Consider the following 40,629-nt stretch of genomic DNA (forward strand, 5'->3'; position numbering starts at 1 on the left):
CCCCGACCCGGAACTGGTCAGCTCGTCGGCCCGGTGGACCGATGCGCCGCCGGTGGAGGTGTCCGCCCTCCTGCGCAGCTCCGGGCGGACCGAGCGGTTCAGCCGGACCGGACGGGTGCGCGACGTCACCGCGGTCAAGGCGACGCGCGTCGAGCGGGCCCGTGCGGAACGGGCGGCTTTGAAGGTCGCGTGGGACCGCCTGGACACCGGTGGCGGTATCCGGCTGTCCCAGTTCGAGCTGCTGGACCACGATGTGCTCGAACGGCTGCTGGACCTGCTCGGACGGGCCCTGGCCACGGCGCCCGACCGGCACGGTGCCCACCGGGCCGGCACGGGCGACGGGCGGGTGGAGATCCTGCTGAAACCACCGGCGGCACACCGGGTCCAGGCCGTGATCAGGACGCCGCGCGGCGTGTTCACCAGCCCCGACTACGACGTCGAGATCCGCACGGCGGGCGGTCGCCCGGCGCGGCGGTCGCCGGGTGCTGCCGAAGGAACGGCGGCCGGATGAGCAACCTCGCGAACCAGCTGGTCGTCGCGGAGCGCGAGGAGGTCGCGCGGGCGATCCGACTGCTGCTGGCGACGCCGTTGATCGGCGCCAGGACCGCGCCGGAGGCCTTCGACCTCGTCCGCAGGCGGCGGGAACCCGTCGGGAAGTGGTTCGACTACTACTGCGGGTGGACGTTGGTGGTCGAACCGCGCCTGGGGTACGCGCGGTTGGTGAAGGTCCGGGTCGCCACCGCCCCCACTCGCCCGGCGCGGCGGCACCGCACGGGGCGGGCCCCGTTCGACCGCCGCCGGTACACCTTGCTGTGCGTGGTGGCCGCCGAGCTGATGGGGGTTCCGGTGACCACCATCGGACTGCTGGCGGACCGCGTCGTCCAGGCGGCGGCCGCGGACCCGGCGCTGCCGCCGTTCGACACGTCCAGCCGCACCGAGCGGATGGCGTTCGTCGACGCGCTGCGCCTGCTGGAGTCGTTCGGTGCGGTGGAGGTGGTGGACGGCGCCACCGAGTCGTTCGTCGACTCCGCCGCCGCGAAGGTCCTCTACCGGGTGGACGCGACGCTGCTGATGCGCCTGCTGGCGGCCCCGGTCGGCGCTTCGCAGGTGGCGGTGCCGGCTGACGAGATCCCGCTGCGCTTCCCGGAACTGCCGGCCGCGCTGTCCCGCGAACGGCGCTACGGCGACGCCGACGAGCCGGTGTCCGAGGTGCAGCGCAACCTGTGGCTGCGGCACTCGGTGTTCCGCAAGCTGGTCGAGGACCCGGTCGTGCACCGCGACGAGCTGACCACCGCGGAACTCGGCTACCTGTCGTCGCCGACCGGTGGGCAGCTCCTGCGCCGGGCCGCCGACCAAGCGGGGTTCCTGGTCGAGGAACGCGCCGAAGGCGTCATGCTGATCGACCCGGACGGCCTGGCCACGGACAGCCGGTTCCCCGACGACTTCGGCAACGCCAAGGTCGCCGCCCTGCTGCTCCTCGACGTGGTCACGTCCGCGTCCGGACCGGTCGCGGTGGAACAGCTGCGCGCGGAGGCCGACGCGCTGCTGAGCCGCTTCCCCAAGTGGGCCAAGGGCTATCGCAGCGAGGACGGAGCCCTGCGGCTGGTCGCCGACGCGCTGGACGTGCTCGGCGCGTTCGGCCTCGTCCGGGTCGACGGCGGAGTGGTGCGCGCCCGCCCCGCCGCCGCCCGCTACGCGGTGACCCGAACCAGTACCGATGACGGCGAGGACGAGCCATGACGGTGACCGGACTGCCGCGCACCGACGTCGACGCCGAGCCGGTGAAGGTGTCCAGGTGGGTGCCGGAACGCGCGGGGATCCTGAACGTGTGGCGGTACTACGACGAGGTGTTCCAGTTCCACAAGGGACGGTTGCTGCTGCGCGGCCCCAACGGCACGGGCAAGTCGAAGGCGCTGGAACTGCTGCTGCCCTTCCTGTTCGACGCCAACCTGCGTGCCAACCGGCTCTCCACGTTCGGCACGTCCGAACGCACCATGCACTGGAACCTGATGGGAGAGGGCGCGACCGGCACCACCAGGGTCGGTTACGTGTGGCTGGAGTTCCGCTTCCCCGGTGCGGGCGGCTCGCCGGACGAGTGGTTCTCCTGCGGCGCGCGACTGGCCGCGACCAAGCACACCACCACGGTGCACCCGGACTACTTCACCACCGATCAGCGCATCGGCGTGCCCGGTGGCCTCTCGCTCGCCGACCGCCACGGCGCGCCCCTCACCGGCAAAGCCCTGGAAGCCGCGCTCGCCGATCGGGGCACCCTGCACCAGAACGCGGCGGACTACCGGACGGCCGTGCGCTCGGCACTGTTCCCCGGCCTGAGCGAGCAGCGCTACGACGCGCTCATCACGGCCCTGCTCCAGCTCCGCACGCCGAAGCTCTCGCAGCGCCTCGATCCCGGGCTGTTGTCGGCCCTGCTGTCCAAGGCGCTGCCACCGCTGGGCGAAGCGGAGATCAGCGACCTGGCCGAGGGCTTCGAGCGCCTGGACCGGCAGCGTGAGCAGCTCAAGCGCCTGGACGCGGAGGTGCGGGCCGCACAGCACCTCAAGGACAGGCAACGCGCGTACGCGCAGCGCGTGCTGCGCGCCGCGGCGGCGAAGCTGATCTCCGCGACCACGGAACTGGGGAACCTGGCAGAGACCGCGAAGCGCTCCGAAGAGGACTACCACCGCGCCGCGCAGCGCAAGCAAGAGGCCGAAGAACGTGGCGAGCTGCTGGAACACCGCATCGTCGAGACCGACGGGCGCATCCAGGGACTGATCGGCAGCGAGGCGTACCGGCAGGGTGAGCAGCTCGACCGGTTGCGGACCCGCGTGCGTGAGGCGCGTGCGACCGCCGGGACGAGGCGCGCCGAAGCGACTCGTCACCGCCGGACCGCCCAGACCGACCAGGAAGCGGCCGACACCGCCGCCCGGCACGCGGAGTCGCGGGCCCGAACCGCGGCAGCGCTGGCCGACGACGCCTCGACCGCCGCCGCACGCGTCGGCCTCGCCTCGGTGCACGCCGAGATCGCCCGCGCCCTCACCGACCCCTCGCGGTCGCGAACCCTGTTGCGGGCCGCGGTGCAGGCACGTGCCGAGCAGGTGGAGGCCGTGCGCGCGGCGCTGGGCGAGCACGAGGTCGCGGTCAACAGCAGGCGGGATGCGGAACGGGCGCTCGAGGAGGCCAGGGAAGCCCTGACCGAGGCCACCGAACGACGTGCCGAACTCGCCGACCGGCGGGAGACCGCGCTCGCGGAGCTGCGAGCGGCCCTCCGCGCTTGGGCGGCGGGCTGCCGTGAGCTGACCTTCCCCGACCCCGCGGCACTGGCCGACCTCGCGACGTCGGAGACCGCCGTGTTGACCGAGGTCGACGCCGTGGCGAGCCGCGTGCTGAACGCCATCACCAGGGACGAGACCTTGGTCGAGACGGCGTTGGGCGACGCCGAGCGCGAGCGGGACGCACTGCGCGAGGAGGTTCGGCGACTGCTGACCGAGGAGGACCTGCCTCCCCAGCCACCGCACACGCGCACCGCGGACCGCGCGGCGATGACCGGCGCGCCGCTGTGGCGCTTGGTGCGCTTCGCCGACGCGGTGCCCGACGACGTCCGCGCGGCGGTGGAGGCCGCGCTCCAGGCCTCGGGACTGCTCGACTCCTGGGTCGGCCACGACGGCGCGGTCACCGGGCACGACACGTTCGCCGTGCCCGATGCCGTGCCGCCGGCGCCGGACCGCTCGCTCGCCGACGTCCTCGTACCCGAGGTGGACGCGCCCGTGTCCGCCCATGTCGTCGCCCGTCTGCTGGAGGGTGTGGCCTACGGGGAGGGGCCGCCCGAAGCGCACCCGGCCGCCATCGGCGCGGACGGTGGTTGGCGCATGGGAACCATGCGAGGCACCTGGCGCAAGGACGAGGCCGCGCACATCGGTGCGCTCGCCAGGCAACGGGCCCGACAGCGCCGGTTGACCGAGCTGCACGAGCGGATCGCCGCGTCGGAGGTTTCGGTCGAGACGCACACGGCCGCGTTGCGCTCGCTGGCGTCGCGCAGGTCGGCCGTCGAAGCCGACCGGGACGCACGACCCGGCCACGCCGACGCCGACGCGGCGCTGGAGGCCCTGACCAGAGCGGAATCGGCGGTCTCCACCGCCGACGGCGTGGTTCGGCGGTCGCTGGACGCCTTGGCCAAGAGCGAGCAGCGCGTGGATCGCGCCCTGCGCGCCTTGACCGCGACGGCGGCCGAGCACGGCCTGCCCGCCGAGCGGAGCGCGCTCGGCTCCGTCGCGGCTGCGGTGGACGCCTTCCGGACTGCGTCCGACGCGTGGATCGACGAGCACACCGCCCTGCTCGCGGCGCGACGCGAGGCCGACAGGACCGCCGAGCAGGCCCAGCGCTCCCGGCGCGTCGCCGAGCAGCGGGAGAACGAGGCAGGCGACGCCGAGTCCGTGGCCCGCGGGCTCGACAGCGAACTGGACGCGGTCGAAGGCACCATCGGAGTGGGCTACCGGCAGGTGCTGGACGAACTCGCCACGCTGCGCGACCGGCTCGGTGACCTCAGGCGGGAGGCGACCGCGAACCAGAAGGAGGTCGGCAACCTGGCGGTGCGCCTGGGTGAACTCATCACCCAGCGCGCCAACGACGCACAGGTCCGCGACCTCGCCACCGCGACGCGCGACCACACCGCGGCACGGTTCCGCCACCTGGCGAACGGCAGCTTCCCGGCCGACAGCGGTCTTGTCGACCTGCCCGCGTTCAGCCGGGTGCTCACGGCGTCGAGCGGTGTCCGGGCAGCGCTCGACGCGGCACGGCTGATCGCGTCGGAGTGGCCGGCGCTGGCCCACTCGCCGAAGAACCTCGGCGACGCCGCGCACCGGTTGGCCGAGGCGGTGCACGGGTCGCGTGAGGTGCTCGGCGGTCGTGCCGACCTCGAACTCGACTCCGACGAGGACGTCCAGGTCTTCTCCGCGATGGTGGACGGGGTGCGGATCGGCGCTTCGGCGCTGTTCGACCTGCTGCGGTCCGACGCGGAACGCAGCAGGGAGGACATCACCGCGCAAGAGCGCGAGCTGTTCGACAGGACCCTCACCGGGGACACGCGTCGCCACCTCGCCGCCCGGATACGACAGGCCCACGACCTGGTCGACGGCATGAACGCCCGCTTGGAGCGCGTGCGCACCGCGTCCAAAGTGGCGGTGCGGTTGGTGTGGGAGGTGTCGCCGGACCTGCCGCCGGGCACGAAGGCGGCACGTGACCTCCTGCTCAAAGACCCGGTGCGGCTGACCGAGGCGGACCGCGAGTCGCTGCACACGTTCTTCCGCGACCGGATCGAACGGGCCAAGGGCGACGAGACGGCCGCGAGCTGGGAGCAACAGCTGGGGCAGGTGTTCGACTACACGTCCTGGCACCGGTTCGTGGTGGAGGTCGACCGCATGAACGGGGCGGGCTGGCAGCCCCTGACCAAGAAGCTGCACGGGGCGCTGTCCGGCGGTGAGAAGGCGATCGCGCTGCACCTGCCGCTGTTCGCCGCCGTGGCCGCCCACTACCAGGCGGTGGCCCGAGCACCGAGGGTCATCCTGCTGGACGAAGTCTTCGTCGGAGTCGACAGCGTCAACCGCGGCCAGGTGTTCCGGTTGCTGTCGGCGCTGGACCTCGACCTGGTGCTCACCTCCGACCACGAGTGGTGCACCTACCGCGAGCTGGACGGCATCGCGATCCACCAGCTGATCAGCGGTGGCGACGACGACGCCGTCACCACCGCCCGGTTCGTGTGGAACGGCACCGAGGTGGTCGACGATGAGGCAGTGGACGACGATTGAGAGCGGTCCACCGCCGGTCGGAGCCCCGATCGCCCGGTGAGCCACGTCGATGATCGGTGACGCGCTCCACGACACTCCCGGCCTGAGGTCGCGGCTGGGTGTGTGCGGTTCGTACTGAGCCTGACCAGGCAACTCAAGGATCGTCACAGTACCGCCAAGGTCTCTTGAGGCATGCTCGGCATTGTCAGCGGCTGGTCGGTGGAGGGCCCGCGAACATGGATCTGCGGTACGAGCCGATCTCGTCCGCGGAGAACGAGCACCGGCTTCCTGAGTCGCTTTGTGTCAACGGTGTCGGTGACTGGCCTAGTCCGGCCACTGCACTGGAATCGACGCGATCGCAGTCGTCAGAACCAGCAGGATCGCGCTTGACGCGCGGTGGGGGTGTCAGTCGTGGTTCCGGCTGGCTGTCCGTTGACTTTGTTGCCGCATTGGCTTCGTTGCTGCTGGTCGATCACGGCCCGCGATAACACCGTAGTGCGCCGTGGGTGACAGCTGTGCGAAATCAGGCTTTGGTCGGAAATGGCGCGCAGACAAGACTGGGGGAGTGTCGTGAATGGATAACGGGCAGAGTGGCGTGGGTGAGTGGCAGGTCGCTATCGTCGGCGCGGGCAATGCCGGACTCTGTTCGGGGATAGCCGCGTTGCAGGCCGGTGTCACCTCGGTTGCCGTTTTCGACGCCGCGCCGGAGGAGTTGCGCGGTGGGAACAGCTCGTTGACCAAGACCATGCGTTTCTGCTGGCAGGGCGGTTCGTTCATCGCCGGCCTGCTCCGGGACGCCGACAAGGGCCGAGTCGAAGAGATCCTGGGCGGCCGGTCGGGGTACACCGAGGAGCAGTACCTGGACGATTGGCTTCGGGGCTCGGGCTGCCAGGTGGATGTCACGCTGGTGAACTCGGTCATCCGTCGTTCGGAGAGCACGATCGCGTGGATGCGTGACTTCGGTCAACGTTGGGCGCCCAGGCCCAAGCCTCTTCCCGGTGATGTGCCCATCGTTCTCGACGGTGGCGGTGAAGGCCTGCAAAGCCGTAACTTCGCCCAGTTCGAACGGCTTGGCGGAAGAGTTTTCTACGACAGTGCGGTGACCGCGATCGATGTGGTCGACGGCGGACGGTATGCCCTCCGGGGATCCGGGCCCGCGTTTCCGGTCATTGCCGACGCGTTGGTCCTGGCGTCTGCGGGCTTCGAGGGGAACCCGGAGATGCGGGAGCGCCACCTCGGCGACCAGTGGCGGGATGTGAAGTTGCGCGGGGTGCCGTTCAACAAGGGTGCTCCGTTGGCGGCGGCCATCGCCCTCGGCGCCGACCGGGCGGGCAACTGGGGGAAGTGCCACGCCACACCGCAGGGGATCGAGTTGCCGGACTACATGCTGCCGGGGCAGATGCGCCAATCGCACGACTTGACGCGTTACGCCTTTCCGCGGGGTATCGTCGTCAATCGGCAGGGCCGCCGCTTCTTCGACGAATCCGCGGACTACAGCAACCTGACCTACGTCACGCTGGGGCAGAAGATCCTGGACCAGCCCGGGCAGATCGCCTTCCAGATATTCGACGACAAGGTGATCGGCGCCGGCGTACTGCCGGACGGCTACCTCGCCGACCCGGCGTCGGTGCTCAGCCGGTCGATCGAGGACGGGGCTCGGCAACTCGGCATCGATGTCGAGAATCTGAGCCATGAAGTCCAGCGGATGAACAGCGGTGGCGGAGACTTCGAACCCGCCGAACGGGGCGCTGCCGTACGTACACCGAAACGGCTCGATACGGCTCCGTTCCTGTTCGTTCCCGTGGTCTGCGGCTTGACGTTCACCTATGGCGGACTGTCGGTGACCACCAACGCGGAGGTGCGCGGGGGTGGCGAGCCGATCAACGGGCTCTATGCGGCCGGCGTGATCGTCGGCGGCCTTTACGACCAGGGATATCCGGGCGGCACCGGACTGATGGCGGGCGCTGTGCTGGGCCGGGCGGCAGGCACCGCCGCTGCCGGTCATGCCATTCGAACGGGGGGAACCGATCGTGTCGGGAACTCCGCCGGCTGACCTGACCATCGTAGTGGTCGGGATCGGGAAGATCGGGGCACGACATGCCGCCTGTTTCCAGCAGGCAGGCCACCGGATCGGCACGGTGGACCACCGGAGTGGCGCGGACTGGGACCGGGTGTCGCGGGTGCCCGACCCGACTCGCGTCGACGCCTGGGTGGTCGCGACGCCGACGGCCACGCACCTTTCGGTGGTCGACGAGATCCTGCACTGCCGGCCGGACGCCCGGATCCTGCTCGAGAAACCGGCCTGCTACCCGACCGACCTCGCCGGTCTCATGCGGACGATCCGGCAGCACCCCCGTTCCCGGATCGTCGTCAACGACGTGTACGCGTACAGCGAGGCAGTGCGGTGCTTCGGGGACTCCGTGCGAGAGCTCAGCGCGTCCGATCCGATCCGGAAGATCACCGTGGAGTTCACCAAGAACCGGGAGCTCGACGTCGCGAACGGCAGGTTCGTCGACACCCAGTACGGCGAGGCCGGCTACGAGCTCTTCCACATGTTGAGCATTCTGCGGTCGATCCTCCCGGCTGACGACTACCGGGCGTACCTTCGTGCCGCGCCGGTTTCGGTGACCTCGGAAATGCGCGTGCGCACCTTGGTCGAGGGCCTGCCGGAGATCGAGCTGTACACGTCCTCCGCCGGCTTCATCGCCTATGCCGACCTGGCCGGCTTCGCGTTCTCCGAGCCTGTGGCGAAGGACTGCACGACACACGCGAGCATTCCCTATGGAACAGAATTCCGGTACCGCGTGGCGGACGTGGAACTGGACTCCGGCACACACGTCACCCTGGTCTTCGAGCCGCGCTTCGGCTCGTCCGTCGACTTCAAGAACATGCACTCCGTCCACGTCCGAGACGCTGCCCACGTCCGCGACGGGGTGTCGCAGCACCACTTCATGATCTCCGGGAACCACTTCGAGGAGGCACTCCTGGCGCAATTGGAGTTGTTGCACAGCGTTGAGGAGGGTACTGCGCTGATACGGCTCGCCGAACTCCGACGCATGGCGGCACTCAGCACGGCCGTGTCGACCGGCACTTTCCCTCAACCATCGGAAACCGACCAGCCCGGCGACCCGCAGGGGAATGACCGGATGTTCGCAAGACTCGGGAGTGGGACATGACGCAGAGTGCTCAGGACTGCTCGACGCTGCTACTACCGGCACCGGACATGGTGGCCGAGGTCATGGACCGGGGATCGGCCCTGTCCCGGATCGCGAGCCAGATCAAGGCCGATGACACCGCTTACGAATCGTTCGCCCGGGCGTGCCGATTCGAGCCCCCGTTCACCGGGAGCTGGATCCACGGGCCCGGCGAGGAGTCCGCCTACCTGTCCTTGGAACTGGCAGCGGCGACGTTGGGCGACGACCGGTATCGCGCTCTGCTGGCCGACATCGTGCTGTCGCCCTCCACCGCCATCCCCTACGACTACCGGGCGATGGCCGCGGAGAAACTCGCTCAGGTCGGACCCGGCGAGTTCGCCGTTCCCCTGAAGGAGATCGTCGATTCGTTCCGACCGCTGCTGCCGCGCACCGCCGAGGCGAAGATCAACGTCCCCACGGACGGCATCGACCACCTCTTCGACATTCCGGACACGGTCACCGGCAGGCTCAACCTCGTGATCGCGGCGAGCAGGGCGAAAACCCTGGAGAGCCAGTACCTGCTCGCCGGGCGGATCCTCGGGATCGGTGACGGGGTCGCGGCTCCGAGGACGGAGGCGGAACGGCTGATCAGCGAGGACGTCGGCACCGGCATGGTCTCGCCGTCGGACTACCTGGTGCCGTGGGACCAGGAGTTCCCGAGTGGGAACGGCGCCGCCCTCACCCTCGCGGAGTTGATGCGGATCGTGCTGATGTGCCCGGAGTTCAAACTCCCGGACGTGACCGTGCGACCGATCCTGGTCGACTTCTACCGGTCGGTGCTGCGGGCCGGCGGTCGTTCGATCATCGGTCTGGCAGCCGGTGTCTTCCACGTCGAACACGGCACCCTGGCCACACCGTCCTACTACTACCAGGGCCGCGACGCCATCCTCGGCAAGGGATGCGTGATCGACTGCGTCGGCGGGGCGATCCTGCAGAAGAGCACGTTCCTCGGCGGAGGTTTCATGCCCATCCTGATCCACACCCACAAGCACATCCGCAAGGGCAGCGAAGCAGCCGCCTCGGAGCGGAAGCAGATCCACTCCTGCGTCTTCGTCGCCGACGCCGGCGCCCGCTACCCGATGAGCGCGATCGGGTTGTTCGAGACGGTCGACTTCCTGGGCAAGGAAACCCCTTACCAAGGAATCCGGGCCATCCCGCACGGCGAGTAGCACCGGCCGGTGCGGGATCGACGCGGACGGCGGCTTCCGGCCGGCACCTGCGGTTCTTTTTCGGCAACTCCACGAAATCCGAATTGTCTTGGCGTCGCCGGGCCGGGAGCAGCTCTGCCCGGTGGCGGCAAGACGGGGGAGCAGAAGGAATGGATGAACTAGGCGGAACTCGTGTCGCGGTGATCGGCGCCGGCTATGTCGGGCTGACGACAGCCGGGTGCCTCGCGTCACTGGGGCACCGGGTGGTGTGCGCGGATGTCGACCAGGAGAAGGTGAACGCGTTGCGGCGCGGCGAGGCCACCATCCGGGAGCCGGGCATCTGCGAGCTGGTGGTGGACGGCCTGGCGTCCGGCCGGCTGGGGTTCGTGCTCGGCGCGAGAGCGGCGGCGTCCGAGGCCGACATCGTGATCCTCTGCCTGCCGACACCGATGGGGGCGACCGGGGCGGCGGACCTCACGACGCTGGAGTCCGTCGTGACCGGGCTGCGCGACGTGCTGCTACCCGGTTGTGTGGTGGTGAACAAGTCGACGGTCCCGGTCGGCACGGCGTGCCGCGTCGCCGACCTGCTCGACCGACCGGATGTGTCGGTCGTGTCCAACCCCGAGTTCCTGCGTGAGGGGTCGGCGGTCCACGACTTCCTGCATCCCGACCGGATCGTGATCGGCTCGGCTGGTCACGACCTGCTGGGTGCCGAGCGGGTGGCCGGTCTGTACGGGAAGCTCGACACCCCCGTCCTGCTGACCGACTCCGCCAGTGCGGAGATGATCAAGTACGCGGCCAACTGCTACCTGGCGACTCGTCTGTCCTTTGTGAACACTGTCGCCGAGTTGTGCGAGTACCTCGAAGCGAACATCGACGACGTGACAAGGGGGATGGGGTACGACGCACGGATCGGCACGTCGTTCCTGCGACCCGGTCCGGGGTGGGGCGGATCCTGCCTGCCGAAGGACACCGTCGCGCTGCTGAGGTGCGCGGAGTCCGTCGGCAGCGACTTCCCGCTGCTGCGAGCCGCCATCGACACCAACGCGAGGCAGCACGGGTTGGTGGTGGACAAGGTGCGCAAAGCAGTGGGCGGCGACCTGGCTGGAGCCCGGATCGCGCTGCTGGGCTTGACGTTCAAGGCCGGCACCGACGACCTGCGGGACTCCCCGGCGTTGGCGATCGCCGAACTGCTGGCCGCCGAGGGCGCGGAACTGCTCGGCTACGACCCGACCGTCAACGGCCCGGTGGCGGGCGCGACGGACCGGGTGCGGATCATGGGCACCGCCTATCACGCGGCCAGTGGTGCGGTGGCGGTCATGCTGCTGACCGAGTGGCCGGAGTTCCGAGCCCTCGACTGGGCGCGGATCGCGGGCCGGCTCGGCGGCCGGGCCGTCATCGACACCCGGAACCACCTCGACCCGCTCACCCTGCACCGCGCGGGCCTTTCGTACCAGGGCGTCGGTCGTCCGGCGTCACAGCACGGCATTCAGACACCCTTGCCGCGCACCGGCGGCATGGTGCGGACACCGGGCTGAGTCCCGGCCGGACGGCGGGCGGCGCGATCTCTGCGTCACTCGCCGCCCGGTATCGGCACGTCTTCGAGGACGTCGAGCCCGGCGGCAGTGTTCACCGGGCCTCGTGGTGGTGCGGGCTCAACGCAGCGTCAGCCTGGAATACGCAGCTCCCGGCCACGGGTTGCTGTCGACATGACTGACACGCCTTTCGACCCGCACGCGCTGATCGAGCAGAGCAAGCTCGGCGTGCTCGCGACGATCAAGTCCGACGGCCGTCCCCAGCTCTCTCCCGTGCAACCGTCGTACGACCGGGGCAGCGGTGTCATCCGGGTGTCGACCAGGGAGGACACCGCCAAGACCGCGAACCTTCGTCGCGACCCACGAGCCGCGCTGGAGGTGACCAGTGCGGACGGCTGGGCGTGGGCCACCGCCGAGGGCACGGTCACCCTCGTCGGCCCCGGAACCGATCCGCACGGACCCGAGGTAGAGGCATTGGTGGACTACTACCGTGCCGCTGCGGGTGAGCACCCGGACTGGGACGAGTACCGATCGGTCATGGTGTCCGACCGACGGGTGTTGATCACCATGACGGTCGACAACGTGTACGGCGCCAGCCTCCGCTGACAACCCGGTTCCGCAGCACTGGGTTCGGATCGCAGAGGTCCGCAGTACGCCTATATGAGGGCAGCGGCGCGGGCCGGGCTGCCCTGACAAGGCGTGTGACAAAACCGAGTAGTGGTCGTGCGAACGGGGTCCTCGACCACCGGTCGAGGACCCCGTTCGTCGCGGTCGGTCAGGCGTGGTCCGGGCAGGAGGTGGTTACGGCGTCGATGATGATGCTGGCCGCTTGGTCGATGACTTCCTCCGTCACGTTCAGAGGCGGCATCAGGCGGACTACCGCGTCGTCTCGGCCGCCCAGTTCGACGATCAGGCCCTGGCGGAGGGCGTGGTACTGGACGGCTGCGGCTTCGGTGACTGCCGGGGACTTGGTGGTGGGGTCCGCCAGTTCGATGCCCCACATCAGGCCTCGGCCCCGGATCTCGTGGACCCAGGGGTGGGTCTCCAGGGCCGCCAGGCGGGTCTGCAGTTGGATGCCCCGCTTCTGCACGTTCTCCAGGATGTTGTCGCGGTGGAAGATCTTGATGGTCTCCACACCCGCGGCGAACGCCGCCTGGTTGCCTCGGAAAGTGCCCGTGTGGGCTCCGGGGGACCAGGTGTCCAGGCGCTTGTCGTAGAGGATGATCGCCACCGGCAGACCTATGCCGCTGAGCGCCTTCGACGCGACGATGACGTCCGGCTCGATGTCGTACTGCTCGAAGGCGAACCAGGTGCCGGTGCGGCCTGCGCCTGTCTGGACCTCGTCCACCACCAGGGGGATGTCCAAAGTCCTCGTCAGGGCTCGGATTCGTTGTACGAAGTCCTTGCGGGCCGGGATCACGCCGCCTTCGCCCTGCACGAGTTCGAGCACTACGGCCGCGGGCTTGGCGATGCCGCCGTTGGGGTCTTGCAGGGACCGCTCCAGGAGGCTGACGCAGTTCGTCTCGCAGGAGTCGGGCTTCAGGCCCAACGGGCACCTGGCGCAGTACGAGTACGGGAAGAAGTGCACGCCCGGCATTCCGTCGGTGATCGGCTCCTTCTGCGACACCAGCCCGGACACCGCCATCGCCGCGTGGGTGGCTCCGTGGAAACCTCCCTGGAACGACACCACGCCGCCCCGGCCGGTGGCCGTCTTGCAGAGCTTCAGGGCGGCGTCCACCGCGTTCGCGCCGGTGGGCCCGCAGAAGTGGACCTTCATGCGGTCCCGCAGGGCCGCCGGGAGCATGGACAGCTGGGCGTCCAGGAACTCGCGCTTGGCCGGCGTGGGGAAGTCGAGCGCGTGGGTCAGGACCTGCAAGCGGCCCGCTGCCGCCTTGGCCACCTCCGGGTGGTTGTGGCCCAGGGACAGGACGCCCGCACCGGACAGGAAGTCTATGAAGACGTTGCCGTCCACGTCCCGGACGTAGCTGCCGAAACCTTCGGCCAAGGCGATCGGCAGGCGGCGGGGGTAACTTCTCGCGTTGGACTCCCACTCGTCCTGGTGAGCCAGGTACTCGGACGAGATAGGGCCGGGTAGTGCCGTCGTCACCAGTGGGTAGTTGGTGGTGGTCTGGGTCATGGCTGCCTCCGCGCGGGGTCTTCCGCGCTGTTCTCGGTCAGTTCTACGGCCGGGTTGCCGCGCCACCTCGACCTCGTGGGGGCTTCGGTGCCCTTCATGACGAACGAATCCGGTTCCACGACCGCGTGTTCGCCGATGGTCGATCCGTAGTGGACGAACGCGCCGGTGCCCAGGGTGGTGCCTGCGCCGACGGTGATGTGGTCCGACTTGAACGTCCCGTCCTCCAGCGAGTGGCCCTGGATCACGGTGCCCGCGTTGAGCGAGCAGTCGTCGCCGAGGGTGACGAGGGACTTCTCCGGGATCGCGCAGCCGTCGTCCAGCACCCGCCTGCCGATGCGCACGCCGAGCAGGCGCCACAGGACGTTCTTCAGCGGTGTGCCGTCGAACAGCATCAGGTAGCGGCCGGGGCTGAGCTTCCAGAAGCGCTCGTGCCGCCAGAAGACCGGGTCGTAGATCGAGCAGAACCTCGGCCGCAACCGGCGGAAGCCCTGCGCCGCCCGCTCGGTCAGCACCATGGACAACACCGTGAACACGACGGTGAGCACGATGTTCGCCGCGGTCGCCAGCCAGTCCAGCCGGGCGTGCAGGCTGCCGGTGGCCACGCCGATCAGCACGATCCCCAGCACCTGGAACCAGTGCACGAACAGGTAGATCAGCGCGGTGGCGGTGTTGTGGCGGTTCTTGGCCGGCAGGCCCCGTTCCTTGGCCTCGACGATGTCGAGTTCGGTGTCGCGGCGGACCGTCCGCGGGATCTCGAACGCGGGCGAGCCGAGCAGCCCGGTGTCGGATCTGACCGGTCCGTCCAGCGGTACCAGCACTTTCGTCGCCAGCAGGCAGTTCTCCCCGACGTGCGCGCCCGGTGGGTAGGCGATGCTGTTGCCCAGGAACGTCCGTGGCGCGACGGCGACCTCGCGCACGCGGAACGACGTGCCGGAGAAGTCGGCGTTGAGGATCGACAGCCCGTCGGACACCATGGTGCCCACGCCGACGGTGCTCAGCGTCGGCGACTCGTGCTTGACCTCGACGCCGAAGTTCGAGCCGGTCTGCTCGAACGCGCCCAGGCGGTAGCCCAACGCACGCAGGTAGTACACGATGGCCGAGCTGTCGCCGAACAGGTAGTTGAACGCCCGCACGTTGGTCAGCCGGAACAACGTCTGGTGCACCGCGAAGCGCAAGCCGTACAACGGATAGGTCCGGCCCGGCCGCAGCAACGGCGTGAGCAGGCGCGGCACGGTGAGCACGATGAGCAGTCCGACCACCAGTCCGCCGAAGTACAACAACGCGGAGTCCAGGAGCTGCCCCCGGTAGAACGCCCAGCTGGTGAAGTCGGGCGGACCGGTGTAGACCATGCCGATCACCAGGTCGGTGGCCAGCAGCACGAGGGGCATGGACACGACCAGGAGGGTGAACAGTTGGGCCAGCCCGAAGAGCGCCCGTCGACCGCGCGGCAGCGGTGACGTCCCGATCGCACGGTAGTCCACTGTGGACTTCTGCGCGGGCGAGCCGTGCCAGGACTCGCCGTCCGGAACGGTTTGCCCGCTGTGCAGAGAAGACGCGTGGCCGAGCTGGGCGTTGTCGCCGATCGCCACGTCGATGTCCAACACCGACATCTCGCCCACGAACGACTGCCGGCCCAGCGTCACGCGTCCGGTCTGCACCACGCCTGCCCGCACGCGGTAGCCGTTGAGGTACGAGTCCTTCCGGATCACGGCCCCGTCGCCGACGGTCAGCAGGTCGGTGCACACCGGCGGGGTGCGCGTCATGAACAGCACGCCCTTGCCGATCCGGGCGCCCAACGCCCGCAGGTACAGCACGTACAGCGGAGATCCGACGAACAGCGACAGCGGGCTGAACCGGATGAGCGCCTTCACCGTCCAGAAACGCAGGTAGGTCAACCCCCACAGCGGTATCTCGCGCGGTCTCCAGCGGCCGATCAGGACCCACTTGGCCACGATCGGCAGCCCGGAGACGAACGCGAAGGCGGCCACCGCCATCTCCACCGAGCGCAGGTACAAGTCCACGATGCCCTGCGCCTCGGCGATCCACTCGAACCCGGTCTCCAGCAGGAGGGCGAAACCGCAGGCGTACCCCAGGAAGATCAACAGCTGTGCGAGCCCGCAGAGGAGGTATCGCGCGGTGCCGGCCCTGCGGGTGGGTTCGACCCGCGTGGTGCCGACCGGCGCTCCGGACAGCGACGCCGCCAACGAACGCACGGTGGTGTGCCGGTACACGTCCCGCATCGGGATCGGCGGCAGGTCGGTGCGTTGCCGCACCTTGGCGCAGAACCTGGCCAGCAGCAACGAGTCCGCGCCGAGTTCGGCGAAGAAGTCGCTGTCCACCGAGACCCGCTCCACGCGCACCGCCTCCGCCAGCGCTTCGGCCAGCACGCGCTCGGTCTCGTTCGTGGGCTCCACGTGCGCCCGCCCGGACGCCAGGCTCCGCGTCGTCGTCGGCGCGGGCAGGTTGCGCCGGTCGGCCTTGCCCGCCGGTGTCATCGGGACCAGGTCGAGCCGTTCGAGGTACGCGGGAACCATGTACGCGGGCAGCCGTTCCCGCAGCTGCCGGTAGATCTCCTCGGCGCCCGGGTCCGCCGCGTCCTGGCGCAGGCTGTAGTACGCGACGAGCTCGACCGTGCCGGAGTCCGGCCGGTACGGCTCGACCACGGCCTGGGCCACGTCGGGTACCCGCAGCAGCACCGACTCGATCTCGGTGACCTCGACCCGGTACCCCCGGATCTTCACCTGGGTGTCGATCCGGCCGAGGTACTCGATCTCGCCGGCCTCGTCGATCCGGGCGAGGTCACCGGTGCGGTAGATGCGGCCCGACGGGTTGTGCTCGATGCCGAGGAAGTCCGGCACGAACGCCCGGGTGGTCAGCTCCGGCCGGTTGAGGTACCCCGTCGCCAGGCCGATCCCGGCGATGCCGAGCTCGCCCGTCTCGCCCCGGTCCAGCGCACGCGGCTCGTCCGGGTCGAGCACCACCACCGAGTACGTCGGCAGCGGCACGCCGATGGTCACCGGGCGGTCCGGCCGCACCACCGCCCAGGTCGCCGTGACGGTCGCCTCGGTCGGGCCGTACACGTTGAGGAACCGGCGGTCCGGCCGGTACCAGCGGTTGACCAGGTCCTCCGGGCAGGCCTCGCCGGACACCAGCAGGAAGCGCAGGTCCGGCACGTCGTCGTCGATGGTGGCGAGCAGCGTGGGCACGCAGCACAGCGCGGTGATCCCCTTGTCCACCAGGAAGTCCCGCAGTTCGTGACCGAGCAGCGACGCCCCGGCGGGCCGCGGCACGAGGGTCGCGCCGGACAGCAGCGGCACCCAGATCTCCTCCACCGAGAAGTCGAAGGCGATCGTCATGCCCTGGTACATCCGGTCGCCGGGCTCGATCCCGTAGACCTCCACGGCCACCCGGACGAAGTTGCAGATCGCGGAGTGCTCGACGGTGACGCCCTTCGGCCGTCCGGTGGAGCCGGACGTGTAGACGACGTAGCACAGCCCGTCCGCCGGCTCGCCCTTCTCCTGCGGTGTCAACCGGTGCGCGGGCTGCCGGGCGATCACCGGCTCGTCCTCGTCCAGGCACACCACGTCGACCGGCAGGCGGGCGCGCAACGACGACACCGACAGCACGCGGCGCACGTCGGCGTCCTGCACGATGTAGGCCAGCCGGTCGTCCGGGAACGCGGTGTCCAGCGGCACGTAGGCCGCGCCGGCCTTGAGCACCGCGAGCATCCCGGCGTACGCGTCTGCCGGCCGGTCGAACAGCAGCCCGACCCGGTCGCCCGGCCGGACGCCCAGCGCCCGCAGGTGCCGGGCCAGCCGGTTGGCCCACGCGTCCAGCTCCGCGAACGTCAGCCGCAGGTCATCGGCTTCCACGGCGAGCCGATCACCTACCGAGTCGCAGTGCTGCTCGAACACCGTCTCCAGCCGTTCGCCCTCCTGCCACCGGGCGTCCTGGCCGAACCCGCCGCAGGTCAGCACGCGGCCGTCGGCCACCACACCGACCGGCGCGTCCCGCGGGCTCACCGGCCTGCCCCGAGGCCGAAGGTCTCGTGCAGCGCGCACACGGCGGCGTCCAGCAGGTCGACCGGCAGCACGGCGGTGAACCGGGACGGCGAGGTGGCCAGCGCCGCCACGGCCACGCCGAGCGCACCGACCGCGCGCAGCATCCCCGCGAGGTAGCCGGGGTGGTCGAACAGGCCGACGCCCACCACGGACACCGCGCCGAGGTCGTCCTCCACGACCCACTTGGCGTCCAGTTCGCGCGCGACCTCGTCCAGCACGTCCAGCGGGGCCTGCCCGCGCACGGTGAACCGCACCTCGTGCCGGTCCCGCCAGGTCAGCACGTCCGGGTTCAGCCCGTGCTCGACGAGTTTCGCCAGTGCGGGCGCGCAGCGGGCGGCCCGCGCCCCGGTGAGGGTGAGCGACACCAGCCGCACGTCGCGCTCGTGCGCGATGCCGACCACCCGGTGGCCGGCTTCCAGCGGCTCCTCGGCCACGGTCGTGCCGTCCACCGGCCACATCGAGTGCAGCACCCGCACCCGGACCTCGTGCCGGGCGGCCAGCGCGACCGACCTCGGGTGCAGCACCTTCGCGCCGCGCCCGGCCAGTTCGGTCATCACGTCGTAGGGCACGGTGTCGAGCCGCCGGCTGCCGGGCACCACCCGCGGGTCGGCGGTGTGCACGCCGGCCACGTCCGTGCAGATCTCGCAGTCCGTGCTGCCGAGCGCGGCGGCCAGGGCGACGGCGGTGGTGTCCGAGCCGCCGCGGCCCAACGTGAGCAGCTCGCCGTCCCGGTTGCGGCCCTGGAAGCCGGCGACCACGACCACCCGCCAGTGGCGCAGCCGCTCGAAGATCCGGTGGGCGTCGATCCGCTCGATCACCCCCGCGCCCGGTCGTCCGCCGACGACGATGCCCGCCTGGTCGCCCGACAGCGACCCGGCGCGCACGCCGAGCTGGTTGACGGCCAGCGCCAGCAGTGCGGCCGACGCCTGTTCGCCGGTCGCCATCAGTTGGTCCAGTTCCCTCGCTTCCGGCCGGTCGGCGAACTCGCCCGCCAGCGCGACCAGCTCGTCGGTGGTGTCGCCCATGGCGGAGACCACCACGACGACCCGCCTGCCCTCGGCGGCCAGCGCCGCCAGCGCGCCGGCCACGTTGCGCACCCGGTCCGGGGTGGCCAGCGACGAGCCGCCGTACTTGCGGACCACGAGTCCGCCGGGTAATTCACCGGCGCGGTCACGCCCCGGCCGGGACTCGGCCGTTGTGGCGGCCGGCTCCGAACATTTCTCCATCACGATGTCCCCTGATCCTTCAGCACGGAGAGTTCAACTGCCGAAGCGCGGGCACAGGTCATCGGACCGGCGGCAGGGCGAATTGATTCGCCGGCTGACCGGATGCCCCTGGGATTTATTACGCCTCGGGTGAAACCGGTGCGGCAAATCCGAACGTAGCGCACTTTCCCGGCGCTCGGGCACCTCCAGAAGGCTTACGGAAAGTTCGCCCCAGGTAGTCGAGGAAGCCGCACTACTCGGGTGTTCCACCGGTTTGACCTGAACCGAACGGCCGAATCAGTCTCCGGGGAGTGGGTGCCGAATTCCACCCGACCGGCCGGTACGTACCGGTCTGGGTGAGTTGGAATCGACCTCGTCACGGTGGGTGTACGACCCTTTCCGGTAATTGTGAAGGTCCTGGTCAGTGGACCCTTAGAAGGGTCCGGAGGGTTTTTCGATCCATGTCTTCCGGGGTGATCGGTATTCCGTCGGGCTAATCTCCGGCTCGACGCGAAAATGCGCACACGGAGCTGTGCACGGACGGTCACATGTGAGGAAGGCTCATGATCTCTCGGAGGGCGGTTGCGGCAGGCTGCGCGGTGTGCGCGGGCTGTCGCCCAGGTCATCCGAGTGCTGGGGCGACGGCGGCCCGCGAGCCGGTGTGGCGGGTGCGCGGGGGCGTGCGCGGCTCGCCCTGGAGTCGAGCCGGCCGGTGTGCGCCGACGCGCTGACCACTGCCGATCGCGGGGAACGGCCGCCGGCGGGCGTCCGCGCGGCGGTCACCGACGTCCCACGGATGCACCGGCCGTCGGCCGTACCGGATTTGTCGGAGACGTCCGTTCGGTTACCGGCATGTGTCGAACGGGGTCCTTGTGGCCGCCGCAGGGTCGGAAAGATTGGTGGCCGGTGAAAGGGCGACCGGTGATCTCACAACGCTGCGGGAAACCGAAGCGCGGCGGTGCGGATCCGCGTCGTCGGTCCACCCGGGTCTCGATTCGTGGCGGATGTCGCCGCGCGACTGGAGAAGCGGCCGGTCGGCGAGCGGACTCGTTCGACACGTTCAAAAGGACACGAGAACGGCTGGCCGAACCCGGCACCGACCCGTCCGATGAGGTGACCGCCCGGTGTACGGGCATCCTGTCGCAGGACGTGCGCCCGGGCCGCGGTGGACGCGTCCTGATTGGTCACGGGCCGTCGATCGTCGCGGGACGAACAGGATCCGCCTCGTCGCAGCGGTAGTGGCGTCGCCGGAGAAGGCGCGGCTCACCAGGCGTCCTATGTGGACGACTCCGTTCCGAACGCACCTCGCCGACGCGGTGTCAGCGGCTCGACCTCGGCGCCAGCGACCGGGTCACAGCAACCGCCACGAGCCCCACCAGCGGGGGCGCGGCCAGCAGGGCCGCGTACGCGACCACCCCACCGCCCAAGGTCGGCGCACGGGCCGGCCGGAGCAGCGTCATGAACGTGATGGACCAGCCGATCGCCGTGCAGACGACGCTGAACACCCACATCGCCAGCGACGTGCGGCGCGCGATGCCCAGACCGGTCATGTTCAGCCGGTCGCCGCGCGCGTACGACCGTGAGCCCGCCAGCGTGAACCCGACGAGCGACGAGAAGAACGCCGACAGCACGCCCGCGCCCACCGCTCCGGTGTGGAACAGGTGGTACGACGTCGAAGGCACGTCGCGCAGCACCACGACCAGCACCCCGAACACCACGTCCGCGAGCACCACCGGCACCCCGACCGTCGTGCACCGGGACCGGACGCGTCCCGCGAACTCGGGCGGAACGGGTTGGTACCACTGGGGAATCCCGGATCCGCCCGGCAGGATCATGCCGGCTCCCAATCCGGACGGTCGCCGTCCCGGACGGTCGCGTCGGCCAAGTCCGCCGTGTTCGGCCGCTGCCACGTCGAGTCGATGTCCTCCGCCTTCTGCCGGATGGCCAACTGCTCGGCCTCGATGCTGTTGAAGTGCGCCTCCATCGCCAGCACCGCCGTGCCGAGCAGCCCCACGGCCGCGCCCACGGCGGTCAGCACGGTGGCGATGGCGGCCGGGATGCCCACCACGCTGCACGCCTCGGCGATCGCGATCGCCATGGCCACCAGGAAGCCGCCGAACGCGAAGCCGATCGCCATCCAGAACGCGTCTACCGAGTTCGCCAGGTTGGTCAAGGACGTGCGCACCTGGTCGCTGAGGTCCTTGACGTCCTTCAGACCCTGGCTCTGCGGCAGCACCGTCTTCTGGTAGGCGCGCGCGGCCCGGCCGGCCCATTCGACGTCGGTGCGCAGCCGGTGCGGCTCGATCGTGTCCGCGATGTCGTCCACCACGCGGCCGACCCCGGCGGTCCACCGCTCGCCGGTCGCCCGCAGCCGGTCGGCGTCACCGGGCTGGTCCCAGAGCCGGTTCACCCGGTCCCAGAAGTCCCGCACGGCCCGGGCGACCGCCGCCATGCCCTGCTCGATCGGCCGGACGAGGTGGCCCAACGCGTCGGGCACCCAGCTGAGCACGTCGTTCACCTGGTCGAAGAACTCGCGGATCGCCCGCTCGACGTCCCGCGCCTGGTTGTGCGCCTGCTGGACGAGTGCGTTGGCCACTACCGGTCCAATCGGTTGAACGAGTGCAGGTTCGCTTCCTCTTCGCGCTGGTACGTGTCGGCGGCGGCGCGCAGGCCGACGGCCAGCTCGCGGAACCCCGCGACGGCCTGTGACAGCACGGTTTCCACCTTGGCGCGGGCCTCGTTGTAGGTGCGGTCCAAGCCGAGGTCGGCCGCCCACATCGACATCTCCGCGCCGGACAGCGGCAGTTCGGTCACCTCGTCGCGCGGTGCTTCGAGGCTGTCCGCGGCGGTGGCCCACACGGTGGCGTCGTCACGCATCGCGTCCAGCGCGGCGTTCAGGTCGGTCATGGCCGCAGCCCCACTCGGCGCAGCAGGGCGTCCTGGTCGGCGAGGAGGGTCTGGAGCTCGGTGACGGCGGGGCTGTGCAGGTCCTCCGGCGCGGTCCGGACGCGGGCGAGTGCTTCGCGCAGTTCGGCGGTGATCTCGGTGTCGCGGGCGGCGTTCAGCCAGTTGTGGTCGAGCGTGACGTCGATCAGCCGACCGCGTCGGGCGGTTGCCACGACGTGACCGCCCCTGCTCTCCGCGCGCTGGGGTCTGTTCGCGGTTTCGGTGGTCCGGCGGTTGTACTCGCGGACGTCGGCGGTGACGGCCTTGAGCAGCCGCAACGCGTCCGCGGGCCGGATGGGGGACAGGTCGTCGGCGGGGGTGGGAGGTGTGGCGGGTGCGCGTTCGCCGATGCGTTCGGCCAGTGCGGCGGCGGTGGCCGCGTTGGCGGCTTCGGTGACGGCTCGGTGCAGCAGCCTCAGGTCCGACCGCCGCCGCCAGTCCGGTGCCAGCGAGACGGACAGCACGTTCGCGTCGGGGTCGACCGCCACCGTCACGGTGTGCATGGTGTCCTGGCCGGTCACGCCCGGTGCGGCGGTCGGTCTCGGCGCGGGTGCCGCCTGCTCGTCGTCCTCCTCGAACCCGAACCGGTAGTGATCCTCCACGCGCTCTCCCCTCGCGTTTGGTGATCAACCGGTGGCTGAGTGTATTGGCGCGCGAAGCGGGTGAGACTGCGAAAAGGCGGTCAAGCCTTCGTCCGATCGGGGCGACTGTGGAGCGGAGGGCGGTTCGGGGGTGTGATCTTCGGCAGCCGGGGTCGGCGTTGTTGCCACTCATTGGCAGTATGGCGAGGGTGGCGAACGGAGGGCGGCTGGTGGACGTCGGGCTGGTGCCGGCCGCGTTGGCGCTCCTGGTGATGATCGGGGTCGGGGTGTTCGTGGTGGCTTGCCGGCTGTCCGCGGGCGAACCCCGGCGGGCCGCCGACGCCCGGCGGATCGCCCGCCGGCTGCGGGCCGCTCCGTGGGTGGTGGGGGCGTCGGCGATCGTCGTCCTGGTCAGTGTGGTGGGTTGGTTCTCGGCTTCACCGTGACCAGCTCCGGATGGGTGCCGAAGAGGCTGACGGGGCGGCGGTCGGTCGGTGTCAGGCCGGCTTTCACGGCGTCGGCCAGGTGGTGGTCGGCGTCCGGCAGCAGCAGGACGGCACGGCCGGTCGGGGTGAGGGTCCGGGTCAGTTCGGCCCAGAAGCGGTCCGGGTCGGCGGCCAGGGTGGCGGACGGCTTCACCTGGCGGTTCCAGGGTGGGTTGGTCACCACCACGTCGATTCCCCCGGTGCGGAACGGCAGTCTGCCCGCGTCGGCCAACGCCCACGTGATGTCCCGCCCCGCGCCGTTGGTCCGCGCGGCGGCGATGGCCGACGGGTCGGCGTCGGTGCCGATCCCGGTCAGCGCCGGATCGGCTTCGACGGGGATGGTGCCGGTGCCGCAGAACGGGTCCAGCAGGCGTTCGCCGGGCCGTGGCGACGCCAGCAGCAGCATGGCCGCCGCTACCGGCGGGTGCAGTGCCCCGGGGCGGGACGCTTGGCGGTAGCTCCTGCGGTGCAACGGTTTCGGGGCGATTCGCAGGGACAGCACGGCCTGGTCGTCGGTCACCGTCACGCGCCAGGACAGGCTGTCCGGTGGCGGGGAGTGGCCGTTGCGGCGGCTGCGGTAGGGCAGGCCGAGGGCGGCTGCCAGCGGCTCGCCGACGGTGTCCTCCAGGTCGAACCTGGTGTAGTTGCGGCGACCCAGGAAAGACGCCGAAACATCCACTGTGGACGGACATGCTCGGATGCCGAACGACATCCTTTGCGCTACAACGCGTTCAGCGTCCACGGCTGCGGCGGCCTTCGCCAGCAGCCGGAGGTCGCCGCGGGTGTGGCCGATGCCGGTCACGGTGGCGGCGACCACGAAGACGTCGTCCACGCAGCGCAGGCCGAGGACCTCGGGGCCCGGTGTCGGGCACGTCCACCACACCTCGCGGTGGGCGGTGCGCCGCACCGTGCCCAGACGGGCGATCTCCTGCGCTGCCAACGATTCAATGCCTCGTACCGTTCGCGCCAGCAGGCGCGCGGTCGTCACGTCCCGGCGAGTGGGCCAGGACGCGGTTCAGCGCCGGCGTTCGCGCACGCCGGTGGGGGAGAGATCATGGATCTTCTTCCGCGTCGCGACCGGGGCGGTGGGTGTGCCGCCCCGCATCGACGGCGAGGGGGATGCCCGTGGCTCGCCGACGGTCGCGTCAGAGTCGGAAGAAGAACGTCATGCGACGACCCTAGCGCAGCGGGTGGTCGGGTCCGAGGGGGTTTTCCGGATCGGTCAGCCCGCGGATTCGGCCGGTTCGCCGAGGCCGTCGTTGCCGGAGGTGAACAGCATCCACAGCAGGGCGCCGACGACCAGGCCGCTGATCACGAAGATCGGGAAGACCAGGTCGAACACGGCGGTGCCCTGGGGTGCCGGGAACGTCGCGTCGGACGTCACGTGGACCGCCGCCATGCCGGTGTAGTGCATCCCGGTCACGGCCACGCCCATGACCAGGCCGGCCACCACGCGCGCGGTGGGGGTCTTCACGACCAGGGTGAACCAGAACGCGGCGGTGGCGGCGGCGATGGCGATCAGCACGGACGCCGCGACGAGGGTCGGGTCGTAGGAGATCTCGCCCTTGAAGCGGATCGCCGACATGCCCAGGTAGTGCATCCCCGCCACGCCGACACCGGCCAGGGTGCCCGCGACGAGCAGGCGCATCCTGGTGAAGCGGACCAGCGTCACCAGGGACAGGCCGGCGCCGACCACGCCCACGGCGACCAGTGCGGACAGGGCGGTCAGCGGTGCGGAGTACTTGATCGTCGCGCCGGGGACGTCGAAGCCGAGCATGGCGATGAAGTGCATCAGCCAGATGGCGATGCCGCCGATGGCGAGCGCGCCGAGCGCGGTCCAGAGGACCTTGGCCCTCCTGGTCGGCTCGCTCCTGGCCCTGGCCATGCAGGACAGGCCGATCAGCGAGCCGATGACGGACACGCCGTACGCCAGCACGAGCGTCCACGGGCCGGAGGAGAAGTGCTGCATCGATTCGTGGTTCACGACAGGTACCGATCTGATGGGGGAGCGAGGCGCGGAGGAGCCTCGCTATTGACCCACTGTGATCGCTCACCGCCACTAAAACCAGGGTGGGTAACCCATTTGAGGCATGTATCGAAACAGTGTCATCACACTTGGTGATTGAGGGGGTACGGACTGCCGGCCATCGGCCGGTGGGACCGCTACCAGGGCTTCCGTGCCGAACGAAGCGCCCGGCGACCGGGCGGGTCTCCGGTGGGCACAATCACGCGCGAAAGCTCTTACCCCGGTGATTATTCGGACACAAGAGTTTCTCCGTTCAGGCCTGGAAAACTCTGCGTCACCGGAAGAACGCGACCACCTCGGCCGGCGTGCAGGCCGCGCCGAAGAAGTCGCCCGAACCCGCGTCCGCGCCGGCCGTGCGCCACCAGTCGGCCTGCTCGGCCGTCCGCACGCCGTCCACCACGATCGTCACGCCGGACGCCCGCACCGCCGACACCAGGGCGTGGACGTACGAGGCGCGGTGGTCGACCAGCCGCCGGGCCACCCGCACGGACCGCGCCGGCAGGTCCTCCAGCGCGGCCAGGTCGTCCGGACCCAGGCCGAAGTCGTGCAGCGCCGTGCGGACGCCCATGTCCGCCAGCACGGTCAGGTTGTCCACCGCCTCCGCGACGGACAGCACGCCCACCGGCATCCCGACCGACAGCCGGTCCGGCCGCAGACCCGTGTCGTCCAGCACCCGCACCACCCGGGACACCAGGTCCGCGTCGCCGGACTGCACCGCGGTCAGACCGACCACCAGCGGCGCCTCGATGCGGTCGCGCTGCCGCCACCACCGGGCCTGACCGCCCGCCACCCGCAGCAGCCACTCGCCCAGCGGCAGCACCAGGCCGGTCTGCTCGGCCAGTTCCACGCACTCGTCGTGCCCCAACGGGTCCTGGCGGTCCCAGTGCAGCAACGCCTCCACGCCCACCACGCCGCCGCCGAACCCGGACACCGGGCGGTAGCGCACGCCGATCTCGCCGAGCTCCCACGCGCCCGGCATGCGGACCGCGAGCGCCTGCGCGCGCCGGTCCGCCTCGTCCTGCTTGGGGTGGAACAGCTCCCACTGCCCGCGCCGGCCCGTCTTCGCCCGGCGCAGCGCCTGGTCGGCCGCCCGCAACAGCTCGGTGGGCTCCATGTCGCGGGGCGGCCTGAGCACCACGCCGATGCTCGCCGACAGGGCCAGGCCGTCATCGTCCACGAAGGTCGGCTCGGCCAGCTCGTCGTTGATGGCGGCCACGATTCGCGCGATGTCCGGCGTGCTCGCGGTGTTCTCCACCAGGATGCCGAACTCGTCGCCCTCGAACCGGGCGATCATCGCCCTCTCCCGCGCCATCACGTTCTTCAGCCGCTGCGCGACGTGCACCAGCAGCCGTTCGCCCACCCGGCTGCCCAGGCTGTTGCACACCATCCCGAACGCGTCCAGGTCCAGGTGGAACAGCGTCACGCCGTGCTCCGGGTCGGCCCGCCGCAGCGCGGTCTCCAGGTAGGTGCCGAAGTACTGCCGGTTGGGCAGCCCGGTGAGCACGTCGTGCAGCGCCTGCCGGTTCAGCTCGCCCTGGAGCAGCATCAGCTCGGTGCCGTCCTCCACCACGGTCACGAAGTGCGCGGGCCGGCCGTCGGCGTGCCGCAGCAGGGAGGTGGTCAGCGAGATCCGGGCGACGTCGCCGTCCTTGCGCAGCAGCCGCTGCGACTGCCGGATCCGCTCCTGGCCGCCGTCCAGCAGCTGCTTCATCGCCTCCCGCAGCGCGGCCACCGCGTCCGGGTGCACCAGGTCGACGATCAGCACGCCGCTCTGGGATGAGGTGACCACCTCGTCGAACCGCGCCTCGCTCTCCTGGAGCCGCCACTTCGCGTCCCGGACCGCCTTGAGCATCGAGAGCTGGAGGCTCTCCTGCTGCTCCAGCACGGACCGCCGGTTCGCGGCGAGGAACCCGGCCGCGAGCGCGCCCACGCCGAGCACGATCCGCCCGGCGTTCCGGTCGGCGGGCTGGAACTCGGGCAGCGCGAGCAGGCCGGGACCGAGCACGTCGGTGGTGCAGCGCAGACCGGCTTCCCCGACCAGTCCCAGCGCGTCCAGTTCGCCGCCGATCAGCGCCAGCGGCTCCTGCTCGAACGGCTCGCGGTGCAGTGCGTCGCAGATGCCGTCCAGGTGTTCGCGCAGCATGTCCTCCAGCGCGTCCCTGGTGTGCGCGACGACGATCTCACCGCTGAGCAGGTATGCCCACTTGCGCGCGAGCAATTCCCGCTCGCGGACGGGATCCGGAGTGGATGGTGTGCTGTCTTGCCGGCGGTCTGGAGTAGGCATACCCATTGCCTTGTGCTGATCAGGGTTTCGCGGAAGCTTACCTACTCGACGTCCGCATTCGCTCGACCATAGGAGTGAATAAAAGTCGCACGATCGATTCTCTACAACTGTTGACGTCACACTCCGTCGGACTCGACAGCGGATGTCGACGGTCCTCGCCGCACGGTCGGGTCAGCGGCGCACGCGCCCCACCGCGACGTAGAGCAGCATGTTCATGTCGGGCATGTCGGAGATGTCGCCCGGGCCGGTCGGCCGCCATTCGCCCGCGCCCACCAGCCCCGGCTCGACCAGGTCGAAACCGTCCAGCATCGCCAGGATCGCGGAGTGCTCGCGCGGCGTGATCCGGTCCGCGCTGCCGCTGTCGCCCATCGCCCGGTCCGCGTTGCGCAGCTGCGTGCCGACGTGGTCGTCGGACGCGTGGCTGACCGCCAGGTAGCTGCCGTCCGGCAGGGCGTCCCGGTAGCGCGCGACCAGTTCCGCGGGCCCCCACTCGTCCCGCAGCCAGTGCAGCATCAGCAGCATCAGCAGGCCGACCGGCTGGTCGAAGTCCAGCAGCCCCCGCACCTGGGGGCTGTTCAGGATGCCGTCCACGTCGCGCATGTCGGCGCGCACGATGTCCGCCCGGTCCTCGTCGGCCAGGATCAGCTCGCTGTGCGCCACCGCGATCGGGTCCTTGTCCACGTAGACCACCCGGCACTCCGGGGCCACGCTGTGCGCCACCTCGTGCACGTTCGCCACGGTCGGGATGCCGGAGCCGATGTCCAGGAACTGCCGGATGCCCCGCTCGGCCATGAACCGCACGGCCCGGCCGAGGAACGCCCGGTTGACCCGCGCCGCCGCCCGCGAACCGGGCATCAGCGCGTTGATCTTCCGGGCCACCTCGCGGTCGACCGCGAAGTTGTGCGCGCCGCCCAGCATGAAGTCGTAAGCGCGCGCGGCACTGGGTACGGAAATGTCCACGTTCTGCGGAACCCAGTCCGATCGGACCACCGGGAACACCCCTTCGACTCGCGGGCCACGAGTTTAGCCGGCGGTGCATTGCCGATCATTGGGCCATCGGGGTGACCCCTGAATGGACGCTGTCGACGTCACCCGAATGCCGCCTATCGTAATGCGTTCGGAGAATTCGCCTCCCATCGAGGAGCGATGATGTCGGTTCCGGTCGCACCCGGTCGGTTGCCGTTGCTCGGGCACACGTTGTCGCTGCTGCGCGCACGGGCCGGCTTCACCGCCGGGCTGCGCGCCCGGGGCGAGATCGTGAAAGTCCACCTGGGTCCGGTGCCCACCTATTTCGTGACGAGTCCCCGATTCGTCCACCAGGTGCTCGTGACGGACAGCTCGCGATTCCGGAAAGGGATCATGTTCGAGCGGTTCCGGCCGTTCCTTGGCAACGGGCTGCTGCTGTCCGAGGGCGCGTACCACCGCAGGCAGCGGCGGATGGTGCAGCCCGCGTTCCACCGGGAGCGCATCGCCCGCTACGCCGCCACCATGGTCCGGGCGGCGACCGACGTGGCCGCCGGCTGGCGTCCGGGCGAGGTCCGGGTGGTCGAGCACGACATGCAGGCGCTCGCGGTCACCATCGTCGGCGAGGCGCTGTTCTCCACCGGGGTGGGGGAGCGGGCCACCGCCGAGATCCGCCGGTCGCTGTTCGACGTGCTGAAGAACGGCATGGTGCGCGCCTTGTCGCCGGAGTTCGTCAGCCGGCTCCCGCTGCCCGTGAACCGGCGGTTCGACGAGGCCTCCGAGCGGATGCGCGGCATCGTGCTGGAGGTCATCGCGAGTCGGCGGACCGACGACGAGGACCACGGGGACCTGCTGTCCATGCTGCTGGCCGCGCAGGACGAGGAGTCCGGCGACGGGATGACCGACCGGCAGGCCTACGACGAGGTGCTGGCCCTGCTGACCGCGGGCGTCGAGACCACCGCGCTCGCGCTGGCCTGGGCGTTCCACGAGCTGGCGGAGAACCCCGAGGTGGAACGGCGGGCGCACGCCGAGGTGGACGAGGTGCTGGCCGGTCGGCCGGCGACCTTCGAGGACCTGCCGAAGCTGGTCTACCTGCACCGGGTGGTCAACGAGGTGCTGCGGAAGTACCCGATCTGGATCCTGATGCGCAAGGCGGTCGAGCCGGTCGACCTCGGCGGCACGGTGCTGCCGCCCGGCGCGGAGGTCATCGTCAGCCCGCACGCCGTGCACCACGACCCGGCGCACTTCCCCGACCCCGAGCGCTTCGACCCCGACCGCTGGCTCCCGGAACGGGTCGCCGCGCTGCCGAAGGGCGCGTTCGTGCCGTTCGGGGGCGGTGCGCGCCAGTGCATGGGCAACGTGTTCGCGCAGACCGAGGTGGTGCTGACGCTGGCGACGGTGGCGGCTCGCTGGCGGCTGGTGCCCGTCCCCGGCAAACCGGTGCGGACGAAGTTCACCACCGCCGCTTATCCGAGCGGGCTGCTGATGACCGCGGTGCCGCGCAACTGATCAGCGGGCCGGTATGAGAGGGACCGATCCACTCGGCGTCGGAAGGCCATTCCGGGAAAGGTCCGTGCCCACCGGTAGATGCCTCTCGGCGGACACGGGTGCGCTACGGGAGAGGCGTCGCACCGCGTTCGGCGATGAGCTGCTTCATGTACTCGCCCTCGCTCGACTGCGATTTCAGCATGTTCTCGGCGAGCGTCCGGACCACCGGGGCGCCGGCGTGCTTGGCCCCGTACTCGGCCATCGGCGCGCCGCCCTGGTGGTGCCGCAGCATCAGCTGGAGGAAGTACACGTCGAATTCGGTGCCGGCCAGCGAGCGCAGCTTCGCCAGTTCCTCGGAGGTGGCCATGCCGGGCATCAGCCCGGTCGTGCCCCCGGTCGACGAGGAGTGGTGCGACGAGGAGTCCATCCACTTCATGTGCGTGCCGTCGACGGACTGCTCGGGCATCCCCCACAGGGTGAGCCAGCCCTTCATCCGCCCGACCTGCTCCAGCTGCGTCGACTCGATGTCGAACGCGAGCTGCCGGATCGCCGGGTCCGCCGTCTTGTCCCGCGCGGTGTTGGCCATGGTGATGCCCTGGAGGTGGTGCACCGCCATGTCCTGCGTGAACCCGACGTCCACCGAGTCCCGGCCGGGCGTGGCCGAGGAGTCCGCGCCCGGCAGCTTGATCAGCAACCCGACGGCGGCACCGAGCAGCAGCACGGCGAGCACCGCCACGGTGACCACGACGGCCCGCGTGGTGGTGACGCTGCGCTGCTGCCCGGTGTCCGACATCGAGGTCAGCTGCTCGGCTGGGTGGTCGGAGCGGCGTCGGAGGGCACCCCGGGCTGGTTGCCGGTCTCGGCCTGGTCCTCGGTGCCGCCGTCCATCGGGACCGCGTCCGCGCCCGGCGCCTCCACCACGAACGGCGGCGGGTTGTCGATGTCGAACGTGTTCGAGTCGCACGCCGCACCGATCTCCGGGTACGTGTACTGGTTGCGCCGCAGCGACTGGATGAACTGGTCGATCCGCTCGTCGTCGGCGCTCTCGACCTTGAGCTGGTGGCCCCACGCCTGGAGCGCGATCGGCTTGTCCAGGCCGGGGTACGGCGACAGCATGGTGTACTGCTGGCCGTCGGCCTTCTTCTTCAGCTTGTCCAGCGGCTCACCGCTGATCCGGTCCGGGTTGTACGCGATCCACACCGCGCCGTGCTCCAGCGCGTGCACCATGTTCTCGGTGCGCACCGCCTTCGGGTACACGATGCCGGTGCAGTTCGCCCACGCGCCGTCGTGCGGACCACCGAAGGGCGGTGACTGGTCGTAGGCCACCCGCTGGGTCGGCTGCACGTGCTTGCCGGCCTTGTAGTCCTTCTTGACCACGCCCTGGATCTGGTCCGACGGGTCCTTGTTCTCCTCGGACGGGTTCCACTTCGCCAGGGCGGCCTCGCGCTGGTTCTTCTCCGAGATCTGCGCGTAGGCGTACCCGAACACCGTCCCTGCCAGCGCCAGCACGGCGATCACCGCGATGATGGTGCCCCACGGTTTCGGCTTCTTCGCCACCACCGAGGACCTCGCCGCCGCCACGCTGGAGCGCGTGGCCTTAGTCTTCTTGCCGCTGGTCATGTCCGCCTCAGGTCAGTCGTCATACGCCCATGCCGCGGGCCAGTGTAGGGATACCGTGTCTGGTGACCGTCAACTGCCGGTCACCAAGGGTGGCCGTTAACAGTTGCCCGGCGTGGTCGCTCTCACTCCTCGGGACGCACAACCCGGTCGAGACCAGCGGGAACGTTTCCCTAGACTTAACGGGTGACTCCCGCTGCGCTCGCTGAACTGGTCCGTGCGACGGCCGTGGACGTGTTGTCCACCCGCGGCCTCGACCCCGCCGCCCTCCCCGCCGCGGTGACCATCGAGCGACCCCGCAACCCCGAGCACGGCGACTACGCCACGAACCTCGCCCTCCAGGCCGCCAAGAAGCTCGGTGTCGTGCCCCGCGACCTGGCCGGCTGGCTGGCCGACGCGCTCACCGGCACGGACGCGATCGCGTCGGTGGAGGTCGCCGGGCCCGGCTTCCTGAACCTGCGGCTGGCCGCCGACGCGCAGGGCGCCATCGTCCGCGAGGTGGTCGAGGCGGGCGAGGCGTACGGCCGCGGCGACCAGTTCGCCGGCACCCGGATCAACCTGGAGTTCGTCTCCGCGAACCCGACCGGCCCGGTGCACCTGGGCGGCACCCGGTGGGCGGCGGTGGGCGACGCGCTGGGCCGCGTGCTGGCCGCCAACGGCGGCGACGTGACCCGCGAGTACTACTTCAACGACGCCGGCGCGCAGATCGACCGGTTCGTCCGGTCCCTGATCGCCGCCGCGAAGGGCGAGCCCGCCCCGGAGGACGGCTACGCGGGCGGCTACATCGGCGACATCGCGGCCGAGGTGCTCGAGCGCGCGCCCGGCGCGCTGTCCGCCGAGGACTGTCACGAGGTCTTCCGCCGGATCGGCGTGAACCTGATGTTCGAGGAGATCAAGCAGGACCTGCACGACTTCGGCACCGACTTCGACGTGTACTTCCACGAGAACTCGCTGCACGAGTCGGGCGCGGTCGGCAAGGCGATCGAGCAGCTCAAGGCGTCGGGCGGGCTGTACTTCGACAACGGCGCGTGGTGGCTGCGGTCCACCGAGTACGGCGACGACAAGGACCGGGTGGTCGTCAAGAGCGACGGCGAACCGGCCTACATCGCGGGCGACATCGCGTACTTCCTGGACAAGCGGTCGCGAGGGTTCGACCTGTGCATCTACATGCTGGGCGCGGACCACCACGGCTACATCGGCCGGCTCAAGGCCGCCGCCGCGGCGGTGGGCGACGACCCGAAGTCCGTCGAGGTGCTGATCGGGCAGATGGTGAACCTGGTCAGCGACGGCAAGCCGGTGCGGATGAGCAAGCGCGCGGGCAACGTCATCACCATGCAGGACCTGGTGGAGGCGGTCGGCGTGGACGCCGCCCGGTACGCCATGACCCGGTCGTCGGCGGACTCGACGCTGGACATCGACCTGGACCTGCTGCGCAAGCGCAGCAACGACAACCCGGTGTTCTACGTGCAGTACGCGCACGCGCGGCTGGCGTCGGTGCTGCGCAACGGCGCGGACCTGGGCGTCGAGCCGGGTGAGGAGTTCGAGCTGCTCGACCACGAGCGGGAGGGCGACCTGATCCGCACCATCGGCGAGTTCCCGCGCGTGGTGGCCACCGCGGGCGAGCTGCGCGAGCCGCACCGGGTGGCGCGGTACCTGGAGGAGCTGGCGGGCACCTACCACCGGTTCTACGAAGCCTGCCGGGTGCTGCCGCGCGGCGACGAGGAGACCACCGAGCTGCACCGCGCCCGGCTCCAGCTGTGCGCGGCGACCAAGCAGGTCTTCCGCAACGGTCTGCAGCTGCTCGGCGTGAGCGCCCCGGAGCGGATGTGATGAGGGCGCACCCGGCCGGTCCCCGGCACGCCGACGTCCTGGTCCCGTCCAACACGGCGGGCAACCGTCCGTCCACTCCGGACGAAATCGACGCGCTGCACCGGAACGTGTGGCCGCGCAACGCGTCCCGCGCCGAGAGCGGCGTGGTCGGCCTCAGCGGGGTGGACGTGCGCGCGTTGGCCGAGGAGTTCGGCACGCCGCTGTTCGTGATGGACGAGGACGACTTCCGATCGCGCTGCCGGGACCACGCCGAGGCGTTCGGCGACCCCACGCAGGTGCACTACGCGTCCAAGGCGTTCCTGTCCGTCGCGGTGGCCCGCTGGGTCGCCGAGGAGGGCCTGAGCATCGACGTGTGCAGCGGCGGCGAGCTCGCCATCGCGCTGCGCGCGGAGTTCCCGCCGGATCGGATCGCGTTGCACGGCAACAACAAGTCCGTCGCCGAGCTGACCGCCGCGGTGGAAGCCGGCGTCGGCGCGGTGGTGCTCGACTCGTACTACGAGATCGCCCGGCTGGACCAGATCGCCCGGGAGCGCGGGCGCGTGCAGCCGGTGATGATCCGGGTCACGGTCGGCGTGGAGGCGCACACCCACGAGTTCATCGCGACCGCGCACGAGGACCAGAAGTTCGGCTTCTCGCTGTCCTCCGGGGACGCGGCCGAGGCGGCGCGCCGGGTGCTGAAGTCCGAGGGCCTGCACCTGATCGGCCTGCACAGCCACATCGGCTCGCAGATCTTCGACGCCAGCGGCTTCGAAGTGGCCGCCCGCCGGGTGATCGGCCTGCTCGCGGAACTCCGCGACGAGCACGGCGAGGGCGTCCTCGAACACGTGTCCACGGTGGACCTCGGCGGTGGGCTCGGCATCGCGTACACGCCGGACGACGACCCGCCGCCGCCCGTCGAGCTGGCCCGCCAGCTGAAGAACATCGTGTCCAAGGAGTGCGAGCACGCCGGGCTGCCGGTGCCGAAGATCGCGGTCGAACCCGGCCGGGCGATCGTCGGCCCCAGCACGGTCACGCTGTACGAGGTGGGCACCATCAAGGACGTGCAGCTCGACGCCGGCGCGATCCGCCGGTACGTCAGCGTCGACGGCGGCATGAGCGACAACATCCGCACCGCCCTGTACGACGCCGTGTACGACTGCAGGCTGGTGTCCCGCAAGGCCGAACCGGACGCGAAAGCGGTGCTGTGCCGGGTGGTCGGCAAGCACTGCGAGTCAGGGGACGTGGTGGTGCGCGACTGCTGGCTGCCCGACGACCTCGCCCCCGGCGACCTGATCGCGGTCGCCGCGACCGGCGCGTACTGCTACTCGATGGCCAGCGGCTACAACCGGCTGCCCCGGCCCGCGCTCGCCGCGGTCGCGGACGGCCGGTCCCGGTTGCTGCTGCGCCGGGAGACCGAGGAAGACCTGTTCCGCCTGGAGGTATGACGTGCCTGGCCAGAAACCGATCAAAGTGGCGCTGCTCGGCTGCGGCACGGTCGGCACCGAGGTGGTCCGGCTGCTGACCGACCAGGCGGCGGACCTGACCGCCCGGGTCGGTGCCCCCGTGGAGTTGGCGGGCATCGCGGTGCGCAAGCCGAACAAGCACCGCGAGGTGCCCGCCGAACTGCTCACCACGGACGTGGACGGCCTGGTCGAGTCCGACGTGGACGTCGTGGTGGAGGTGGTCGGCGGCATCGAGCCGGCCCGCACCTGGCTGCTGAAGGCCCTGCACGGGGGCAAGTCCGTGGTGACCGCCAACAAGGCGCTGCTGGCCGAGCACTCCGGCGAGCTGTTCCAGGCGGCCGACTCGACCGGCGCCGACCTGTACTTCGAGGCGGCGGTGGCGGGCGCGATCCCGCTGCTGCGCCCGCTGCGCGAGTCGCTGGCCGGTGACCGGATCACCCGCGTGATGGGGATCGTCAACGGCACCACCAACTTCATCCTCTCGGGCATGGACTCCACCGGCGCGAGCTACTCGGAGACGCTGGAGGAGGCGACCCGGCTGGGCTACGCCGAGGCCGACCCGACGGCGGACGTGGACGGGTTCGACGCCGCGTCCAAGGCCGCCATCCTGGCGTCGCTGGCGTTCCACAGCCGGGTGACGGCCGCCGACGTGCACCGCGAGGGCATCGCGTCGGTCAGCGCGGCCGACATCGCCGCCGCCAAGGGGCTCGGCCGGACCGTGAAGCTGCTGGCCATCTGCGAGCGGGTGACCTCGGCCGGCGGGGAGAGCATCTCCGTGCGGGTGCACCCGGCGATGATCCCCCGGACCCACCCGCTCGCGGGCGTGAACGGCGCGTTCAACGCGGTGTTCGTGGAAGCCGACGCGGCGGGCGAGATGATGTTCTACGGCCGGGGCGCGGGTGGCGCGCCCACGGCCAGCGCGGTGCTCGGCGACCTCGTCGCGGTGGCCCGCAACCGGGTGGTCAGCGGGCGCGGCCCGCGCGAGTCGGCGTACGCGGCGCTGCCCGTGCGGCCGATGGGCCAGGCCCCCACCCGCTACCACATCAGCCTCGACGTGGCCGACCGGCCGGGTGTGCTGTCGCAGGTCGCGGCGGTGTTCGCGGAGCACGACGTGAGCATCGCGGCGGTCCGGCAGGAGGGGAGGGTGGACGACGCCAGTCTGGTGATCGTCACCCACGCCGCGACCGACGCGGCACTGCGGTCGACCGTGGACAAAATCGGCGGACTGCCCGTGGTTCGAGAAGTCGTCAGCGTGATGCGGGTGGAAGGCGAAGAGACATGACGGCCCAGGCGACCTTCGGCGGAGCCGACAGTCGGGTTACAGCACAGCCGGGGTGGCCCGGCATCATCCGGGCCTACGCGGACCGGATCCAGCTCCCCGAGGGGGCGAAGGTCGTCACCCTGCACGAGGGCGGCACGCCGCTGGTGGCCTCGGACTACCTGTCCGACGTGACCGGCTGCCAGGTGTACGTGAAGGTCGAGGGCGCGAACCCGACCGGCTCGTTCAAGGACCGCGGCATGACGGTGGCCATGACGCACGCGCTGGCCAGCGGCATCAAGGCGGTCATCTGCGCGTCGACCGGCAACACCTCGGCGTCCGCCGCCGCCTACGCGGCCAAGGCCGGGCTCACCGCCGCCGTGCTGGTCCCGCGCGGCAAGATCGCGCTGGGCAAGCTCGCCCAGGCGGTCGCGCACGGCGCGCGGATCCTGCAGATCGACGGCAACTTCGACGACTGCCTGGAACTGGCCGCCAAGACCTCCGCCGAGTACCCGATCACCCTGGTGAACTCGGTCAACCCGGTCCGGCTGGTCGGCCAGAAGACCGCCGCCTGGGAGATCTGCGACGTGCTCGGCCGCGCGCCGGACGTGCACTGCCTCCCGGTCGGCAACGCGGGCAACATCACCGCGTACTGGCGCGGTTACTCGGACTACGCGACCGACGGGGTGGTCGGTTCGACGCCGCGCATGTTCGGCTTCCAGGCGGCCGGCGCCGCACCGCTGGTGCTCGGCGAGCCGGTCGCCGACCCGGAGACCATCGCCACCGCCATCCGGGTGGGCAGCCCGGCGTCGTGGACCGGCGCGGTGACCGCCAAGGAGCAGTCCGGCGGGCTGTTCGAGGCGGTCACGGACGAGAAGATCCTGGAGGCCTACCGGCTGCTGGCCTCGCGGGAGGGCATCTTCGTCGAGCCCGCGTCCGCGACCAGCGTGGCCGGCCTGCTCGCCACCGCCGCCGACGGCCGGCTGCCCGGCGGCTCGGTGGTCGTCTGCACGGTCACCGGCCACGGCCTGAAGGACCCCGACACGGCCCTGCTCGGCGTGACCGAGGTCGAGCCGGTGCCGGTCGACCCCGGCGCGGTCGCCACCGCGCTGGAACTGGCATGACCGGCGTCCGGGTCACCGTCCCCGCGTCCACCGCCAACCTCGGGTCCGGGTTCGACGCGCTCGGCCTGGCGCTGGGCGTCCGCGACGAGGTCGAGTTCGAGGTGCGGCCGTCCGGGCTGGTGGTCGAGGTCTCCGGCGAGGGTCGGGACGTGCCCGGGGACGAGTCGCACCTGGTCGTGCGGGCCTTCCGGGCGGCCTGCGCCCGGCTGGAGGTGGACGTGCCGGGACTGCGCCTGAGGTGCCGGAACGCCATTCCGCACGCGCGCGGCCTCGGCTCGTCGGCGGCGGCCGTGGTGGCGGGCGTGGCGGCCGGGTACGCGCTGGCCGGCCACGAGTTGGACACAACCGCGTTGCAACTCGCCGCCGAGTTCGAGGGCCACGCCGACAACGCGGCGGCGGCCATGTTCGGCGGCGTGGCGGTGGCGTGGACGCAGGGTGACCGGTTCCGCGCGGTCCGCCTCGACCCGCACCCCGCGATCGAGCCGGTGGTGCTGATCCCCGAACAGGAATCGTCCACCCGGACGACGCGCGGCCTGCTGCCCGCCTCGGTGCCGCACGCGGACGCCGCGTTCGCCGCCGGGCGGTCCGCGCTGGCCGTCCACGCGCTGACCGCGGACCCCTCGCTGCTGCTCGACGCGCTGGACGACCGGCTGCACGAGCCGTACCGCGAGCCGGCCTGGCCGGCGACGTTCGCGCTGGTCAAGGCGTTGCGGTCGGTCGGGGTGGCGGCGGCGGTGTCGGGTGCGGGACCGACCGTGCTGGCCCTGCCGGAGGACGGGAAGCTGCCCGACGAGGTGGACCTGACCGGGTTCACCGCCCACCACGTCCCGGCCGACCCGGCCGGAGTGCGCGTTGCGCCACTCGGTTGAGTGATGCGACGCGCCGAGCCCCGGTTGTTGCACCTGGCCGGAGCGGCGTCTACCCTCGGGGCCATCAGTCACCGCGCGCACGGGCGCCGGTGTGGTGCCCGGACATTCGCTCCGGATCGCATTCCTCCAGTGACTTGGCCCTGTGCCGTATGGACGGGGTTGGCGCTGGAAGGCACCCGCTCGCCGTGTGACCGAGAACGTCTGTGCTGGTGGACTCCGTATTCGTGCGCGTTTTCGCGACGTCGAAGTCCTCCGGGAGGCAGGCGAACTGCCTGTCCGCATTCCGTCGGACGGCAGGTCCGCTGGGTCGCGTAGGAGGCGCGGTCCGGTCAGGAAGGACATGTGTGAGCAACACCGATGTGCTGAGCAGCGAAGCTCCAGCTGCTCCCAACGCCGCAGCCAGTTCCGGAGCCGAGGAGAACGCTCTGACCACCCCTACGAACGGCAGCGCCCCGCCGCGCAAGCGCGCCGGACTCTCCGGCATGGTGCTCGCCGAACTCCGTGAACTCGCAGGTCAGCTCGGTATCACCGGCACCGCGGGGCTCCGCAAGGGAGACCTCATCGCGGCCATCAAGGAGCGTCAGGGCGGCACCTCCGGTCGGGGCAGTGCCGCGACGCCGCCGAAGGCCGAGAAGAAGGCCGTCGCCGAGAAGCCGGTAGCCGACCAGCCCGCTGCCACCGAGGCCCCCGCACCCGCCGCCGGCGTCGAGAAGCCGGTCGACAAGCCGACCCAGCAGCAGCTCGACGTGGCCGATCGCCCCGCCGGGGGCGAGGAGGAGGGCGGCCGCCGGGGCAACCGCCGGCGCCGTTCCGCGAACCGCCCGGCGGGCAGCCCCGAGGGCGACCGGCCGGCCGCCGTCGAGGCACCGGCCCAGCCGACGCAGGACCGCCCGGCGCAGGAGCGCCAGGACCGTCCGCAGCAGGACCGCGGCGACCAGCGCGGCGACCGCCAGGACCGCGGCGAGCAGCGCGAACAGCGCCAGGACCGCGGCGAGCGCCAGGACCGCGGTGAACGGCAGGACCGCGGCGAGCGCCAGGACCGTGGCGACCGCGGCGACCGGCAGGACCGCGGTGACCGAGGCAACCGCCGCGACCGCGGCGACCGGGACGGCGGCCGTGACCGCGACGGTGGCCGTGACCGTGACGGTGGCCGCGACCGCGATCGCGACCAGAACCGCAACCGCCAGAACGTCCACAACGTCCAGGACGACCAGGACGACGAGGACGGCGGCCGTCGTGGCCGCCGCTTCCGCGACCGCCGCCGTCGTGGCGGTCGTGGCGACGGCACGACCGGCAGCACGGACACCGAGGTGCGCGAGGACGACGTCCTGCTCCCGGTGGCGGGCATCCTGGACGTGCTGGAGAACTACGCGTTCGTCCGCACGTCCGGCTACCTGGCCGGTCCGAACGACGTCTACGTGTCGCTGTCGCTGGTCCGCAAGTACGGCCTGCGGCGCGGCGACGCGCTCATCGGCGCCGTCCGCCAGCCGCGCGAGGGCGAGCAGCAGCGGCAGAAGTTCAACCCGCTGGTGCGCGTCGACAAGATCAACGGGCTGGACCCGGAGGAGTCGAAGAACCGCCCCGACTTCACCAAGCTGACCCCGCTGTACCCGAACGAGCGCCTGCGCCTCGAAACGGAACCGCACATCCTGACGACCCGCGTCATCGACCTGGTAATGCCGATCGGCAAGGGTCAGCGCGCGCTGGTCGTCTCGCCGCCGAAGGCCGGCAAGACGTCCGTCCTGCAGTCGATCGCGAACGCGATCACGAAGAACAACCCGGAGTGCCACCTGATGGTGGTCCTGGTGGACGAGCGCCCCGAGGAAGTCACCGACATGCAGCGCTCGGTGAAGGGCGAGGTCATCGCCTCCACCTTCGACCGGCCGCCGTCGGACCACACGACGATCTCGGAGTTGGCCATCGAGCGCGCCAAGCGCCTGGTCGAGATGGGCCACGACGTCGTCGTGCTGCTCGACTCGATCACCCGCCTGGGCCGTGCCTACAACCTGGCCGCCCCGGCCAGCGGCCGGATCCTGTCCGGTGGCGTCGACTCGACCGCGCTGTACCCGCCGAAGCGCTTCCTCGGCGCGGCGCGGAACATCGAGGGCGGCGGTAGCCTGACCGTGATCGCCACGGCCCTGGTCGAGACCGGGTCCGCGGGCGACAGCGTGATCTTCGAGGAGTTCAAGGGCACCGGCAACGCCGAGCTCAAGCTGGACCGGAAGATCGCCGACAAGCGCACCTTCCCGGCGGTGGACGTCGACTCGTCCGGTACCCGCAAGGAAGACCTGCTGCTTTCCCCCGACGAGCTGGCAGTGATGCACAAGCTCCGCCGGGTCCTGCACGCACTCGACAGCCAGCAGGCCATCGACCTGCTCCTGGACCGACTCCGCAAGAGCCGGACCAACATCGAGTTCCTCATGCAGGTGGCCAAGACGACCCCCGGCGCGGACAACGACTGACGTCCCCGCCAGAACCGTCAGAAAAGGCCCACCCGACCAGTCGGGTGGGCCTTTCGCCTATCCGAACCCACTACCCCGCCCAAGTCGCGCACCGCGCACACCCCTGCCGTGCTGTGTGTCATCCCCGTATGGCCTGCGCGCAGCGAACCGCGCTTGTCTTGGGGGTGCAAGCACGCTTTTCGCTTGCACCCCCAAGA

At 70.7% G+C, this 40,629-nt stretch carries 29 protein-coding genes (1 of these 29 cut by a window edge); 16 read left to right on the forward strand and 13 right to left on the reverse strand.

The genetic code is table 11. The features are described 5' to 3' along the window. From FHS29_RS34295 to FHS29_RS34330, 8 genes are all read left to right on the forward strand, one after another. Nucleotides 1-511, forward strand: the final stretch of a protein-coding gene (locus FHS29_RS34295) for a TIGR02677 family protein (RefSeq protein WP_246441167.1). The gene continues 1,043 nt to the left of window position 1, outside the view; the window shows 511 of its 1,554 coding nt (coding positions 1,044-1,554); its start codon lies beyond the left edge, outside the window; the stop codon is at nucleotides 509-511. Beyond that, nucleotides 508-1,740, forward strand: a complete 1,233-nt coding sequence (locus tag FHS29_RS34300; RefSeq protein ID WP_184698511.1) for a TIGR02678 family protein — start codon at nucleotides 508-510, stop codon at nucleotides 1,738-1,740. Before FHS29_RS34295 ends, FHS29_RS34300 begins: the two co-directional genes overlap by 4 nt. Next, nucleotides 1,737-5,798 (forward strand): TIGR02680 family protein, encoded by a 4,062-nt coding sequence (locus tag FHS29_RS34305; protein WP_184698513.1) that lies wholly within the window; start codon nucleotides 1,737-1,739, stop codon nucleotides 5,796-5,798. The genes FHS29_RS34300 and FHS29_RS34305 overlap by 4 nt, the downstream gene beginning before the upstream one ends. Before the next feature lie 553 nt (nucleotides 5,799-6,351). Continuing rightward, on the forward strand, nucleotides 6,352-7,830 hold the full coding sequence (locus FHS29_RS34310; RefSeq protein ID WP_184698515.1) for an FAD-binding protein: 1,479 nt from the start codon (nucleotides 6,352-6,354) through the stop codon (nucleotides 7,828-7,830). Nucleotides 7,831-8,107: 277 nt separating this feature from the next. Next, the gene (locus tag FHS29_RS34315) at nucleotides 8,108-8,953 is read left to right on the forward strand and encodes a hypothetical protein (protein WP_246441149.1); all 846 of its coding nucleotides are present in this window, start codon (nucleotides 8,108-8,110) and stop codon (nucleotides 8,951-8,953) included. Beyond that, nucleotides 8,950-10,140: a hypothetical protein gene (locus FHS29_RS34320; protein ID WP_184698519.1), complete on the forward strand. Its 1,191-nt coding sequence runs from the start codon at nucleotides 8,950-8,952 to the stop codon at nucleotides 10,138-10,140. Before FHS29_RS34315 ends, FHS29_RS34320 begins: the two co-directional genes overlap by 4 nt. Before the next feature lie 149 nt (nucleotides 10,141-10,289). Beyond that, complete coding sequence (locus FHS29_RS34325; protein WP_184698521.1) at nucleotides 10,290-11,657, forward strand: UDP-glucose dehydrogenase family protein; 1,368 nt, start codon at nucleotides 10,290-10,292, stop codon at nucleotides 11,655-11,657. 171 nt (nucleotides 11,658-11,828) lie between these two features. Beyond that, nucleotides 11,829-12,260, forward strand: coding sequence for a PPOX class F420-dependent oxidoreductase (locus FHS29_RS34330; RefSeq protein WP_184698523.1), 432 nt, complete (start codon nucleotides 11,829-11,831; stop codon nucleotides 12,258-12,260). A gap of 169 nt (nucleotides 12,261-12,429) precedes the next feature. On the opposite strand, the gene FHS29_RS34335 is transcribed toward FHS29_RS34330, so the two are convergent. The 7 genes from FHS29_RS34335 to FHS29_RS34365 form a co-directional block, all read right to left on the reverse strand. Continuing rightward, on the reverse strand, nucleotides 12,430-13,791 hold the full coding sequence (locus FHS29_RS34335) for a diaminobutyrate--2-oxoglutarate transaminase family protein (protein ID WP_184698525.1): 1,362 nt from the start codon (nucleotides 13,789-13,791) through the stop codon (nucleotides 12,430-12,432). Further along, nucleotides 13,788-17,813 (reverse strand): Pls/PosA family non-ribosomal peptide synthetase, encoded by a 4,026-nt coding sequence (locus FHS29_RS34340; protein ID WP_312865231.1) that lies wholly within the window; start codon nucleotides 17,811-17,813, stop codon nucleotides 13,788-13,790. Before FHS29_RS34340 ends, FHS29_RS34335 begins: the two co-directional genes overlap by 4 nt. Beyond that, a complete protein-coding gene (locus tag FHS29_RS34345; RefSeq protein ID WP_184698527.1) occupies nucleotides 17,810-19,078 on the reverse strand; it encodes an aspartate kinase in 1,269 nt (422 codons plus the stop codon). The genes FHS29_RS34340 and FHS29_RS34345 overlap by 4 nt, the downstream gene beginning before the upstream one ends. A 1,298-nt stretch (nucleotides 19,079-20,376) precedes the next feature. Next, nucleotides 20,377-20,892 (reverse strand): hypothetical protein, encoded by a 516-nt coding sequence (locus FHS29_RS34350; RefSeq protein WP_184698529.1) that lies wholly within the window; start codon nucleotides 20,890-20,892, stop codon nucleotides 20,377-20,379. Next, on the reverse strand, nucleotides 20,889-21,653 hold the full coding sequence (locus FHS29_RS34355) for a hypothetical protein (protein WP_184698531.1): 765 nt from the start codon (nucleotides 21,651-21,653) through the stop codon (nucleotides 20,889-20,891). Before FHS29_RS34355 ends, FHS29_RS34350 begins: the two co-directional genes overlap by 4 nt. Next, nucleotides 21,653-21,964, reverse strand: a complete 312-nt coding sequence (locus FHS29_RS34360; protein WP_184698533.1) for a hypothetical protein — start codon at nucleotides 21,962-21,964, stop codon at nucleotides 21,653-21,655. The genes FHS29_RS34355 and FHS29_RS34360 overlap by 1 nt, the downstream gene beginning before the upstream one ends. Further along, a complete protein-coding gene (locus FHS29_RS34365; RefSeq protein ID WP_184698535.1) occupies nucleotides 21,961-22,605 on the reverse strand; it encodes a hypothetical protein in 645 nt (214 codons plus the stop codon). The genes FHS29_RS34360 and FHS29_RS34365 overlap by 4 nt, the downstream gene beginning before the upstream one ends. A gap of 188 nt (nucleotides 22,606-22,793) precedes the next feature. Here FHS29_RS34365 and FHS29_RS34370 point away from each other — a divergent pair, with 188 nt between their 5' ends. Next, entirely contained in the window at nucleotides 22,794-23,030 is a 237-nt protein-coding gene (locus FHS29_RS34370) for a hypothetical protein (RefSeq protein WP_184698537.1), read from the forward strand. Here the strand turns inward: FHS29_RS34370 and FHS29_RS34375 are convergent. The 4 genes from FHS29_RS34375 to FHS29_RS34390 form a co-directional block, all read right to left on the reverse strand. Beyond that, complete coding sequence (locus FHS29_RS34375; RefSeq protein WP_246441150.1) at nucleotides 22,996-24,009, reverse strand: TRM11 family SAM-dependent methyltransferase; 1,014 nt, start codon at nucleotides 24,007-24,009, stop codon at nucleotides 22,996-22,998. The two genes, FHS29_RS34370 and FHS29_RS34375, sit on opposite strands and share 35 nt — an antisense overlap. Before the next feature lie 282 nt (nucleotides 24,010-24,291). Beyond that, entirely contained in the window at nucleotides 24,292-25,053 is a 762-nt protein-coding gene (locus tag FHS29_RS34380) for an MHYT domain-containing protein (RefSeq protein ID WP_312865232.1), read from the reverse strand. 316 nt (nucleotides 25,054-25,369) lie between these two features. Next, nucleotides 25,370-27,313 (reverse strand): putative bifunctional diguanylate cyclase/phosphodiesterase, encoded by a 1,944-nt coding sequence (locus tag FHS29_RS34385; protein WP_246441151.1) that lies wholly within the window; start codon nucleotides 27,311-27,313, stop codon nucleotides 25,370-25,372. Nucleotides 27,314-27,550: 237 nt separating this feature from the next. Continuing rightward, entirely contained in the window at nucleotides 27,551-28,369 is an 819-nt protein-coding gene (locus FHS29_RS34390) for an SAM-dependent methyltransferase (RefSeq protein ID WP_184698543.1), read from the reverse strand. 159 nt (nucleotides 28,370-28,528) lie between these two features. On the opposite strand from FHS29_RS34390, the gene FHS29_RS34395 reads away from it, so the two are divergent. After that, nucleotides 28,529-29,851, forward strand: coding sequence for a cytochrome P450 (locus tag FHS29_RS34395; protein WP_184698545.1), 1,323 nt, complete (start codon nucleotides 28,529-28,531; stop codon nucleotides 29,849-29,851). Between the two features lie 103 nt (nucleotides 29,852-29,954). On the opposite strand, the gene FHS29_RS34400 is transcribed toward FHS29_RS34395, so the two are convergent. Together FHS29_RS34400 and FHS29_RS34405 are read right to left on the reverse strand one after the other, a co-directional pair. Further along, complete coding sequence (locus tag FHS29_RS34400; protein ID WP_184698547.1) at nucleotides 29,955-30,623, reverse strand: DUF305 domain-containing protein; 669 nt, start codon at nucleotides 30,621-30,623, stop codon at nucleotides 29,955-29,957. Nucleotides 30,624-30,628: 5 nt separating this feature from the next. Beyond that, complete coding sequence (locus FHS29_RS34405; protein ID WP_184698549.1) at nucleotides 30,629-31,450, reverse strand: thioredoxin-like domain-containing protein; 822 nt, start codon at nucleotides 31,448-31,450, stop codon at nucleotides 30,629-30,631. A gap of 183 nt (nucleotides 31,451-31,633) precedes the next feature. On the opposite strand from FHS29_RS34405, the gene argS reads away from it, so the two are divergent. The 6 genes from argS to rho all read left to right on the forward strand — a co-directional run bounded on the left by argS (nucleotide 31,634) and on the right by rho (nucleotide 40,432). After that, the gene (gene argS / locus FHS29_RS34410) at nucleotides 31,634-33,277 is read left to right on the forward strand and encodes an arginine--tRNA ligase (protein WP_184698551.1); all 1,644 of its coding nucleotides are present in this window, start codon (nucleotides 31,634-31,636) and stop codon (nucleotides 33,275-33,277) included. Continuing rightward, complete coding sequence (gene lysA, locus FHS29_RS34415; RefSeq protein WP_184698552.1) at nucleotides 33,277-34,701, forward strand: diaminopimelate decarboxylase; 1,425 nt, start codon at nucleotides 33,277-33,279, stop codon at nucleotides 34,699-34,701. Before argS ends, lysA begins: the two co-directional genes overlap by 1 nt. 1 nt (nucleotide 34,702) lies before the next feature. Beyond that, entirely contained in the window at nucleotides 34,703-36,001 is a 1,299-nt protein-coding gene (locus FHS29_RS34420; protein WP_184698554.1) for a homoserine dehydrogenase, read from the forward strand. Then, nucleotides 35,998-37,101 (forward strand): threonine synthase, encoded by a 1,104-nt coding sequence (thrC, locus tag FHS29_RS34425; protein WP_184698556.1) that lies wholly within the window; start codon nucleotides 35,998-36,000, stop codon nucleotides 37,099-37,101. Before FHS29_RS34420 ends, thrC begins: the two co-directional genes overlap by 4 nt. Beyond that, complete coding sequence (gene thrB / locus FHS29_RS34430) at nucleotides 37,098-37,970, forward strand: homoserine kinase (protein ID WP_184698558.1); 873 nt, start codon at nucleotides 37,098-37,100, stop codon at nucleotides 37,968-37,970. The genes thrC and thrB overlap by 4 nt, the downstream gene beginning before the upstream one ends. A 344-nt stretch (nucleotides 37,971-38,314) precedes the next feature. After that, nucleotides 38,315-40,432 (forward strand): transcription termination factor Rho, encoded by a 2,118-nt coding sequence (rho, locus tag FHS29_RS34435; protein ID WP_184698560.1) that lies wholly within the window; start codon nucleotides 38,315-38,317, stop codon nucleotides 40,430-40,432. Nucleotides 40,433-40,629: the final 197 nt, after the last annotated feature.

The sequence above is a fragment of the Saccharothrix tamanrassetensis genome (assembly GCF_014203665.1).
GTDB lineage: Bacteria > Actinomycetota > Actinomycetes > Mycobacteriales > Pseudonocardiaceae > Actinosynnema > Actinosynnema tamanrassetense.

Excerpts from the sequence above, each read along its gene's own strand:
- FHS29_RS34300 (WP_184698511.1), top strand. The coding sequence starts at position 508 with ATGAGCAACCTCGCGAACCAGCTGGTCGTCGCGGAGCGCGAGGAGGTC.
- FHS29_RS34305 (WP_184698513.1), top strand. The coding sequence starts at position 1,737 with ATGACGGTGACCGGACTGCCGCGCACCGACGTCGACGCCGAGCCGGTG.
- FHS29_RS34310 (WP_184698515.1), top strand. The coding sequence starts at position 6,352 with ATGGATAACGGGCAGAGTGGCGTGGGTGAGTGGCAGGTCGCTATCGTC.
- FHS29_RS34315 (WP_246441149.1), top strand. The coding sequence starts at position 8,108 with ATGCGGACGATCCGGCAGCACCCCCGTTCCCGGATCGTCGTCAACGAC.
- FHS29_RS34320 (WP_184698519.1), top strand. The coding sequence starts at position 8,950 with ATGACGCAGAGTGCTCAGGACTGCTCGACGCTGCTACTACCGGCACCG.
- FHS29_RS34325 (WP_184698521.1), top strand. The coding sequence starts at position 10,290 with ATGGATGAACTAGGCGGAACTCGTGTCGCGGTGATCGGCGCCGGCTAT.
- FHS29_RS34330 (WP_184698523.1), top strand. The coding sequence starts at position 11,829 with ATGACTGACACGCCTTTCGACCCGCACGCGCTGATCGAGCAGAGCAAG.
- FHS29_RS34335 (WP_184698525.1), bottom strand. The coding sequence starts at position 13,791 with ATGACCCAGACCACCACCAACTACCCACTGGTGACGACGGCACTACCC.
- FHS29_RS34345 (WP_184698527.1), bottom strand. The coding sequence starts at position 19,078 with ATGGAGAAATGTTCGGAGCCGGCCGCCACAACGGCCGAGTCCCGGCCG.
- FHS29_RS34350 (WP_184698529.1), bottom strand. The coding sequence starts at position 20,892 with ATGATCCTGCCGGGCGGATCCGGGATTCCCCAGTGGTACCAACCCGTT.
- FHS29_RS34360 (WP_184698533.1), bottom strand. The coding sequence starts at position 21,964 with ATGACCGACCTGAACGCCGCGCTGGACGCGATGCGTGACGACGCCACC.
- FHS29_RS34395 (WP_184698545.1), top strand. The coding sequence starts at position 28,529 with ATGTCGGTTCCGGTCGCACCCGGTCGGTTGCCGTTGCTCGGGCACACG.
- FHS29_RS34400 (WP_184698547.1), bottom strand. The coding sequence starts at position 30,623 with ATGTCGGACACCGGGCAGCAGCGCAGCGTCACCACCACGCGGGCCGTC.
- FHS29_RS34405 (WP_184698549.1), bottom strand. The coding sequence starts at position 31,450 with ATGACCAGCGGCAAGAAGACTAAGGCCACGCGCTCCAGCGTGGCGGCG.
- lysA (WP_184698552.1), top strand. The coding sequence starts at position 33,277 with ATGAGGGCGCACCCGGCCGGTCCCCGGCACGCCGACGTCCTGGTCCCG.
- thrC (WP_184698556.1), top strand. The coding sequence starts at position 35,998 with ATGACGGCCCAGGCGACCTTCGGCGGAGCCGACAGTCGGGTTACAGCA.
- thrB (WP_184698558.1), top strand. The coding sequence starts at position 37,098 with ATGACCGGCGTCCGGGTCACCGTCCCCGCGTCCACCGCCAACCTCGGG.